The sequence below is a fragment of the Pantoea sp. SGAir0183 genome (genome assembly GCF_043545505.1).
In genome coordinates, this window is record NZ_CP028057.1 from 230,687 (window position 1) to 288,357 (window position 57,671).

52 protein-coding genes and 2 pseudogenes (2 of these 54 running past the window's edge) are annotated in these 57,671 nt (G+C 52.5%); 29 read left to right on the forward strand and 25 right to left on the reverse strand.

All coding sequences use genetic code 11. From position 1 onward, the window contains the following. Positions 1-797, reverse strand: the 5' portion of a protein-coding gene (locus C1N59_RS21635; protein WP_394551102.1) for a helix-turn-helix transcriptional regulator. Its footprint begins 88 nt before the window's first position; the window shows 797 of its 885 coding nt (coding positions 1-797); it begins with the start codon at positions 795-797; its stop codon lies off the left edge, out of view. Between the two features lie 169 nt (positions 798-966). Between C1N59_RS21635 and C1N59_RS21640 the strand changes: the two genes are divergently transcribed. Continuing rightward, complete coding sequence (locus C1N59_RS21640; RefSeq protein ID WP_394551104.1) at positions 967-1,872, forward strand: DMT family transporter; 906 nt, start codon at positions 967-969, stop codon at positions 1,870-1,872. A 4-nt stretch (positions 1,873-1,876) separates the two neighbouring features. Here C1N59_RS21640 and C1N59_RS21645 read toward each other — a convergent pair whose 3' ends face one another. Beyond that, positions 1,877-2,221 carry a gamma-glutamylcyclotransferase family protein gene (locus tag C1N59_RS21645; RefSeq protein WP_044243074.1) on the reverse strand — a complete coding sequence of 115 codons (345 nt, stop codon included), beginning with the start codon at positions 2,219-2,221 and terminating at the stop codon, positions 1,877-1,879. A gap of 312 nt (positions 2,222-2,533) precedes the next feature. On the opposite strand from C1N59_RS21645, the gene C1N59_RS21650 reads away from it, so the two are divergent. Then, positions 2,534-4,192, forward strand: coding sequence for a methyl-accepting chemotaxis protein (locus tag C1N59_RS21650; protein WP_394551106.1), 1,659 nt, complete (start codon positions 2,534-2,536; stop codon positions 4,190-4,192). Between the two features lie 258 nt (positions 4,193-4,450). Here C1N59_RS21650 and C1N59_RS21655 read toward each other — a convergent pair whose 3' ends face one another. The 5 genes from C1N59_RS21655 to C1N59_RS21675 form a co-directional block, all read right to left on the reverse strand. Beyond that, positions 4,451-7,525 carry an efflux RND transporter permease subunit gene (locus C1N59_RS21655; protein ID WP_394551108.1) on the reverse strand — a complete coding sequence of 1,025 codons (3,075 nt, stop codon included), beginning with the start codon at positions 7,523-7,525 and terminating at the stop codon, positions 4,451-4,453. Further along, complete coding sequence (locus C1N59_RS21660; RefSeq protein ID WP_394551110.1) at positions 7,522-8,655, reverse strand: efflux RND transporter periplasmic adaptor subunit; 1,134 nt, start codon at positions 8,653-8,655, stop codon at positions 7,522-7,524. Before C1N59_RS21660 ends, C1N59_RS21655 begins: the two co-directional genes overlap by 4 nt. Positions 8,656-8,772: 117 nt before the next feature. Further along, a complete protein-coding gene (locus C1N59_RS21665; protein WP_394551112.1) occupies positions 8,773-9,960 on the reverse strand; it encodes a sensor histidine kinase in 1,188 nt (395 codons plus the stop codon). Then, positions 9,957-10,649 (reverse strand): response regulator, encoded by a 693-nt coding sequence (locus tag C1N59_RS21670; protein WP_283789038.1) that lies wholly within the window; start codon positions 10,647-10,649, stop codon positions 9,957-9,959. The genes C1N59_RS21665 and C1N59_RS21670 overlap by 4 nt, the downstream gene beginning before the upstream one ends. A 636-nt stretch (positions 10,650-11,285) precedes the next feature. After that, positions 11,286-11,570, reverse strand: coding sequence for a hypothetical protein (locus C1N59_RS21675; RefSeq protein WP_006121951.1), 285 nt, complete (start codon positions 11,568-11,570; stop codon positions 11,286-11,288). Between the two features lie 175 nt (positions 11,571-11,745). Between C1N59_RS21675 and C1N59_RS21680 the strand changes: the two genes are divergently transcribed. Next, positions 11,746-12,057, forward strand: coding sequence for a hypothetical protein (locus C1N59_RS21680; protein ID WP_006121950.1), 312 nt, complete (start codon positions 11,746-11,748; stop codon positions 12,055-12,057). A 7-nt stretch (positions 12,058-12,064) separates the two neighbouring features. Here C1N59_RS21680 and C1N59_RS21685 read toward each other — a convergent pair. Then, positions 12,065-12,451, reverse strand: a pseudogene (locus C1N59_RS21685) (bleomycin resistance protein). 528 nt (positions 12,452-12,979) lie between these two features. On the opposite strand from C1N59_RS21685, the gene arnB reads away from it, so the two are divergent. The 7 genes from arnB to arnF are packed head-to-tail and all read left to right on the forward strand — an operon-like array spanning position 12,980 to position 20,333. After that, entirely contained in the window at positions 12,980-14,116 is a 1,137-nt protein-coding gene (gene arnB / locus C1N59_RS21690; protein WP_283789036.1) for a UDP-4-amino-4-deoxy-L-arabinose aminotransferase, read from the forward strand. After that, the gene (arnC, locus tag C1N59_RS21695) at positions 14,117-15,097 is read left to right on the forward strand and encodes an undecaprenyl-phosphate 4-deoxy-4-formamido-L-arabinose transferase (protein ID WP_033742463.1); all 981 of its coding nucleotides are present in this window, start codon (positions 14,117-14,119) and stop codon (positions 15,095-15,097) included. Continuing rightward, positions 15,097-17,079: a bifunctional UDP-4-amino-4-deoxy-L-arabinose formyltransferase/UDP-glucuronic acid oxidase ArnA gene (gene arnA, locus C1N59_RS21700; RefSeq protein WP_394551114.1), complete on the forward strand. Its 1,983-nt coding sequence runs from the start codon at positions 15,097-15,099 to the stop codon at positions 17,077-17,079. The genes arnC and arnA overlap by 1 nt, the downstream gene beginning before the upstream one ends. Then, positions 17,076-17,969, forward strand: coding sequence for a 4-deoxy-4-formamido-L-arabinose-phosphoundecaprenol deformylase (gene arnD / locus C1N59_RS21705; RefSeq protein ID WP_039339451.1), 894 nt, complete (start codon positions 17,076-17,078; stop codon positions 17,967-17,969). The genes arnA and arnD overlap by 4 nt, the downstream gene beginning before the upstream one ends. A 5-nt stretch (positions 17,970-17,974) precedes the next feature. Beyond that, positions 17,975-19,633 carry a lipid IV(A) 4-amino-4-deoxy-L-arabinosyltransferase gene (gene arnT, locus C1N59_RS21710; protein ID WP_058708901.1) on the forward strand — a complete coding sequence of 553 codons (1,659 nt, stop codon included), beginning with the start codon at positions 17,975-17,977 and terminating at the stop codon, positions 19,631-19,633. 2 nt (positions 19,634-19,635) lie between these two features. Continuing rightward, the gene (arnE, locus tag C1N59_RS21715) at positions 19,636-19,959 is read left to right on the forward strand and encodes a 4-amino-4-deoxy-L-arabinose-phosphoundecaprenol flippase subunit ArnE (RefSeq protein ID WP_039339447.1); all 324 of its coding nucleotides are present in this window, start codon (positions 19,636-19,638) and stop codon (positions 19,957-19,959) included. Next, positions 19,956-20,333: a 4-amino-4-deoxy-L-arabinose-phosphoundecaprenol flippase subunit ArnF gene (gene arnF, locus C1N59_RS21720; RefSeq protein ID WP_367144127.1), complete on the forward strand. Its 378-nt coding sequence runs from the start codon at positions 19,956-19,958 to the stop codon at positions 20,331-20,333. The genes arnE and arnF overlap by 4 nt, the downstream gene beginning before the upstream one ends. Positions 20,334-20,461: 128 nt before the next feature. On the opposite strand, the gene C1N59_RS21725 is transcribed toward arnF, so the two are convergent. Beyond that, positions 20,462-22,390 carry a methyl-accepting chemotaxis protein gene (locus tag C1N59_RS21725; RefSeq protein ID WP_394551116.1) on the reverse strand — a complete coding sequence of 643 codons (1,929 nt, stop codon included), beginning with the start codon at positions 22,388-22,390 and terminating at the stop codon, positions 20,462-20,464. Between the two features lie 588 nt (positions 22,391-22,978). Between C1N59_RS21725 and C1N59_RS21730 the strand changes: the two genes are divergently transcribed. The 5 genes from C1N59_RS21730 (at position 22,979) to C1N59_RS21750 (ending at position 29,681) form a co-directional block, all read left to right on the forward strand. After that, positions 22,979-23,521 carry a chorismate mutase gene (locus tag C1N59_RS21730; RefSeq protein WP_058702549.1) on the forward strand — a complete coding sequence of 181 codons (543 nt, stop codon included), beginning with the start codon at positions 22,979-22,981 and terminating at the stop codon, positions 23,519-23,521. 537 nt (positions 23,522-24,058) lie between these two features. Further along, positions 24,059-25,294 (forward strand): carbohydrate porin, encoded by a 1,236-nt coding sequence (locus C1N59_RS21735; protein ID WP_394551300.1) that lies wholly within the window; start codon positions 24,059-24,061, stop codon positions 25,292-25,294. A gap of 166 nt (positions 25,295-25,460) precedes the next feature. Further along, entirely contained in the window at positions 25,461-26,294 is an 834-nt protein-coding gene (licT, locus tag C1N59_RS21740; RefSeq protein ID WP_205956042.1) for a BglG family transcription antiterminator LicT, read from the forward strand. Positions 26,295-26,420: 126 nt separating this feature from the next. Next, complete coding sequence (gene bglF, locus C1N59_RS21745) at positions 26,421-28,274, forward strand: PTS beta-glucoside transporter subunit IIABC (protein WP_394551119.1); 1,854 nt, start codon at positions 26,421-26,423, stop codon at positions 28,272-28,274. A gap of 12 nt (positions 28,275-28,286) precedes the next feature. Beyond that, entirely contained in the window at positions 28,287-29,681 is a 1,395-nt protein-coding gene (locus C1N59_RS21750; protein ID WP_394551121.1) for a glycoside hydrolase family 1 protein, read from the forward strand. 301 nt (positions 29,682-29,982) lie between these two features. On the opposite strand, the gene C1N59_RS21755 is transcribed toward C1N59_RS21750, so the two are convergent. From C1N59_RS21755 to C1N59_RS21765, 3 genes are all read right to left on the reverse strand, one after another. Further along, positions 29,983-30,768, reverse strand: a complete 786-nt coding sequence (locus C1N59_RS21755) for an MBL fold metallo-hydrolase (RefSeq protein ID WP_039339434.1) — start codon at positions 30,766-30,768, stop codon at positions 29,983-29,985. Between the two features lie 92 nt (positions 30,769-30,860). Next, positions 30,861-31,364, reverse strand: a complete 504-nt coding sequence (locus C1N59_RS21760; protein ID WP_054634000.1) for a GNAT family N-acetyltransferase — start codon at positions 31,362-31,364, stop codon at positions 30,861-30,863. A gap of 3 nt (positions 31,365-31,367) precedes the next feature. Further along, a complete protein-coding gene (locus tag C1N59_RS21765) occupies positions 31,368-31,598 on the reverse strand; it encodes a putative hemolysin (RefSeq protein ID WP_394551123.1) in 231 nt (76 codons plus the stop codon). Positions 31,599-31,687: 89 nt separating this feature from the next. On the opposite strand from C1N59_RS21765, the gene C1N59_RS21770 reads away from it, so the two are divergent. Next, positions 31,688-32,254, forward strand: coding sequence for an NADPH-dependent FMN reductase (locus C1N59_RS21770; protein WP_110268477.1), 567 nt, complete (start codon positions 31,688-31,690; stop codon positions 32,252-32,254). Between the two features lie 60 nt (positions 32,255-32,314). On the opposite strand, the gene C1N59_RS21775 is transcribed toward C1N59_RS21770, so the two are convergent. After that, a complete protein-coding gene (locus C1N59_RS21775; protein WP_006121927.1) occupies positions 32,315-33,250 on the reverse strand; it encodes a flagellin N-terminal helical domain-containing protein in 936 nt (311 codons plus the stop codon). Positions 33,251-33,940: 690 nt separating this feature from the next. Further along, complete coding sequence (gene fliD / locus C1N59_RS21780; RefSeq protein ID WP_033742492.1) at positions 33,941-35,332, reverse strand: flagellar filament capping protein FliD; 1,392 nt, start codon at positions 35,330-35,332, stop codon at positions 33,941-33,943. Positions 35,333-36,168: 836 nt separating this feature from the next. Between fliD and C1N59_RS21785 the strand changes: the two genes are divergently transcribed. Further along, positions 36,169-36,393: a KTSC domain-containing protein gene (locus tag C1N59_RS21785; protein ID WP_006121926.1), complete on the forward strand. Its 225-nt coding sequence runs from the start codon at positions 36,169-36,171 to the stop codon at positions 36,391-36,393. Positions 36,394-36,601: 208 nt separating this feature from the next. Here the strand turns inward: C1N59_RS21785 and C1N59_RS21790 are convergent, their stop codons facing one another. Genes C1N59_RS21790 through C1N59_RS21800 form a run of 3 tightly spaced genes read right to left on the reverse strand, consistent with a single transcriptional unit; the run spans position 36,602 to position 39,348 of the window. Further along, complete coding sequence (locus tag C1N59_RS21790) at positions 36,602-37,930, reverse strand: NAD(P)/FAD-dependent oxidoreductase (RefSeq protein WP_394551126.1); 1,329 nt, start codon at positions 37,928-37,930, stop codon at positions 36,602-36,604. Between the two features lie 14 nt (positions 37,931-37,944). Beyond that, on the reverse strand, positions 37,945-38,550 hold the full coding sequence (locus tag C1N59_RS21795) for a cupin domain-containing protein (RefSeq protein WP_006121924.1): 606 nt from the start codon (positions 38,548-38,550) through the stop codon (positions 37,945-37,947). 45 nt (positions 38,551-38,595) lie between these two features. Further along, complete coding sequence (locus C1N59_RS21800; protein ID WP_006121922.1) at positions 38,596-39,348, reverse strand: ABC transporter substrate-binding protein; 753 nt, start codon at positions 39,346-39,348, stop codon at positions 38,596-38,598. Between the two features lie 272 nt (positions 39,349-39,620). Here C1N59_RS21800 and C1N59_RS21805 point away from each other — a divergent pair, with 272 nt between their 5' ends. Beyond that, positions 39,621-40,271: an amino acid ABC transporter permease gene (locus C1N59_RS21805; protein WP_006121921.1), complete on the forward strand. Its 651-nt coding sequence runs from the start codon at positions 39,621-39,623 to the stop codon at positions 40,269-40,271. 1 nt (position 40,272) lies between these two features. Beyond that, entirely contained in the window at positions 40,273-41,028 is a 756-nt protein-coding gene (locus C1N59_RS21810) for an amino acid ABC transporter ATP-binding protein (RefSeq protein ID WP_006121920.1), read from the forward strand. Positions 41,029-41,166: 138 nt separating this feature from the next. Here C1N59_RS21810 and rutR read toward each other — a convergent pair whose 3' ends face one another. Next, positions 41,167-41,847 (reverse strand): HTH-type transcriptional regulator RutR, encoded by a 681-nt coding sequence (rutR, locus tag C1N59_RS21815; RefSeq protein WP_226374676.1) that lies wholly within the window; start codon positions 41,845-41,847, stop codon positions 41,167-41,169. A 389-nt stretch (positions 41,848-42,236) separates the two neighbouring features. On the opposite strand from rutR, the gene rutA reads away from it, so the two are divergent. From rutA to C1N59_RS21855, 8 genes are all read left to right on the forward strand, one after another. Further along, the gene (gene rutA / locus C1N59_RS21820) at positions 42,237-43,328 is read left to right on the forward strand and encodes a pyrimidine utilization protein A (RefSeq protein ID WP_006121918.1); all 1,092 of its coding nucleotides are present in this window, start codon (positions 42,237-42,239) and stop codon (positions 43,326-43,328) included. Then, complete coding sequence (gene rutB, locus C1N59_RS21825; protein ID WP_006121917.1) at positions 43,328-44,077, forward strand: pyrimidine utilization protein B; 750 nt, start codon at positions 43,328-43,330, stop codon at positions 44,075-44,077. Before rutA ends, rutB begins: the two co-directional genes overlap by 1 nt. A 25-nt stretch (positions 44,078-44,102) precedes the next feature. Then, positions 44,103-44,489, forward strand: coding sequence for a pyrimidine utilization protein C (rutC, locus tag C1N59_RS21830; protein ID WP_006121916.1), 387 nt, complete (start codon positions 44,103-44,105; stop codon positions 44,487-44,489). A 42-nt stretch (positions 44,490-44,531) separates the two neighbouring features. After that, on the forward strand, positions 44,532-45,371 hold the full coding sequence (rutD, locus tag C1N59_RS21835) for a pyrimidine utilization protein D (protein ID WP_394551129.1): 840 nt from the start codon (positions 44,532-44,534) through the stop codon (positions 45,369-45,371). Next, entirely contained in the window at positions 45,356-45,946 is a 591-nt protein-coding gene (locus tag C1N59_RS21840) for a malonic semialdehyde reductase (RefSeq protein WP_006121913.1), read from the forward strand. Before rutD ends, C1N59_RS21840 begins: the two co-directional genes overlap by 16 nt. A 29-nt stretch (positions 45,947-45,975) precedes the next feature. Then, positions 45,976-46,518, forward strand: a complete 543-nt coding sequence (gene rutF / locus C1N59_RS21845; RefSeq protein WP_394551131.1) for an NADH-dependent FMN reductase RutF — start codon at positions 45,976-45,978, stop codon at positions 46,516-46,518. Positions 46,519-46,549: 31 nt separating this feature from the next. After that, on the forward strand, positions 46,550-47,887 hold the full coding sequence (gene rutG / locus C1N59_RS21850; RefSeq protein WP_394551133.1) for a pyrimidine utilization transport protein G: 1,338 nt from the start codon (positions 46,550-46,552) through the stop codon (positions 47,885-47,887). Positions 47,888-48,142: 255 nt separating this feature from the next. After that, positions 48,143-48,526, forward strand: coding sequence for an ATP-binding protein (locus C1N59_RS21855; protein ID WP_394551135.1), 384 nt, complete (start codon positions 48,143-48,145; stop codon positions 48,524-48,526). 204 nt (positions 48,527-48,730) lie between these two features. On the opposite strand, the gene C1N59_RS21860 is transcribed toward C1N59_RS21855, so the two are convergent. Further along, on the reverse strand, positions 48,731-48,991 hold the full coding sequence (locus C1N59_RS21860; protein WP_394551137.1) for a hypothetical protein: 261 nt from the start codon (positions 48,989-48,991) through the stop codon (positions 48,731-48,733). A 512-nt stretch (positions 48,992-49,503) separates the two neighbouring features. Between C1N59_RS21860 and C1N59_RS21865 the strand changes: the two genes are divergently transcribed. Together C1N59_RS21865 and C1N59_RS21870 are read left to right on the forward strand one after the other, a co-directional pair. Then, positions 49,504-49,722, forward strand: coding sequence for a type II toxin-antitoxin system CcdA family antitoxin (locus C1N59_RS21865; protein ID WP_006121899.1), 219 nt, complete (start codon positions 49,504-49,506; stop codon positions 49,720-49,722). A 2-nt stretch (positions 49,723-49,724) separates the two neighbouring features. After that, the gene (locus C1N59_RS21870) at positions 49,725-50,024 is read left to right on the forward strand and encodes a CcdB family protein (protein WP_039339392.1); all 300 of its coding nucleotides are present in this window, start codon (positions 49,725-49,727) and stop codon (positions 50,022-50,024) included. Positions 50,025-50,192: 168 nt separating this feature from the next. Here the strand turns inward: C1N59_RS21870 and C1N59_RS21875 are convergent, their stop codons facing one another. The 6 genes and pseudogenes from C1N59_RS21875 to C1N59_RS21900 form a co-directional block, all read right to left on the reverse strand. Next, on the reverse strand, positions 50,193-50,888 hold the full coding sequence (locus C1N59_RS21875; RefSeq protein WP_394551139.1) for an ROK family protein: 696 nt from the start codon (positions 50,886-50,888) through the stop codon (positions 50,193-50,195). A gap of 17 nt (positions 50,889-50,905) precedes the next feature. Continuing rightward, on the reverse strand, positions 50,906-52,276 hold the full coding sequence (gene zwf, locus C1N59_RS21880; protein WP_394551141.1) for a glucose-6-phosphate dehydrogenase: 1,371 nt from the start codon (positions 52,274-52,276) through the stop codon (positions 50,906-50,908). Positions 52,277-52,293: 17 nt separating this feature from the next. Next, the gene (gnd, locus tag C1N59_RS21885) at positions 52,294-53,298 is read right to left on the reverse strand and encodes a phosphogluconate dehydrogenase (NAD(+)-dependent, decarboxylating) (RefSeq protein ID WP_058702568.1); all 1,005 of its coding nucleotides are present in this window, start codon (positions 53,296-53,298) and stop codon (positions 52,294-52,296) included. A 1-nt stretch (position 53,299) separates the two neighbouring features. Then, on the reverse strand, positions 53,300-55,801 hold the full coding sequence (locus C1N59_RS21890; RefSeq protein WP_394551143.1) for a glucan 1,4-alpha-glucosidase: 2,502 nt from the start codon (positions 55,799-55,801) through the stop codon (positions 53,300-53,302). Between the two features lie 1,288 nt (positions 55,802-57,089). After that, positions 57,090-57,365: a hypothetical protein gene (locus C1N59_RS21895; protein ID WP_054634106.1), complete on the reverse strand. Its 276-nt coding sequence runs from the start codon at positions 57,363-57,365 to the stop codon at positions 57,090-57,092. A 283-nt stretch (positions 57,366-57,648) separates the two neighbouring features. Next, a pseudogene (locus C1N59_RS21900) lies at positions 57,649-57,671 on the reverse strand (TetR/AcrR family transcriptional regulator); its annotated part runs 471 nt beyond the window's last position; the annotation flags it as partial.

Genomic DNA, 57,671 nt, shown 5'->3' on the forward strand with positions numbered 1-57,671 from the left:
GAGTTAAAACCATTCTCCAGTGCAATCTCGGTTAACGACAATGATGTCGATACGATCATCTGACGCGCGTTTTCCATCCGGCGCTGCATCACGTACTGGTGAGGTGCAACGCCGAGTGACTGACGAAACATCCGGGCAAAATGATATTCACTCAGACTGGCCTGGCTGGCGAGAACGTTCAGAGTAAGGGGCAGAGCCAGGTGCGCATCAATAAACGCCAAGGTATTGCGCAACACATAGGGAGCAAGTCCGCCCGTGACAGAGGGAAGCCGCCACTGAACACACGAATAGTGTTGAATCAGATGGGTTAACAACAACGTGCTGGCGGTACTCAGCATCAGCTGATTGGCTGGCTGCTGCCAGTCGCAGCTAAGTAAAAACTGGCGATACAACGCTGTAATCGTGTCATCACTGGCAAAAATCTTTTCATCGAGGGATAACGAGGCCGGGCTGCGATCCCAAATCTTTTCACCGACCTCTCGCAGGTGCTCATCTGTGCAGTAGAGATGCACGAAGGAGAGATCGCTGCGTACATCCCAGGTCGATTCACTGTGCTGCGGCATCAGGCAAAATTTATTCGGTCCGCCGCCGTTGCGCCATCCGTTTGCCGTTTTGTGGTAACTCTCATAACCATCAGCAATATACAGGCTGAGCGTATGATGATTGCTGTTAACGGTAACGCGGTCTTGTTTGTTGTGCCAGGCGGCCAGTCGGATGCCCGAATTAAGCATCACCGATTCCCGTAGCACGGCCTTTTTTTGACGCAGTGTTTCAAAGGTGTCGTAAACGCGAGACATGGCATGCTTCCGCTTGATAAACAGGGGTCCAGTCTAGGATGAGAGACGTCAGGTAGCCAGATGTATCACGCTAAAATGCGCAAGATTTTGCAACCCGACCGCAACATGATGAAAGCCAACCCCTCGCGATTACGTCACAGTGAAGAGAGTTTGAGGCAGAGGGATAACGATGAACGCATTACTTTACGCCATTGTGGTCGTGATTTGGGGAACAACCTGGATCGCTATTTTTTTACAGCAGGGGCCCGTGGATGTCACGGTTTCGGTATTCTGGCGGTTTGCCATCGCCAGCGTCATTATGCTGATCCTGTTAACGCTACTGGGACGCCTGCGCCGTCTGGCATGGCAGGACCATCTGTTTTGTCTGATCCAGGGATGCTGTGTGTTTTGCTTTAATTTTTGGTGTTTTTACACGGCTGCGGCTTACATTAATACAGGCCTGGAGTCGGTGATTTTTTCGATGGCCGTACTCTATAACGCGGTAAACAGTTATATTTTCTTTGGCCAGCGCCCACTCCCCCGTTTCTGGTTTGCCGCCGCACTGGGATTAACCGGCATGGTCGTCCTGTTCTGGCACGATCTGCATATCAGCGACTGGAACAGTAACGCGCTCATGGGAATGGGGCTGTCAGCACTGGGTACCTTTGGTTTTTCATTAGGCAATATGATCAGCCTGCGCCATCAGCGTCGGCATCTTGAGACGATGACCACCAACGCCTGGGCCATGTTTTATGGTGCTCTCGTTATGGGCCTTATCGCTATTATTCGTGGTGCCAGCTTCTCACCGCAATGGACCTTCACTTATCTCGGCGCCTTACTTTATCTGGCGGTGTTTGGTTCCGTCATCGCTTTCTGGGCTTATTTCACCCTGATCAAACGCACAAGTGCGGGCAAAGCCGCCTACACCACACTTATGTTCCCTCTGGTCGCGTTATCGTTCTCCACACTTTTTGAAGGCTATACCTGGCAAAGTCATAGTGTGGCCGGCTTGCTACTGATTTTAAGCGGTAACCTGGTGATGTTTGCCCGCCCCATGCAATGGTTCAGGCGTAAAGCGCTGACAAACGCGCATTAGCTGTTTATGCGCGCGGCGGTGTGCATTGCGGTTGCAGTTGATAGACGTAAGCGGTGACAGTGTCACCGTTTTCAAGGGTCACTTCCGTCCTGAGGCGATCGTACCCGTCTTCAAATTCGTCCAGCATGGACCAGTATGATAAGAGATTATCAGAACTAAAAACGTAACCCTCAACGCGCGGACCTCGGCTATCCAGCACCAGACCAGGAAAGCCTGCGGCTGCTCCGCACCCCTGAGGATAGAAAATGCCGCTTACAAAGCCTGCCTGCCAGTTGCCTCCGACCCTGTCGAGAATGTGGGCATTACTGTGGCCCGGGCGCAAAGTGCCATAAACGAATAACCTTTCCATCATTATCTCTGTGTAAAAACCGCTACCTTAGCTGCACGAACTGCGGTTGTCATTATGGAGAACGTTCTATTTTAACGCACAGGCGGTGCGTAGCAATATGCGCTTATTATCATGGAGTTATATTTTAATGAAACAACCTGTTCACATTTAACCCTATAGTTTCTGTTAGTGACAAAATATCCCGTCATAGTCGCTGTTTTCTTTTTTTCAAGGTTCTGGAAATAAAATTACGTTGTAAAGCCGGTTAGTTATTTGCCGATAAAGGCCTGTGAAAATAATTGTAGTTTTTACCTATCCGGGGGAGTTTTTTCTATGACAATCACGCAGCGTTTAGTGATGGCATTTTCTTTGCTTGCTTTATCACTTTGTGCGCTTGTTGCTGTTTCTTTATCTGTGATTTCGGGCTTTCAGTCGCGCTTTGAATATGTTCAGGTTAATGCTATTCCCAGCATTAAAGATCTGAATAAATCAATTAGCGCAACTAACCAACTGGGGCTGGCCCTGTATCGCCATCAGACGGCGACAGACAGCGCTAAGCAGGCTGAAGCAGAGCAAAAAATTAATACCATCATTAATAACATCAAGTCATTAAATGATTATTATATGGCGAATGATATTTCCAGTGATGAAGATAAAGAAATGACCGTTGGGGCCAATCGTAACCTCGATGCGGTCCGCAGCGCGTTACCTGCTTTTCTTGCTGCCTCACGTAGCCATAATAATGAACTGTCACTTTCTCTCCTGCAAAGTGACAATGGCATTGGCGCTGCCGCACGTAAAATGGAGTCTGATTTTACTAAACAAATTGAGCTGAACATTCAGATTGGTGATGCACTCAGAGCACAGAATAATCAGATTTATTCTAAAACCGTCTGGATGATGACCTGTGCCTCACTGTTGGTTATTTTGCTGCTCGGTGCGTTCTCAATAAACATTATTGTTGGCATTAAACGTAGCCTTACCAGCATCAAAGATACCATGGCCGAAGTGAGCAGCAATTTGGATCTGACACGCTTAGCGCCGGTGTTGAGAAAGGATGAGATTGGTCAAACGGCTATGGCGTTTAATGATCTGCTTAAGCGTGTATCGACTACGCTGCTGTCAGTCAATCATGCGGCGCAATCCGTCAGCACAGGATCGACGCAGATTGCGGCTGGCAACGAAGATTTGTCATCTCGCACTGAGCAACAGGCCGCCTCGCTGGAAGAGACATCGGTTAGTATGGCTACGCTCAGCGATACCGTACGGCAAAATGCCGAGGGCGCAGTCCAGGCCAGCAACCTGGCCAATAACGCCAATAAACTGTCCAGGCAGAACGGCGAAGCCGTGAGTCAGATGCTGACCACGATGGATGAAATTCGCGGTAGCTCAGCCAAAATATCTGATATCACAGGGCTGATCGAAGGTATTGCATTTCAGACGAATATTCTGGCCCTTAACGCCGCCGTTGAAGCTGCCCGTGCGGGTGAGCATGGCCGTGGTTTTGCGGTCGTGGCATCAGAAGTTCGCAATCTGGCACAACGTTCGTCATCCGCGGCTCGTGAAATTAAAGAGTTAATCACCACGTCTGTTTCGCAGGTTGAACAGGGGCTGACGCAGGCAACAAGCGTAGGCAGTAACTCCGATAACGTGGGCCATGCTATTCAGCAGGTTGCCGATCTGGTTAATGAAATTGCCGCTGCTACAGCCGAGCAAAGCAAAGGCATTGAGCAGGTGCACCAGGCTATCGGCCAGATGGATGAGGTCACGCAGCAGAACGCCTCCCTGGTTGAGGAAGCTTCATCTGCATCCAAATCTTTACAGGAGCAGGCGGAAACGTTGTCGAGACTGGTGTCAACGTTCAAAGTTAACGAGAGCGTCACGCAGGTGGCAGTATCGTCCCCTGTAGCCGTGAGCTATGCATCGCCTGTGTTAAAAAGACCGCAACTGAATACCACCGGCGCAGACAAGGTTAACTGGGAAAGTTTCTGATGCGCTGTCACTGGGCCTGATCGCTTCAGGCCCAGAACACGTGCGCTGCGATATCGCAGCGCTTTCTTATTGAAATGCGTTTTGCGTGGCGAAAAAGCCTTCTTTTTGGCGCATAAGACGCGTTTCTCTCCTTCGATGCACGCTAGTGATACTGTGCAGGCCTTGTGCGTTATTCATGCCCTCCTTCACATACCCGGACCGTATGCCTGATTCCGTTGCGCACTGCGATCCGTAACCCAGTGACAATGTTCGCCGCCCTCATGTGCGCGATCGGGGCGCGCGGCGGTTTTCCCATGCCATTATCAGGCTGAGTGAGGCGGGCAGCAGGGTCAGCGTGACCAATGTGCCGGTGATCAGCCCACCGATGATCGCGAATGCCATCGGCCCCCAGAAAACCTGATGTGAAATAGGTAACATGCCGAAGATTGCCGCGCAGGCAGTGAGCAGGATGGGACGCGCCCGGTGCAGTGCGGCATGGCGGATGGCGTCACCCTGTGCCATGCCAGCCTGCGCATGGCTGTCCACCTCGCTGATCATGATTACGGCGTTACGGATAATCATGCCCGCCAGCGCAATGATGCCCAGCAGTGCGACAAACCCCATCGGCGTGCCACCCGGTAACATTGCCAGGACAATCCCCGGCAGGCCAAAAGGTGCCATCAGCAGCGCAAGCAGCATTCTGGAGAACCGCTTCAACTGCAGCATCAATAACACAAGCATGCAGCACAGGGTGACAGGCAAAACGGCAAACACCGAACTGTTACCTTTATTCGACTCGGCGACGGTTCCACCTTCTTCAATGGCGTAACCTGCGGGCAAGGTTGCCCGCAGAGTATCCAGGCCAGGTCTCAGTTGATCAGACACCGTTTCGGCCCGTTGCTCAGGTGCAATATCGGTTTGCACGGTGATATAGGGCAAACGCTGTCGTCGCCAAATCACCGGATCGTCGAGCTGCCATTTCAGTGTGGCGACCTGCCCAAGCGGAATTTTTTGCCCGGAAGCTGTGTTGAGCATCAGGCTGTCTAAGATCGCTGTGTCCTGTCGTTCCCGATCGTTGCCGCGCAGAACCACATCTATCAGCCGGTTATGATCGCGAACAGTGGTCACGGTACTGCCGGACATGACAGTATTCAGTGTGGAAGCAATGCTTTCTGAGGAGACGCCGACGGCGCGTGCAGCAGTCTGGTTTACCTCAACATTGATTTCCCGCTCGGGCTCGCCAGCCGTCATATTTACCTCACGCGTATTCGGCGAACGCGAAAGTTGAGCAGCCAGTTTTTCCGCGATGTCCCGCACTTTGCTGTAGTCAGGGCCGGTGACGCGGTATTTCAATGGCCAGCCTACGGGGGGACCCAGTTCGAGAGGGGCCACACGGGCAGTCAGATCGCTGAAATCCCGCGCCAGTGTCGCCTCCAGGCGGCGTCGAACCCGATCACGCGCTTCCAGGTTCTTAGTCACCACAACCAGTTGCGCCACATTTTCATTGTCCAGCAAGACTTCCATGGGCAAATAAAACCGCACGGCACCTGCGCCGACATAGCTGGAGAAGTGATCGACATCGTGATCGGCGCGTAACAGGGTTTCCAGCTGTGCGGTACGCCGTGTCGTTTCACTTTGAGAGGCATTTGCCGCCAGCGAAAGATTCACTAACAGCTCGGGACGATCGGACGCGGGGAAGAATTCGCCCTGCATCAATGTAGTGCCTGCAATCCCCATTCCCAGCAATAACAAGGCGCTTATCACGGTTGTCCAGCGGTAGTGTAAAACCCGATCAAGCAGACGACGATAGCAGCGGGCCATCAGCCCGGGAGGTGGTGATGGGGCTGTCACCTGCTCAGTTAACAGCCAGGTGCCGATAACAGGGGAAAACAGAATCGCCACGACCCAGGAGCACAGCAGCGAGATCAGCACGACTGCAAAAAGGGAGTAACAATATTCACCGGCGCTGGAGGCCGCAAAACCGACCGGAATAAAACCGGCGATCATCACCAGTGTTCCCGTCAGCATAGGAAACGCGGTGGTTTTAAACGCAAAGGTTGCGGCCTGCGCTTTGCTGTCTCCCGCCTCAAGGCGGGAAACCATGGTTTCAACCGTGATCATGGCATCATCGACCAGTAAACCCAGCGCAATAATGAGAGCCCCCAGCGAAATGCGTTGCAGGCCAATACCGGCCACTGTCATGCCGACGAATGTCATGGCCAGAACGAGGGGAATCGCAGCGGCGACCACCAGCCCGGCACGGAAACCCAGCGAGAAAAACGAGATTGCCAGAACGATCAGTACCGCTTCCGCCAGCACCCGCACAAAGCCACTGACGGCGGTTTTAACAACGGTGGATTGATCGGCGATCTTCACCATCGTGATGCCATGCGGGAGCTGGGCGGCAATCGTCTCCATACGCGCATGAATGGCCTGACCAAATTTCAGCATATTACCCGTCGGGGCCATGGAGATGGCCAGGCCAATGCCAGGCTCGCCGTTGACCCGGAAGGTTGACGCTGGCGGTTCAGCAGGCTGAAGCGTTATCGTGGCAATACTGGTCAGCGGGATAAAGCGCTGGCCGATATGTAAGGTAATGGCCTTAAGGTTATCAGCCGAGGTCAATGCACCACTGACATGAAGTGCAATATTTTCTTTATCAGTGCGTATTACACCTGCGGGCGCAACGGCATTTTGCGCGGCCAGAGCATCACTTACCTCCCGAAGCGTAAGGCCCATGCCCGCTAACTGCCGTGGCGAAAACGCGATAACAATGTGTTCTTCCTGTTCGCCAGGCAGGGTAATTTTACCCATGTCTGGCACATCCATCAGGCTTCGACGGATCTCATCGACTTTATCCCGCAGTTCTCGCGGACTGAAACCATCGGCCGTAAAGCCATAAATCGTGCCATAGGTGTCGCCAAATTCGTCATTAACAGCGGGACCCTGAACGCCTTGTGGAAGCGATGAGGCGATATCCTGCATTTTTTTCCGAATCTGGTACCAGATAGTCGGGACCTGATCCGGCGGCGTAGCATCACGCAGGTTAACAAAGATGACCACCTTTCCGGCCCGGGTTTCACTCTCGATAAAATCCAGGAACGGTGTTTCCTGCAGTTTTTTTTCCAGCGTATCCGTCACTAACTGCATCGTGTCTTCCACCGTGGCACCGGGCCATTGTGCGGACACGACCGCCGTTTTGATGGTAAACGCCGGATCTTCATTACGGGGCAGATCGATGTAGCTCAGTACGCCCGTCGTCATCACCAACAGCATGAAAAACACCACCAGTTGCTGATGTGCTAACGCCCAGGCAGAGAGATTAAAGCGGGCCCTTTCAGCCGATCTTCTCATTTTTCATCCTCCCCGGGCTGTACCCGCTCTCCCGGCAAGAGCGTTTTCACGCCTGCGGTGACTATGCGCTCACCCGGTATCACGCCGGCACTGAGATAGATATGTTGGGCATCGAAGCGCGCCAGCGTGACCGGCCTGAGTGAAAGCTGATGGGACTGGGTGTTCACCACAAAAACGGCGGGACGATCGCCGGCACGCGTGAGAGCGCTGGCGGGCAGGATGACAACCTGTTCGGCTTTACCGGGAAAGGCCCCCACGACGGTCGACCCCAACGCCATAGCGACCGGCGGTTGAGGCAGCATGATACGTAGTCGCCAGGTGCGGGTCTGCGGATCGGCCTGCGGACTGATATCGCGAAAATGCCCTTGTGTCTTTATCGCAGGGTTCGATAACAACGTAATGCTGAAGGGCGTGGAGGAGGCGTACTCCGCCAGCGAGGGTTCAGCAAGGTCAAAGACAGCATCGCGATCGCCATCAGCGGCAAGCGTCATTACGGACTGCGCAGCGCTGACCACCTGACCCGGCTGGACATTGACGGCGGTAATAACACCGGCGCGCGGCGCGGTAAGTTGCGTCCAGTTGAGATTATCCTGGGCATTTTTAAGCGCGGCTTCACTGCTCTGACGCCGGGAAACGGCCGCCTGCCAGTCACCTTTTGCACTGTCTAACTGCGAACGGGAAATGGCCCCTCCGGGCATCAGCTGCTGCATACGACGCAGCGTTAGTGCGGCAACATGTTCTGAGGCGCGCGCACTCGCCAGATCGGCAGTGGCACTGCTGAGCTGGTTTTGAGCGGCATTACTGTCTAAGGTCGCCAGAACCTGACCGGCATTCACATGCTGTCCAATGTCCGTGGTGCGGGTAATGACGCGGCCATCCAGCCTGAAAGCCAGCGAAATTTCTTCATGGGCACGAATTTCACCCGTCTGCGTCATCAGTCCACCGCTGGAGAAGGGAGGAACCAGCACTGTCCGGACGGGACGAGGCGCCTCACGCGCAGGCGGCGCTTCCTCCCGGCAGCCTGACAGGATAAGCATGCCTGCCACGACAAACAGTGACGGTAACACATAACCCGGAAAGCTCAGATGACGCAGCGCCTGGCGGGCAAAAGCGGGAATAAAATCTGTCATAACCGTATTCCTGAAATGAGACAGGCTCATTTAAAGCGGGTTATGTCCAGAAACCTTCGATGAATTATCAAGAAATGGTCAAGGCAGACAAAAAAGCCTGTGCAGGCCAGTACGCACTCAGATTGAGCGCGCGTCGTCAGATAAAGGCAAAACGATTGTAATCTGCAGTCCGCCGTCCGCAGGCAAACGTGCAAATATCTCCCCACCGTGCGCCTCAACGATAGCCTTCGCAATAGACATGCCGAGACCGCTTCCGCCGGAATGCCGTGCGCGCGACGATTCTGCCCGGGTGAAACGGTCGAAAATGACAGGCAGAAACTGAGGATCCACGCCCGGCCCATAGTCGCGAAACTGCAGTGTGACAGCGGCGGGCGAGGTATGAGCGGTCACAGAAAACCGTTTCCCCTCTGCGGCATAGCGCAGTGCATTTTCCGTCAAGATGGTTACCACCTGGCCCAGCCGGGAGGCATCGCCAGTGAAAGAGAGTTGGCCGGGCGACTGCACCTCAATCACCATCTGTTCGGCTTCAGCCTGAGGCGCCAGCCACGCTGTACGTTCGCGTAACAGCTCGGTAAGGTTAAACCGGCTCAGGCTGAGCGTAAGCTGGCCAGCTTCCGCTAACGATAATAAGTGCAGTTCATCCGTCAGGCGGCTCAGCTGCGTCAGCTGCTTCATGATCATGGAGAACTGCTGAGGTTCCGGCGCAAATACGCCGTCGACAATGCCTTGTAAGCGGCCAATGGCTGCGGTGAGTGGCGATCGTAGTTCATGAGCAACGGCAACCTGCGAAGCTTTAAGCTCGCGTTCGTAACGGGCTAACTGCTGGGTCATCAGATTAAAGTCTTCCGTAAACCGCACTAATTCCTGTGGCGCGCCTTCGACCTGACCGACCGATGTGCCGAATTTCCCCTGTGCCACATCGCGTGCCGCATTCGCCAACTGACTAAACTGTTTCGCCAGCGGTCGGGCGAAGCGCAGCCCCATTACAATAAAGAACGGAATCACCACGGCGACCAGTACGGCGACCGTCAGCCAGTCAGCCGAGGCGATTGACGGGTCGGAAAAGCCGACGCCCCACCATTGATCGACAATCTGATGAAAGCGAGCCGGTGCCTGCTCCGGGTGTAACCGTATACGGGAAAACTCCGCCCAGACGTCCGCAGGCATGCGAGAGTAAACCCAGAGCATTTGCAGCGCGAAACGCAGCCACATGCAAAACGCGATAAGGATGACGCTTCCCAGACCGATTATCAAAATACGGATGCAGATCCAGCGCCACATTGAGTCGTGCGTTTTTAGTTTCATGGTTGTCTGAACCTGTAACCCACACTGCGAACCGCAGGTAAAATATCTGACATGCCTGCGGCTTCCAGTTTGCGTCGCAGGTTATAAACATGGGTATCAACTACGCGCTCAAGCGCATCACTTTCAGGCAGGCAGTGTTCAAGCAAGAATAAGCGACTAAACGGGCGGGTTGGGGCGCGCATCAACGTCACCAGAATCGAAAACTCCGTTGGGGTCAGATCGAGCCGCTGAATGCCCTGTTCATTTTTTACTACTGCTGTCAGCGATTCAGTATCGACTTCCAGACCCGCCCAACATAATGTGCTGTCGGGGACGGTACTTTGTTGGGTGCGACGTAAAACGGCCTGAACACGTGCGACGACCTCGCCAGGATGGTAGGGTTTCACCACATAATCATCTGCACCATAGCGTAATGCGCCGATCCTGTCGGGGGCATCTCCCATTGCTGTCACCATAATCACTGGTGTATTTCCCCTGCGTCGAAGGGCCGCCAGAACTTCCGTGCCGTTCATAACGGGCAGCATCACATCAAGCAGAATGAGATCGGGCTGCCAGCGTTGCGCGTGGTCAAGTCCTGTCATTCCATCGCCAGCAATCATCACCGTGTAGCCTTCACGTTTAAGATAGGCTTCAAGTACGCTGGCTGCATCGGCATCATCTTCGATAATCAGTACACGTTTAGACTTCATTGGGGCCACTTTGACTTTTTCTCCCTCATTTCCCGTATGTGCCCGCACCGCTTTATTGGCATGTCAGCCGTGTCGTCTGCATTTAATGTGATTAAGCAAAACGATAATAACCTGAAAAAATCGGCAAGACATGGTCAGTTTAATGTCGGCTGGAGGAAGAGAAGGGAATGCGCAGGATGCCAGAGAGAGGAACAATACGCCTAATGAAAAAACGTGATGAAAAAGGGCGCGATCAGAAATAATGAACGGACATCAGACGCTTTTTCAGGTTGTTACCAAACGGCTGACCAGGCGGAGCCAGACGTTTACGTTTAAGGCATTACGGGGGTCTCAGTGTGAGAAATGTCTGCGATGCCGGTGCGTAGCGCTGGGCAGAAAACATGACACTGTCACTTTTAGGGTGAGCGTTTTGCTCAGGCAAGACTGGTATGGTGCCGGGCAGGAAGTGGTTACGGGCAGGCCAGGTAACATTCATACAAGGCTGTCCGACTGATTCGGTGAAAAACCGTCCGGCTTAATAACGCCGCCGCGTAATGTCTGGCGCAAACCTGATCGGTCGCGTGATTTATCGCTTCTGTGCAAGGCCGCCCCACAGCAGCCTTCATCTGCTACGGGGCGGCCAGCATGAATCCGTATTTACCCTTTATGGCACGCGACGCGATCGTAACCGGTAAGTGCGGATTTCGCCGTCGCTTTACGCTTTCTGCTGTTAACTTTGGGCAGCCAGATTTTAAATTGCTCCGCCAGTTGCTTCGCCTGTTGTTCATCCGTGGTACGACAGATAAACAGTTTACTCTTGGTTTGATTGGTCACATCGGTGGCATAAATTTCGTAACTTCCGCCACGGTGATCGTATTCAATATCCGTGAAATGCATGTGTGGCCACAGGCCCGTTCTGACCTCAAACTTGCTCAATTCCATAATTTTTACCGTTTTTGTTTTTTGCTGTGATGAATGTCGTTCCCCTGGTCGGGCCACTAAATGTAGAACAAATTCGGATTTGTGCCAGCCGACAACATTATTTTTCACTGCCAGTCTTAATTTTTTATAAAAACAGCGTGTTACCATGACATTACGTCATTAAAAGGAGAAAACGATGATTGTCAGAACCTGGCATGGTTGTGTCCCTCAGCAGCACGCAGAGGCATTTTTTACGCATCTACAGAAGACGGGCGTGCAGCATGCAGAATCGGTACCCGGTAACACAGGCGCTTTTATTCATCAGGTTGCACAGGGAGAGTGGCAGCATTTCTTTCTGGCCACATACTGGCGGGATCTGGCGGCAGTGAAAGCGTTTGCTGGCGAGGATTACCCGGTGGCAGTTACCTATGCGGATGATGAACAGTTTGGGTTGATCTCCGATCCCTATGTCTTTCACCATCAGGTCAGCGAGGTGGTCGCGCTGTAATGTTTTTTCAGTCTAAGACCTGACAAAAACGCAGCAGGTAGCCATCTGGATCCTGAACCAGTAACGCCTGCTGGCGTTAATATTTCTCACCCGTATAGTAGGCGTTTTCGCTAAGTGGTCGGAACAAGGGCGTGCCCGTTTTCACCAGGCGCGTGTGAAGCTGCTGAATATTGGAGACTTCTGTCTGGAAGTTAATACCGCGTCCCAAAGGATACTGCATCTCTGCGGTGTGCCAGCCCGCGTCATGCTGCTGTTCAATCATTAATTGCGCTTCACCATAACAGAGATAAGCGAAGTCTGGGTGAATGCGTCTTATTCTCACAGTAAACCCCAGTTCATCGACATAAAACGCAAAGGATCTGGCAAAATCAGTGACAGTCAGTTCCGGCACCATCGAATTCCAGAAGCGAGAATCAGCAAGTTCAACTGACAATGTAGTGACGCGTAATTCCTTGTTCATAAGAAAAAAATCTAAAAGTTAGAAAAGTGATCACCGTCACTTTATGAGTGCAACGCGTGTATCAAAACTCCGAATTTCCCTTAGAAAATGCTATCTGTCAACAATGTAGATACCGCCTGGCAGCATTTGCAGAATGTGCGGTAATCTCTTCATGAAACTGTCAAACATATCTGTTTATTTAATGTGATTAATCTGGTAAACCTAATAAAGATCGTGTCAATTTGTGAATTGAATGAAGCGTTTAATGTTTGGTTAAGGTTACGAGCGTATCATTTGGCATCGTTATGAAGTGAATATTTTTCTAATATTTGACTTCACGATCAGAGGTCAGTGTACTTTGCCTCTTTTCGCGGATTTTAACGGAAAAAAATGAGCATAAGATTACATTTTGGCTGTTTTCATATTTCAAACTTATCCTCTTTCTTCTGGAAAAAAGGCAAAACAGTTTAAGGACATTACTTAATGGCGTTTCTTCCGTTTTCTCGTCCTTCTTTAGGCGAGACTGAATTGTTTGCAGTGCGTGAGGTCTTTGCGTCTGGCTGGATTACGACCGGGCCGAAGTGTGCTGAACTTGAGCGCGCATTTTGCCAGTTAACCGGCAATCAACACGCTATTGCCGTCACGTCTGCTACTGCCGGTATGCACGTCATGTTAATGGCGTTGGGCATCAAAGCCGGTGATGAAGTCATCACACCTTCCCTGACCTGGGTTTCTACGTTAAATATCATCACGTTACTTGGTGCGACGCCGGTGATGATCGATGTGGATATCGATAATCTGATGGTGACCCCTGAAGCTATCGAAGCGGCGATTACGCCGAAAACCAGGGCGATTATCCCTGTCCATTATGCGGGTGCGCCTGCGGATATGGACGCGATCTATGCTATCGGCCAACGCCATGGCATTCCGGTCATTGAAGATGCCGCGCATGCGGCCGGTACCCACTACAAAGGTAAACACGTGGGTGGCCAGGGAAATGCTATTTTTTCCTTCCATGCCATCAAAAACATGACCTGCGCAGAAGGTGGCCTGGTCGTCACCGACGACGCGGCTCTGGCCGATCGCATTCGCAGCCTGAAGTTTCATGGTCTGGGCGTCGACGCGTTTGATCGTCAAACACATGGCCGTCAGCCGCAGGCAGAAGTGATTATGCCGGGCTTTAAATACAATCTGCCGGATATCAGCGCGGCCATTGCGCTGGTTCAGCTGGAGAAGCTCCCCGAAATCAATCAGCGTCGCGCGGCAATAGCGCAACGTTACCTCGATGCCCTTAAAGATACGCCGTTTAAGCCTCTTGTTCCGCCCGCCTGGCAGCATCAGCACGCCTGGCATCTCTTCATTATTCGCGTTGATGAGCAGGCGTGCGGTATGACCCGTGATGCACTGATGCAGGCGCTGAAAGAGCAGGACATCGGCACGGGGCTGCATTTCCGTGCAGCGCATACGCACAAATATTACCGTGAGCATTATCCGCATTTATCGCTGCCTGCCACTGAGTGGAACAGCGAGCGTATTTGTTCCATTCCGTTGTTTCCCGACATGACTGACGATGACGTTGAACGCGTTATCAGCGCACTACGTGGACTGGCTGGGGTTTAAATGTTCGACGATAAAAAGATTGAAAAAGTATCGGTAGTCATCCCGGTTTACAATGAGCAGGAAAGCTTACCGGCATTGATTCAGCGTACCGATGATGCCTGTAAGAGCCTGAACCTGGACTATGAAATTCTGCTGGTCGACGACGGCAGCCAGGATGCGTCCGCGACGATGATCGCCGATGCAGCCTCACTGCCCGGCAGTCATATTGTCGCCGTTTTGCTCAACCGTAACTATGGTCAGCACTCCGCGATTATGGCGGGATTCAGCAATGTCAGCGGCGATCTCATCATCACGCTGGATGCCGATTTGCAAAACCCACCCGAAGAAATTCCCCGTCTGGTGGCCGCCGCTCAGGAAGGCTATGACGTTGTCGGCACGGTACGCCAGAATCGTCAGGACAGCTGGTTCCGTCGTCAGGCATCACGCACCATCAACCAGATGATCCAACGTGTGACCGGTAAATCGATGGGGGATTACGGTTGTATGCTGCGGGCTTATCGCCGTCACATTATCGATGCCATGCTTAACTGCCATGAGCGCAGCACGTTTATCCCGATCCTGGCTAACACCTTTGCGCGTCGTACGATTGAACTCCCGGTTACTCACGCAGAACGTGAACACGGCAGTTCGAAGTACAGCTTTATGCGCCTTATTAACCTGATGTACGACCTTGTCACCTGTCTCACAACCACACCACTACGCATGCTAAGTGTACTGGGTAGCCTGATTGCGATTGCAGGTTTTGCGTTCTCCGTGATTCTGATTCTGCTGCGGCTGTTTCTGGGCGCAGCCTGGGCTGGCGATGGTGTTTTTATGTTGTTTGCCGTCCTGTTTATCTTTATCGGCGCGCAATTTATCGGCATGGGACTGCTGGGTGAATACATTGGTCGTATCTACAACGATGTACGTGCCCGTCCACGCTATTTTATTCAACGTGTTATCAATCCTCAGAAAGACCGTTCTGTACAGGAAACCGAGTAATGAAAACTATCGTCTTCGCTTATCACGACATGGGTTGTGCGGGCATTAATGCGCTGTTGAAAGCAGGCTTCACTATCAGCGCCATCTACACCCATGCCGACACGGCGTCAGAAAATCACTTTTTTGGCTCAGTGGCGCGAATTGCGGCTGAAAATTCAATCCCGGTTTATGCTCCGGATGAGGTTAACCATCCGCTGTGGATCGATCGCATTAAATCAGCAGAACCTGATGTTATTTTCTCCTTTTACTACCGCAACCTGTTGTGTGACGACATTCTGAACTGCGCGAAGCAGGGCGCTTTTAACCTGCACGGTTCACTGCTGCCAAAATACCGCGGTCGTGCGCCATTAAACTGGGCGCTGGTGAATGGCGAAACGGAAACCGGTGTGACCTTACACCGCATGGTGAAAAAAGCCGATGCGGGTGAAATCATCGCGCAACAGCGCATCGCCATTGCTGAAGAAGACAACGCGTTAACCCTGCACCGCAAACTGGTTGACTGTGCCAGTGAGCTGCTGGAAAGCATCTTGCCCGCGATGAAACAGGGCAATATCGTCGGCAAGCCGCAAAACGAAGCGGAAGCCACGGTTGTGGGTCGCAGAACACCAGAAGATGGTCGCATCAACTGGAGCCTGCCTGCTAAACAAATCAATAATCTGGTCCGTGCCGTTACCGATCCATGGCCGGGCGCGTTTGCGTTTGCCGGCACCACAAAGTTTGTGGTCTGGAAAGCTAAAGTTTTAACGACCGCGCACAATGCTCGTCCGGGAACCGTGCTGTCAGCCGATCCGTTTGTTGTGGCTTGTGGTAAAGGCGCGCTGGAAATCCAGACGGGGCAAACCCCGAACAGCGTTTACATGAACGGTGTCCAGCTGGCGCAACATCTGGGCATGGTAAATGGCGCACTGCTGTATTCTCAGGCTGTGGCCGCCGTGAAGCGTCGCACCCGCGTGTTGATCCTGGGTGTTAACGGCTTTATTGGTAACCATCTGACCGAGCGCCTGCTGCAAGACGACAACTTCGAAGTGTTTGGCCTGGATATTGGTTCCGACGCGATCAGCCGCTTTGTTGGTCATCCGCGCTTCCAGTTTGTTGAAGGCGATATCAGCATCCACTCAGAGTGGATCGAATACCACATTAAAAAATGTGACGTCATTCTGCCGTTGGTCGCTATCGCCACGCCGATTGAGTATACCCGCAACCCGCTGCGCGTCTTTGAGCTGGATTTTGAAGAAAACCTCAAAATCGTTCGCGACTGCGTGAAGTACGGCAAACGTATCATTTTCCCGTCAACGTCCGAAGTGTATGGGATGTGTACCGACAGTAACTTTGATGAAGACCACTCGAACCTGGTCGTCGGTCCGATTAACAAACAGCGCTGGATCTACTCGGTTTCCAAGCAGCTGTTAGACCGGGTTATCTGGGCTTACGGTGAAAAAGAAGGTCTGCGCTTCACCCTGTTCCGTCCGTTTAACTGGATGGGCCCGCGCCTGGACAACCTCAATGCCGCGCGCATCGGAAGTTCGCGTGCCATTACCCAGTTGATTTTAAACCTGGTGGAAGGTTCGCCTATCAAGCTGTTTGATGGTGGTCGTCAGAAGCGCTGCTTTACAGATATCAGTGATGGTGTTGAAGCCCTGTTCAGAATTATTGAAAACAAAAACAATAACTGCGACGGGCAGATCATTAACATCGGTAATCCAGACAACGAAGCGAGTATCAAAGAGCTGGCAGAACGTCTGCTGGAGAGCTTTGAGCGTCACCCGCTGCGTGCCAGCTTCCCGCCGTTTGCCGGTTTCCGTGAAGTGGAAAGCAGCAGCTATTATGGCAAGGGCTATCAGGATGTTGAGCACCGTAAGCCTTCAATCCGTAATGCAAAACGCCTGCTGGGCTGGACACCTGAAGTGCAAATGAATACGACCATCGATAACACTCTCGACTTCTTCCTGCGCACTGTTGAGCTTCAGGACGATCAGGCATGAGGAAAGTCGGTCTACGTGTCGATGTCGATACCTGGCGCGGGACAAAACTTGGCGTGCCCGCGCTGATTGAGGTCTTCAAGAAACACGATGTCCAGTCATCCTTTTTCTTCAGTGTCGGGCCTGACAACATGGGACGCCATTTATGGCGTCTGATGAAGCCGCGCTTTCTGTGGAAAATGCTGCGCTCACGCGCAGCATCGCTTTATGGCTGGGATATCCTGTTGGCCGGGACCGCCTGGCCAGGAAAACAGATTGGGGCAGGGATGCGCGATATTATCCGCATGACGGCCGATTACCATGAAGTTGGCCTGCACGCCTGGGATCACTTTGCCTGGCAAACGTGGGCAGGCGTCTGGAATGAAGAACAGCTTATTCAGCAGATTGCGAAAGGACGGGATGCGCTGGAGGCCATTATCGGCAAACCTGTCACCTGTTCCGCCGTGGCGGGCTGGCGCGCAGATGGTCGTGTTATTCAGGCCAAGCAAACATTTGGTTTTGCCTACAACAGCGATTGCCGCGGTACCGCGCCTTTTCGCCCACAGTTGAGAAATGGCGAGCCGGGTACGGTACAGATCCCCGTGACGTTACCCACCTGGGACGAAGTGGTCGGTCCCACGCTGAGTGCTGAACGGTTCAACGATTACATCCTGGAACAGATTCACGCCGATCAGGGCACCCCGGTGTATACCATCCATGCTGAAGTCGAAGGTATCAGTCAACTCAATGCGTTCGATACGTTGTTACAGCGTGCCCGCGAGCAGGGAATACAATTTTGCCCGCTGAGCGACCTCTTGCCTGACGACCTCGATACATTGCCTGTCGGCAAGGTTGTTCGTGGGCACATTGCTGGCCGGGAAGGCTGGTTGGGTTGTGAGAATTTAACAAGGTAAGCACCATGACTGCCACCAAAAAGACGGTACTACTGGTTTCACTTTTCGTTCTTTATTATTTACTTCCTCTGGAGTTCCGCAATCTCTGGCAGCCTGATGAAACGCGTTATGCCGAAATCAGCCGTGAAATGCTGCAAAACGGCAACTGGATTACGCCGCACTTCTTCGGTCTGCGTTATTTCGAAAAACCCATCGCCGGCTACTGGTTCAATACTGTTGGACAGGCCATTTTTGGTCACAATAACTTCGCCGTCAGGATTGGTTCGGTCTTTTCAACCCTGATGAGCGCCATCCTGATTTACTGGCTGGGTTGTCGCCTGTTTGCTCGCCGTACCGTTGCTCTCACGGCCAGCGTTATCTTTATGACCTCACTTCTGGTCTACGGTATTGGTACTTATGCCGTGCTGGATCCGATGCTGACGTTATGGATGGTTGCGGCGATGTGCAGCTACTGGTTCGCCAGCGAAGCGCAAAATGTGCGGCAACGTATCCTCCGTTATCTGATTTTGGGCTTAGCCTGCGGCATGGGCTTTATGACCAAAGGTTTCCTTGCCCTGGCGGTTCCTGTACTGGCGATCCTTCCATGGGCGATCTGGAACCAGCGTTTTCGGGAACTGGTTATTTATGGCCCACTGGCGATTGTCAGTGCGGCAGCCATCAGTGCCCCCTGGGCGATTGCCATTCAGCAGCAGCAACCTGATTTCTGGCATTATTTTTTCTGGGTTGAGCATATCCAGCGTTTTGCCGAAGACAACGCACAGCATAAGGCACCTTTCTGGTACTACCTGCCAGTGCTGATTGCCGGCGCGCTGCCCTGGCTGGCGTTGTTACCGGGCGCACTGCGTTCAGGCTGGACCCAACGCCAGCAGTCCTCAGGTGGTGTTTATCTGTTGAGCTGGGTCGTGATCCCCTTGGTGTTTTTCAGCATTGCGAAAGGGAAACTGCCGACGTATATCCTGCCTTGCTTTGCGCCGCTGGCGCTGCTGATGGCTGACTATGCCTGGCGTAAAGTGGGTGAGAACACGCGCGTCTTTAAAGTCAACGCCTGGATCAATATCCTGTTTGGCGCGATCTGTGTGGTTACGTTGCTGGTCGTGCTGGCACCCTGGGGATTAAGCCATCGTCCGCTCTATGGCGCACATCAGCTGGTTGCACTCATTATGGCCGTGATCGCGTTTGCGGGCTGGGCTGTCGCGGGGGCTTTCAGCCTGAAATCGCCACAACGCAACTGGCTGGCCGCCGCGCTTTGCCCTTTGGCGCTGGCGCTCTGTGTCGGTTCGGCAATTCCGGAAAGCGTTGAGAATACCAAGCAACCCCAGGTCTTCATCCGCAGTATTGAAAACAGCCTGGCGAACAGCCGCTATATCTTAAGTGATAATTCCGGCGTGTCGTCAGCCATCGCCTGGACGCTGAAACGCAGCGATATCATTGCCTACAGTCAAAAGGGCGAGCTGCAGTATGGTCTTAGCTATCCCGATGCCCAGTCTGCCTATGTCAGCAGCGAGGATTTCCCGCAATGGCTTCAGGCGCACCGTAAGCAGGGCAATGTCTCGTTGATCATGATGCTGGAACGCGGTGAAGCGACACCCACAGATTTACCGCCAGCGGATGCGGTCTATCGCAACGGCCGGATGCTGTTACTGCAATACAATGCGGCTAACTGATCGTGAGTTTATTATTGGTGCTGCTCACCAGTTTACTCACCTGCGCAGGCCAGCTCTGTCAGAAACAGGCGGCACGGCAAACAAACAGGGCTAACCTGGCCGGCTGGCTGCTGGCCAGTCTTATCATGTTAGCGCTGGGGATGGTGGCCTGGTTGCTGGTGTTGCAGCGTTTGCCGGTAAGCCTGGCCTACCCGATGCTGAGTATTAACTTTATTCTGGTTGCCCTGGCCGCACGGTTTATCTGGCGTGAAAAAATGTCGCCTCTGCAATGGGCTGGCACGGTACTGATTGTCGCAGGCGTCGCCCTGATAGGGAGCTACGCATGAAGGGTTATTTGCTGGCCTTATGCAGCGTTTTGCTGGTGACACTCGCTCAGTTAATGCTGCGCTGGGCGATGCTTCAGTTGCCCAGTTTGCAGGCCGTGTTGATCCAGCATCCCGTGAACTGGCTGCCGCTGCTGATTCTGTGTGGCGGACTGACTGCTTACGCCTGTTCGATGGTGAGCTGGTTTCTGGCACTGCGTCATCTGCCGCTCAGCCGGGCCTATCCGTTGCTGAGCATCAGCTATGTACTGGTCTGGTTGATGGCAATCAGTCTGCCGCTGTTCGCTGAGCCTTTTCATACAGGCGCGATGGTCGGCGTCATGTTGGTGCTGGCAGGATTACTCTGTATGTGCATTAAGCCGCAAAAAACCGACTGAAATGACCAGCCCGGAACCGGCATCGTTATAAAGCAGTGCAACAAAATCAGTTCAGGATACGTGTTGCACCGCTCTTTTCAGCCAACTACAGTGACGCCGGCAACTTGCCGGCGTCACTGTTTCCGGTATCAGAACGTTTCCCAGTTGGCTTCAGTTACGCTGGACTGGCGTGCAGACACCACGACTTTAGGTGCCGCGGACGATATAGCCTGACTGGCCACCACACTTTTCTTATTACTGGGTACCCGGAATACAGCAACCGTTTTTTCCAGCGCTTCTGCCTGTGATTCCAGTGAGCTGGCAGCGGCTGAGGACTCTTCAACCAGCGCGGCGTTTTGTTGCGTCGTGGTGTCCATCTCTGTCATCGCCTGGGCGATCTGCGATATGCCACGATTCTGCTCGTCCGAGGCTGCCGCGATTTCGCTCATAATATCTTTAACCTGGGTCACCGACAGCACGATCTCGTCCATTGTCGTTCCCGCCTGATCCACTAGGGTCGAACCTTCATTGACGCGATTCAGTGAATCGCGGATCAGCGTCTCAATTTCCTTAGCCGCAACAGCGCTGCGCTGCGCCAGGTTTCTGACTTCGCCAGCGACAACGGCAAAACCACGCCCTTGTTCGCCGGCACGGGCCGCCTCCACGGCAGCGTTCAGGGCCAGAATATTCGTCTGGAAGGAAATACCGTTAATGACACTGATAATTTCGCCAATCTTACCTGAACTGGTCGTAATGCCTTGCATGGTGGTGACAACGCTTCGGATGATTTCACCGCCGCGTCCGGCATTGGCAGAAGCCTTAGTAGCGAGTTGGCTGGCGTGATGCGCGTTTTCCGCATTCTGTTTCACGGTGGAGGTTAACTCTTCCATACTGGCCGCAGTTTGCACCACGGCGGCAGACTGTTGCTCGGTCCGGGAAGACAGATCCATATTGCCGGCAGCGATCTCTGAAGAAGCCCGAGCCACGCCGTTCACGCCGTCGCGTACATGGGTAATGATGTTTTGCAGGCTGTCGTTCATCACGCTGACGGCCTGCATCAATTGCCCCAGTTCATCACGACGAGCCGTGGACAGCGAGGCGGTCAAATCGCCTTCCGCTATGCGTTTGGCTACGCTGAGCGTTTCTTTCAACGGAACCGTAATGGAAAGCGTTATTCGCCAGGCGATCAGCAGACTAAGCAGCACACAAATCGCGGCGACAATCGCAATCTGCGTTTCCGCTTTGTGTAACGCATTTGCGGATTCGGACGCCTGATAGTTAAAAAGCTCCGCAACGGACGTATTCAGTTTTCCGGCGGTGATGTTCAGTTGTTTGGACGCGGTTGTCTCTACCGCCACGGCTGACAGATAGTCAGTAAAGGCCTGCCTGAGTTGCGCCAAATCCGTTTTCTGCGTCGCCAGCACCGCCTGGATATCCGGGACAGACAGCGCGAGCAACTGCGCGCGCAACTGGGTAACGGTGGAAATGTTGTCGCTGATTTCACTTTTACTGGATTCGGTCGGTTTGTCGACAAAACGCTCTACATCACCGGCGATCTCTTTCAGTATCGATGCTAAGCGCAACACCTGGAGCATGGCCTCAGGCTGAGCGGGAATCGTGATACCATCAAGCCGTTGACCGACAGCCAGCAGATCATTGTTTTGAATGAGGGAGGCGGCAGCAAACGTTTTTTGCGAGGCATTATAAAAAACCTCGCGGTGCGTCTTATAGTTTTCCAGTTCGTTTGCGGCAGTAGTAAGTGTGTTTTCGCCCTGACTGTCCCAGCTAAACGTTTTAAGTTTGTTTACCTGTGCTGTTAAATCGTTCAGCGCTTTTGCGTTAACCTGCGCATAATGTTCGTCTTTCGTGTACTGATAAAGCAGCCGGCTGGTTCGTGCTTCACCGAGTGTGTTGACAAAATCGACAGTAATGTCCTGTTTTTGCGCATTCTCTTTAATGGTTTCAAAGCCTTTAAACGCTAACAGTGCGATGGTCAGGGTTGCAACTATCAGCACAACAAAACTGAGCCCCAGCTTTTTCCCCATTTTCATATCGGAAAACGTACGCGTAATAAACATGATTCCACCCTGATAGCCGGTAAGGGAAATAATTTGCAGCGAGAAACAGGCTTCTACTGCTTAATAAAACTTATCGACTGTCACGTTGAAAACTTTAGAGACGTTTTGAAATAAAACTTCACAAATATGGAGGTGATGCATTTGCACTGTTTTAAAAGAAAAATTAAAACTTTAAACGTCATTAATAAAAGGCATGATAATTAGCTTGCGAATAATAAGAGGCGAGTTCTGTCTGACGTTTTTTTACCTTTTCTGGCGTTATGAGAACAAAAATTTTACTGTTTCAAACTTCCATAAATTTATAATTTTATAAAAATATTCAATAGCTTAATCAGTAAGCTGATTGATTTCTCACTGATTGTCCGCTCAACTTGTTGACTAAATATTAACATTGAAGCGGCGCGGTTAAGGTGGCCATAATGTTAGTGTAGGTATTCTAATGATTTATGATCTTCAACCCTGGGTGTGTTTATAATTTGTATTAGTTAATTACAGAGATTAACTAATGTTTCACAGACACTTCATTATTGAGAGGTGCGTTTAATATGATTAATCTTTTTCAACTATTTGGAAACAGGCTAACCAAACATGCAATATATGACCTTTCTGCTGGCCGCCCTTATTTTTAGCGGCTCCGCTGCTGCTGCGCCTGCAGCATCTCAACCTGTCTCTCTGCTCTCACGCGCACTGCATGAAAGAATGCTGCTGATGAAAGACGTCGCAGCGTTCAAAAAAGTGCATAACAAGCCAGTTGAAGACCTGACCAGGGAAAAGGATGTGCTGGCAGAAGCGCAGGAAAAATCGGCTCAGGCCGGGCTGGATCCCCAATCTGTTACCGTCTTCTTTCAGGCGTTGATGGATGCCAGCAAAGCGATTCAGTATCGCTACATGGCGGACTGGCTGGCCAAACCTCAGTCGGTCCCACCGGCTAAAGATCTGGCTGAGTTGAGAAAGCAAATCAATCAGTTAGATGAACAAATTCTGCAAGCGATTCATCAGCAACTGTCGCAGGGCAGTTTTTCGAAAGGCGATTTAACCTCTCTTCATCACCAACTGGATGTGCAACATCTGAGTGGGGATGATATTAATAACGTTTTACAGGGACTTGAGCAAATTAAACTAAAGCGGTAACGTGCCGCCAGCGTACACGCGATAAATAACGAACGACTTCTCATTATATCTGCATTGCAACATCACGCCCGTCCTGTCAGGCGGGCGATGCTGTTTTCACTTCCTGGCTGTTATGCCGGAAATCCCCTTTTGATACGCGCAGGTAATGCACTCATTCTGCTCGGCGCACGACTGTTTCTTCCGACAAAACTGCTACCTGAATCACATACGTAGCCAATACATGCTTCCTGAAAACCTTACAGATGATAAGGTTTTTGGCGACTGAATTCAGGATTGTTACTGGTCAACAGGCAAAACCTGAACGCGATATGGGATAACCCATTAAGCGTTCAGGTTTTTTTTGGCTTAAAGAACAGGCAACACCCTAACAAACTGAACATTCCCCATTTTCACATATGTATGTTTATCAGGATGTAAAGAAAGATGATAAATGCTCGCTACAAACAGTATGTACTCGCGCTTTTGCTGGTTTCACCGCTATCAGTCGGCCAGGAATGGAATGGCACGGTATTAGGTTTTGACGCTTCTCCCGCTCCCATGCTGGGCGATATGTTGGGTATTCGTAACATCCTTAATGATAACGGTTTTACCTACAATCTGGGTTATCTGAACGAAATCGGCTGGAATGCTGGCGGGGGCTACCATCAAGACTCGCATGTGGCTTATATCGATCAGTTTGCGTTGACCTTCACTCAGGATTTGGCGCGCTGGACAGGTATTCCCGATGCACGAATTGAGGGGAATATCGTCAATCGTAACCACAATGATGACCTCACCACCAGACGCGTACAGGATCCGCGAGTGAATATCAACGACCTGACGCAGGAAAGCTGGGGCGGCCAGTCCATTACCCGTCTGGGCTGGCTGACCTTTGCGCGCAGTTTTGACGATCGCCGCATCACCTGGCGAATCGGGATGATGAATAAGGTCCAGACCTTCGATCAGATCATTCCCTGTGACTTCCAGCTACTTTCCCAGTGCGGCGGCAAGTCGGCTAACGCGCTCACCTGGCATAACTGGAACGTCCACACCTGGGGCACCACGCTGGCGTATAACGTGACGCCGGCCATCACATTAAAAGGGGGTGTGATGGAGCAGAACCCGGATGCCTCCAGCCGTCATCATGCCTGGAGCGGGTCGACGAAGGGCAGCAAAGGCATATTACTTCCGGTTGAAATTGAAGCGCGCCCGATGATCAATCATCTTCCCGGAGCGTATAACCTGGGCGTGGTATTCACCAATGCGCCACAAACGGATCTTTATCACGGAAGATCGGGTGGGGCAGGGGCAACAGACCCAGAAGGTTATACACAACGCAATCGTACCTGGTTTGTGTACGCCGGAATGAATCAGCAACTCACGCAGCATAAGGACGATTCGAATCGTGGGTTAAGTGCCTCCGCCAGTATGAGCCTTGCCGACCAGCGTACTAATTATATTCATCAGGTTTATGCCGCCTCAGTGCGCTATCGGGGACTGTTTGACGCACGACCGGAAGACTGGATGGGTCTTGGTCTCAGCTGGATTGATATGAGCACTGGCTATGCCCGAAATCAGCGCTATATGAATACACTTAGCGGGCTGAGTGATCATAACAATCCGATGTATCATCCGGTACCGGGCCATTCCCTGAACGGGGAGTTTTACTATCGCTTCCGTCCTCTGTCGTGGCTGGAGCTACAGCCGGGCATACAGTACTGGCACCATCCGGGCGGCGTATCGCGCACGCAGGATGCCTGGGTCACCACGCTGAAAACCGCGGTAACTTTCTGACCCCACAGCAAAAGTACGATATGTGTCACGTTTTTTACGTATGATACGGATAGGTTGCAATTGAAACTGATAGAGTTCCCTCACTGGATTGTGACTGCTAAAAGCAGGCAAAACCTGATTTTCTGGCTTCTGCCGGATGTCAGGTTTTTTTGTTTCTGGGGTTCCGATGAAAATCGCCAAAATTCTTAATAACAATGTGGTGGTTGCTCTGGATGAGCGTGGGTCCGAACAGGTTGTCATGGGACGTGGGCTGGCCTTTCAGAAGCGCGCAGGGGACACGCTGGAAACCGCACTGATTGAAAAGGTGTTTGCGCTGCAGAATGACGTGCTGGTGCGTCGGCTAGGGGAACTGCTGAGTCAGATCCCACTTGAGGTGATGACGACCTGTGACCAGATCATCAGGCTGGCAGGACAGCGGCTGGGAAAGCTGCAGGATAGTTTGTATATCACCTTAACCGACCACTGCTACTTTGCGATTGAGCGGCAAAAGAAAGGGCTGGCAATCAAAAATGTGTTGCTGTGGGATATTAAACGTCTCTATCCCAGAGAATTTGGGCTGGGTCAGGAGGCGAGGGCCATTATTGCCCGACGTCTGCATGTCGATTTGGCCGAGGATGAGGCGGGATTTATTGCTCTGCATCTGGTCACGGCCCAGTTGGACAGTGAAATGCCTGAAGTGATGCATGTCACCAGGATCATGCAGGAGATCCTGCAACTGGTGAAGTATCAACTGCACCTGGAGTACGACGAAGAGTCGCTCAGCTATCAGCGTTTCGTTACTCATCTGAAGTTTTTTGCCCAGCGAATGCTGACCCGCACGGTGGTGCAGGATGACGATGTGTCTTTGCATGCGGCGGTGAAAGACAATTACGGCATGGCCTGGAAATGCGCCGGAAAAATCGCTCAGCACCTGAATAAAAACTATCAGCGCGAGCTGACAACCGAAGAAATCATGTTTCTCACCCTCCATATTGAGCGGGTGAGAAAAGAGGGGCGTTAAGCCTCAACACGGGATTGTTACTGCATTACGCAGGCAAAACCTGAGTGCGGCCTTCTGACGAAGGACGCCCTCAGGTTTTTTTTAATTCAACAGGTGGCTACAGGCACCGGATGTAAGGAAAACGAGATGGAATACCAGGCTTTAGCGAAGGATATTCTCAGCCACGCTGGCGGAAAAGAGAACATCATCAGCCTTGTGCATTGCGCAACCCGGCTTCGTTTTAAACTGAAAGACAAGCAGAAAGCAGATGCCGAGGGGCTGAAGAACAACCCGGATGTGATTATGGTGGTAGAAAGCGGCGGCCAATTTCAGGTCGTCATTGGGAACCACGTCCATGACGTCTGGCAGGCGGTGCGCAACGAGGCCGGGCTGACTGATGACGCGCCTGTCGTGGAGGAAAAGGGCGACAAGGGCACCTTATCTGGCCGCCTGATCGACATTGTCTCCGGAATTTTTACGCCATTTATCGGCGTCCTGGCGGCCTCTGGTATCCTCAAAGGGTTACTGGCGCTGGCAGTGGTCTGCGGTTGGCTCACCACGGAAAGCGGCACCTATAAAATATGGTTCGCCGCCAGCGACGCGCTGTTTTTCTTTTTTCCATTAGTGCTGGGCTACACCGCTGGGAAAAAGTTCGGCGGTAATCCTTTTATCACCATGGTCATTGGCGGCGCGCTGACCCATCCGATCATGATCGCTGCGTTCAACGCCAGCCAGCAGCCGGATGCGGTGACCGAGGCGTTTCTCGGCATTCCGGTGACCTGGTTTAACTACAGCTCGTCCGTAATCCCGATTATTCTTGCCGCGTGGGTAAGCTGCTGGCTGGAAAGACTGAGTACGAAGCTGCTGCCATCCTCGATGAAAAATTTCTTCGCGCCGCTCATTTGCCTGGGCGTGACGGTCCCCCTGACTTTCCTGGTGATTGGCCCACTGGCAACCTGGCTCAGCCAGATGCTGGCAAACGGTTATCAGTGGATCTATGCACTGGCACCGTGGCTGGCGGGCGCGGCAATGGGCGCGCTCTGGCAGGTCTGCGTCATCTTTGATCTGCACTGGGGGCTGGTACCGTTGATGATCAACAACGTGGCGGTGCTGGGCCACGACTCTATGTTGCCGATGCTGCTGCCTGCGGTCTTCGGTCAGGTGGGTGCGGCGTTAGGGGTCTTCCTGCGCACCCGCGATGCGCGTCAAAAAATGCTGGCCGGATCGTCCGTGACGGCAGGGATCTTCGGCATTACCGAACCCGCGGTCTATGGTGTCAATCTGCCGCTGCGCCGCCCCTTTATCTTTGGCTGCGTGGCGGGAGCTGTCGGTGGAGCTATTGTTGGCTTCAGCGATACCCACGTTTATTCGTTTGGCTTTGCCAATATTTTTACCCTCGCCCAGATGATACCGCCGGGCGGCGTGGATGCCACGTTGTGGGGCGGCCTTTTCGGCACAATGGTGGCACTGGTCCTGAGTTGCGGTCTGACGTTGGTCGCCGGGATGCCAGCGCGCGCAACGCCTAACGGGCACGCATCAGCAGGCAAAAACACGGTGTTATCGCCGATGACCGGCACCGTTCTGGCACTTGACCAGGTGCCGGATACCACCTTCGCCAGCGGCCTGCTGGGCAGCGGTGCCGCTATCATCCCGTCTGATAACAACGTCGTTGCCCCTTTCACCGGCGTGGTTGCCTCGCTTTTTCAGACCAAACATGCCATTGGCCTGCTCAGCGACAGCGGCATTGAAGTATTGATTCACGTGGGCATCGACACCGTGAAGCTCAATGGCATCCCCTTTACCGCTCACGTGAAGGTAGGTGACAGCGTGCAGCCGGGCGATCTGCTGCTGGAGTTTGATCGTCATGCAATTATCGATGCCGGTTACGACCTGACGACCCCGATTATTATCAGCAACAGCGACGAATATCGCGAGGTAGCGACCGTGGCGGCAACATTCGCCAATGCCGGTGTACCGCTAATCTGCGTAAGCCATCAATAACAGGAGAACATAATGAAGACTTTCCCGGATGATTTTTTATGGGGTGGGGCGTTAGCCGCCAACCAAACAGAGGGTGCTTATCTGGACGATGGAAAAGGGCTGTCAACTTCTGACGTTCAGCCACAGGGGGTTTTTGGTCCGGTGGTAGAGCGCGTCGCGGGAGACAGCAGTATCAAGGATGTGGCTATCGACTTCTATCACTGCTATCCGGAAGACATCAAACTTTTTGCTGAAATGGGTTTTAAATGCCTGCGCGTCTCGATTGCCTGGACGCGTATTTTCCCGAACGGTGATGAGCAGCAGCCGAACGAGGCAGGGCTGGCTTTTTACGACAGGCTGTTTGACGAGCTGGCCGCGCACGGTATCAAGCCGCTTGTCACGCTGTCACATTATGAAATGCCATGGGCGCTGGTAAAGCAGTACGGCGGCTGGGGAAGTCGTCAGACTATCGGTTTTTTTGAACGCTACGCCCGCACTGTGTTTGCGCGCTACAAAGAGAAGGTGAAGCTGTGGCTGACTTTCAACGAGATCAACATGTCCTTGCACGCGCCGCTGACTGGCGTTGGTCTGCCGGAAACCAGCAATAAAGGCGAAGTGTACCAGGCAATCCATCATCAACTGGTCGCCAGCGCGCTGGCGGTAAAAGCCTGTCATGACATTATTCCTGATGCCAGAATCGGCAATATGCTGTTGGGCGGCCTGGTATACCCGCTGACCTGCAAGCCAGAAGACGTGCTGGAAGCGCTACAGGAGAACCGCAGCTGGCAGTTCTTCGGTGACGTGCAGTGCCGCGGTGCCTACCCGGGCTATATGCTGCGCTTCTTCCGTGACAACGGTATTCAGATTGACATCACCGATGCCGACCGCGAGGCGCTGACATCAACGGTCGACTTTATCTCGTTCAGCTACTATATGAGCGGCTGTGTCACCACCGATGAGGCGTTAAATCAGCAGGCACGGAGCAACATCCTGAGCATGGTGCCAAACCCGCATCTGGCAAGCTCCGAATGGGGCTGGCAGATAGATCCTGTCGGTCTGCGTACGCTGCTCAACGTGCTCTGGGATCGTTATCAGAAACCGCTGTTTATCGTGGAAAACGGCCTGGGTGCGAAGGATAAACCTGACGCGGACGGCGTAGTGCAGGATGACTACCGCATCAGCTACCTTAATGACCATTTAGTACAGGTGCGCGAGGCGATTGACGACGGTGTAGAGGTGATGGGCTATACCAGTTGGGGGCCCATCGATCTGGTCAGCGCCTCCAGAGCCGAGCTGTCCAAGCGCTATGGTTTTATTTATGTTGACCGCGATGACAATGGGAACGGCACGCTGGCGCGCAGCCGCAAGAAAAGTTTCTGGTGGTATAAAGAGGTTATCGCCACCAGTGGTGCATCGCTGGCACCCTGATCCCGCGCGAAAGGGTGAGTCAACTGAACTCGCCCTGACGTTCCTGTGCCGCTACAGACCGGAACGACGGTGCTCATGCGGCCCGCGCGCAGGCGTTGATGACGGTGTCGTTTTTGCTGAATGCGGCCAACAGATGAATCCGTTGATAGCGCCACTGACAGGGATCGTAGCGTAGATGATGAGGCTGCCTCATCGCCGTAAGGGTGAGTCATAAAGCCTGTCTGAGGTATATCGACGAATGAAAAACGTGGGTTAAGCGGGTGATGGCGTTGGCCGCTTAACCGTCCGTCACTGCTCTGTCTTACTGCAGGCAGTCTATATATTTTTGAGCTGAGCGGTTCACCACCTGTTTCGCGTCAGACGCAATATCGCGCCCTTCAAACGCACTATAAAGTCGATCAAAGGCAAAGGGGGTCAGACGCTCGGTTATTGTCCTGATGTTGTCCGCCGGTAAAGGCAGCATGTTGGGATAACTCCACATGAAGGACACAGCATTTGCCCCCGGCGCAACCTGAATAATATCGCCAGACAACAGGATGCCTTCATTTTTTGCCCAGTGCAGTACCGTGCCGCCCGCGAAGTGGCCACCCAGCCGCAACAAACTTATGTCAGGGAGCAGAGTCAGGACATCGCCATCCCATAACTGCAGATGTGGGCTGTCACGCACAATCCATTCGCTGTCGCTGGCGTGGATATACAATGGCGCATCAAATATTGCTGCCCAGTCTTGCATGTTGCTGTAATAGTGGGGATGTGAAATCGCAATTGCGTCGATACCGCCCAGCGCACGAATGATATCGACGGTGGCGGCATCAAGGTTAGGTATGCAGTCCCACAGCACGTTGCCCTGTTGTCCTTTAATCAAAAACGCGCGCTGGCCGATGGCAAAATCAGGCACAGACTGCAGGCTAAACAATCCCGTTTCAGGTTGCTGCCATTTGTTGCTGTGCGCGGCATGGAGCGCTTCACTGGATGTCCATTGTTGCCCTGAAGCCGGCACGTACTGACGTTCATCTTCGCAAATTATGCAGTGGGTTGTTTCCATCTGCGAGTAGGCGGTTCCGCATGTGACACAGATCTTTGTCATCCTGTTCTCCCCCGTTAATGTCTTAGATTCATTGTAGAATCTGCATCGGAAGCAGGTTTCCTTTTGTGCTATGCGCGGCGGTTTTGAGGTTGCTAACCCTGATGGCTATAGACAAAAAAATCTTCATCTTGCATAGCAAACTGTGCCACCGGGTACATGCCAAGGCGTTGATGGGCCTGAATTGAACGGCTGTTTTGCGCCTGAATAAATAACACAGGTGCGCCCTGATGATACTGGCACATGTGGTGATAAAGGCGTTTTAGTAATCCCTTTCCCCGTTCAGCCTCACTGATACAAACCGGGCCGTAGAGCCAACAGTGCCACCCCGGTGGCCACGCATGAAGCATCGCGTTAATCATCTCGGGTTCGTGCTGAGTGGGAATGGCGCTAAATAATACGCCGGTAATCGCCTCATCGCGCTGGGCAACCACTGTCCTGGCACCGGCACGACGCAGCATCCCTTCAACTTTATCGGCAGGAAAATCCCCATTCAGTGTGCCGCCGCGTCCGGCCGAGTTTGCCTGAAGCAGGGCTGTAATTCCGGCCAGATCGTGCAGGGTCGCCAGTCTGATAACCGAGCGGTCAGAATTCACCACAGCTTACCCCTTCGATTCGTCACGGCGGTACAAGGTCCATTCCTCGATATGTTCACCCGAAGGCAGCGTACAGTAGTCCACTTCACCCGTTGGCGTTTTTACAATATCGCTTTTTCCGCCAACGGCCAGACAATGCTGTGAGGCAGGATTGGCGAGGCCTGATGTGCGGGTGCGATGATCCTGCGCACAGCCCACGACCAAAATTGATGTTAAAACCAACAAAAATTGCCGCATAACCACTCACTTTTAATCCGTCAGAAACGCCATATTATATTCCAGACGTGGCGTGAAAACGCACTTAGCCATCGAAAAGAGGAACGACAATGTCAGACAAGCCGTTAAAAATGGTTACCTTACTGGGCAGCCTGAGAAAAGGATCGTATAACGCGATGATTGCGCATGCGCTACCGCAACTGGCACCGCAGGGCGTGGTGGTAGAAGCGCTGCCGTCAATCCGGGATATTCCACTTTATGATGCGGATATCCAGCAGGAAGCAGGCTTTCCAGATACCGTCACGGCGCTGGCTGAACAGATCCGCCAGGCTGATGGCGTCATTATCGTGACCCCTGAATACAACTACTCCGTTCCTGGCGGACTGAAAAATGCCATCGACTGGTTGTCTCGCGTGCCCAATCAGCCTTTAGCCGGTAAGCCCGTGGCGATTCAAACGAGTTCAATGGGGGCTATCGGTGGCGCACGCTGTCAGTATCATCTGCGGCAGATTCTGGTTTTTCTGGATGCGATGGTGTTAAACAAACCGGAATTCATGGGGGGCGTTATCCAGAATAAAGTGGATGAGCAGGCCGGAGAGGTGATTGAACAGGGTACAAGAGAGCATCTGGCTAAGCAGTTAGCGGCATTTAGCGACTTCATTCGAAAGGTGAGCTGACAAACCGCCGCTGAGTGATAAGAACCACGCCTGTAACAGGCGTGGTTCCTGAATTGGCTCTTAACGCAGTAATGACAGCATCGTCTGTGGCACCTGGTTGGCCTGCGCCAGTACCGAGGAACCTGCCTGCTGGAGGATCTGAGCACGTGACATATTCGACACTTCCGTCGCGTAATCCGCATCCTGAATACGGCTGCGGGCAGCAGTCAGGTTGGTGACGGTGTTGTTCAGGTTGCTGATGGTGGACTCAAAACGGTTCTGAGACGCACCCAACAGGCTACGCTGACTGTCAACGGCTTTAATCGCTTTATCAATATCTGCCAGCGGTGTGCTGCCAGATGCTGTACCGCCCGATCCACCGGTAACGGCACCTTTCAGTACGTCAAAGCCGATAGCCGCGGTGCTGCGGGCTGTACCATTCACTGTCTGACCGGTTGTTGAACTGGTGTTTTGCACGTTACCAGAAGAGGCGTTACCTGCTGCGGCCAGGTCAAAACTGTCACTTGAACTGATGGTAATTCCGATCGTTTGGCCATCCTGCGCACCAACCTGGAAGTTGTAGGTGGTGCTGCCTGAACCGGTGTTCAGTACTTTGAGTCCGTTAAAATCGGTCTGCTTGGTATCGCGGTCGATTTCCTGCATGCGCTGGTTAACTTCAGCCTGAATCGAATCGATATCCGAAGCAGAGTTGGAGCTGTTCTGCGCCTGAACGGTCAGATCGCGGACGCGCTGCAGATTGTTGTTTATCTCATCCAGCGCACCTTCCGCTGTCTGAGACAATGAAATACCGTCGTTCGCGTTACGCGCAGCAACGGTCAGACCGTTGATGTTTGACGTAAAACGGTTAGCAATCGCTTCACCCGCGGCATCATCTTTTGCGCTGTTAATACGCAGGCCCGATGACAGACGTTCAATAGCGGTACCCAGAGAAGACTGAGACTTATCCAGGTTATTCTGAGTGATGAGCGACAGAACGTTAGTGTTAATCACTGACATGATAAATTCCTTCTAAGGAGAACGTATGATTTACGCATTATTATTATCGAAACGAAACCACAGAACTTTAATTAAAAATCGCCAGATAAGATTAATTCGTGAATAGCAGAAGTGCCGTTTTAAGCGAAAGGAAACGCCTGCGGTATCCTTGTAAAAAAGAATTATTGCCACACATCAAATACAACCAAATTACTTAATTCCTTAACCTTAAAAACTTTTTGTTACAGCATTTACTGTTAAATAGCACGGATAATTAAATATCAGAAAAAGTCCCTGATGCCAGGCGGTTGCCTTATTTTCTTCCTGTTTATGCATTGATAAGAAAACCTGTATTAAACCTGTCTAAAAAAGCCCGCCAAGATATATCATTACTTCCGTGTAACACTTTGAAATAATGAAAGTTATGCGAAAATCGTTTTACGTCCTGGCGCAACGTGGTCAGAGAGGATGAGTGGTATTGCATTGCAAAGCAAGTGGGCAGGGTAGCACGGCCCAATCACTGCTGCTGGTTTCACAGAAACGGAAGAAATTAATCTAAACCTGTATTACGTATGACTCAGCTCTGAAAGAGAGTGGTAAAGCGTTACCGCTATTCAGAAACAGTAAAGCAGAACGATGGAGGGAAGATAATGACCAGACAGATATCTTTTACAAGATATCTGTCTGAAGAGTAATAAGATAAGGCAGCTATTACATTTTTGCGAATTGTGCAGCCAGATAGTTACCGGTCTGCGTCATAGAAGAAACCAGCGTACTCAGATTGGTAAATTCCGTTTTATACTGCGCCATAATCGTTGTGATTTGGTCGTTAACAGTATTGTATTGATCTGAGAGCTGCTTCAACGACGTATTAATCCCTGTTGTGGCGTTCGAAACGGTACCATTACTCGCCAGCATTTGGTTGAGATTATTCGTCACCTCTGTCGCAAAGCCGGTTGTCTTTCCATCGCCGGTCAGAAACGCTAAAACATCGGCGGGCTGATTCGTCAGCGCATTATTCAGTTTCGTACTGTCCACGGTCAGATCACCTTTATCATCCTGTGTAATGCCCAGTTGAGACAGCTCCTGAATATTACCCGACTGAGGATCAGAAAACTGACTGCGCAGGCTGGTCTGAATATTCATTAACGTGTTATCACCGAGCAGATCGCCATTGTCAGCACTCTGCGCCTGTCCGGCTTGTACAGGCGTATAGTTTGTTTGATCGGCAATGGTTTTTTGCAGCGAATTATACGCATCCACATATGTCTGGATTGCTGTCGACATCGGCGATGTATCTGACGCGATGGATAACGTTTCCGGCGAGCCGGTATTCACTTTATTTAAATTCAGGGTTACACCTTCCGGTGCATCCGTCACAATGTTGCTGCTGCGGGTAATTGATAAGCCATTCACTTTTATCTGCGCATCCTGAGCGGCAACCTGTTCTGTCATACCATTATTACTGCCACCACTGCTGTAATTGACATACTGTGCCAACGTTGAGTCGTTGGTACTGACGGTCATTTCATTCGCCGTCCCGCTGTCACGTGCGGTCAGGGACAAATAATAGGTATTGTCGTTCGCCATAATAACGCTGGCGTTTACGCTGCCCTGTTGCTGGTTAATCGCGTCACGAATAGCAGTCAGGCTTGTCTGGTTCTGGTTTAACGTCACGGTCAGCGGGGATTTCTGTCCAGGCTGGCTAATCGTGATCGTGCGGGAAGCCATGCTGCTGTCGCCAAGCTGCGCTGTTTCACTACTGGCTGATTTAGAGAGCAGTGACTGTGACGCGGCCAACTGATCCACTTCAACGGAATAGTTTCCGGCAGCGGCATTGCTGGCAAGCGTGGCGGTAAACGCCGTATTCGTACTGGTGACCTTCGTGGTCGCTATGCTTGATGCGTTTTGCAAAGCCGCAGCGGCTGTCTGCAATTTTGACATTGAACTTTGTACCACGCCCCAGGCGGTCAGTTGCGCATTGTATGACGCCTGCTGTGTGGTAATTGGAGTCAACTGCGCTTCTTCAGCTGACTGTAAATTATCATATAACGTGTTGAGGTCGAGGTTAGTACCAGCGCCAAGTGAGCTTATGCTTGCCATTTTCTTGTCCTGATGAAGTGACACCAGACATGAAGATACAACGCATTAATCAGGCATTTTTCTGATTTTGCGCGTCGTTGCAAATCGGTTTATGGTCATTTCATGACCATCAATTTTTCGTTAAGCTGGTAAAAAAATGTTAACAGCAAAACAGATTGTCATTTTTTTTTAGGTCTTTTTATTGAGTGTATTCGTAAACGGGCAAATTAACCCTTTGCTAATCATGAAATTAAATTGCAGTCGTGTTGGCGGTGTCGCTAAACCTGTGCACTTTGACGAGACAAGTACGGTCGTGCAGCTGAAACCTGCTGTGAATAACCCCCACCTGGCGTGACCAGAAGGAAATAGGGCGCTAACTCAAATTATTTATTATTAAAAAATCATTAAATCCTAATCGATGCATTTGCCTTTTATCTTTCTTTTAGCCCTAAAGTTTTTATTTTTACGGCACTGCTCACTCAACAAAAAAGAATTTTAAAAATCGTTAACGCTTACGTTTGAAATATTTATTTACATCCCCCTGGTGAGGATAAATCGAGGGGACGGTTTCAGATAAGGTACCACAATGATTTTGTCAGACGTCGTCAACGCCTTTCAGCTGTGGTTCTGGTTGGTGAAAAATCACTGCCACATTGCCCATGTATATTAGCAGGACCAGCCTTTACTGAAGACGGGCTTGATCCGGTAAAAGCCATGTCAGCGCGCGGTGTCATCAATAACTGTTATTTGTCAGCGCATTGAAGGTTGCTCAACAATGGGGAAGTCTGTGATACATTGCCGCTCTGCCAGCGCGGCAATGATGCAGGCCTGGGCTTAACCGATACGGACTATCTTTCATGAAACGACACGATATTAACTCTTCTTTATTTCGCAGCGCAGGATTCGATCCCACTTCGGGTGTGCTCGAGCTTGAATATCGCAACGGAAGTTGCCGGCGCTGGCTGGCCGTTCCTGCCCGGGTTTACCAGGGATTTTGTGCCGCGGTGGATCCCGATAGCTTTTTCCGCGAAAGCATTGATAACCGTTACTTTTCTATGCATCACAAGCGGGACTCACAGTAACGGACACGCAGAAAAGGCCGCGTTGAGTCTGGAGAGTTGTGCGAAATCCCGCGGCCATATTCAGGTGCGGGTTGAGTAGGGCCGGGCAGGGGTTTTCATGTCGGATAAATCAGGCGGCGCTACAGCGCTAAAAACATGCCTGAGCGGGCTGTTTGTCATTCGATAACGGCCATGCGCTGTTCGCATGGCCTGTCTGTTATCAGCGCGGTTACATCATTTGCGGTTGGCGAATCGCATTGCCTTTCTCGAAGCGTGAGAGCCGGTAGGGCGTCAGGTCCGTATAAACGGGCTTATTCGTTAACATCTGTGCACACATCAGTCCCGCACCGGGTCCGATGGCAAAACCGTGGCCACTAAAGCCTGAGGCAATAAACATGCCGGGGAGCTGGCTCACCTGATCAATCACCGGCACCAAATCCGGTGTGGTATCAATCCAGCCGGCCCAGGCATAATCGACTTTGATGCCCTCCAGTTCGGGGAAGACGCGAATCAACTCGGCCAGGCCATCGTGAATGATGCGCTTGTCCGGCGTGGGATCAAGCACCCGGATCTTTTCAAACGGCGAGGGTCTGTCGGGCGACCAGCTTCCAGACGCTTCAGGACCAGAAAAGAATGAACCGTTCAGGCGGATTTTCAGTTTTTTAGCGACCTTGCTGCGGAACATGGGATAAAACTTTGCAGCATAACGGATGTTCTGCGGTGCTAAATCAATCTGGCCAAGGCCCGGAACGGCAACGGTGTAACTGCCGTCCAGACGGCGGCGAAGGCAAAGATTAGGCGTGCTCAGACAGCCTTTGACGACCTCAGGAGCGGCGGTTGTTTTAAATACCGTACCCAGAATATTGGCGGCGGGGAGTTCTACGCCATATTGTCTGCAGAAACGCGAACTCCACGCACCGCCGCAGCAAATTACCCGGCTGGCTTTAACCAGTCCGCGTTCTGTCCAGACGCCAGAAACACGGCCCGCGCTGATATCCAGTGCGCGCACCGCGCAACGCTGAAAAATGCTGGCTCCCAGCTTTTGCGCGCCTTTCGCAATGGCCGGTACCGCCTGCGACGGTTCTGCACGACCATCTGTCGGTGACCATACACCGCCTCGCCATGGAGTTTTGTTCCCAATGCGCTCCTGTGCTTCACGCGCGGAGAGCAACTGGCTGGTAAAGCCAATCTGTTTTGCCTGCTGTCCCCATTTTTCCCAGCGCGCCAGGTCAGCTTCATTTAGCGTGCCATAGAGGATACCGCTGCGCCTGAAGCCCAAATCCATCCCGATTTCACCACTCAGCTCATCCCAGCGCTGCAGGCTTCGCATCGCCATTGGTAACTCATGCAAATCACGGTTCTGTTGACGAACCCAGCCCCAGTTTCGGCCTGACTGTTCACCGGCAATCACACCTTTCTCAAACAGCGCAACAGAAACCCCCTGTTTTGCCAGTTCATATGCCGTTGACGTCCCCACAATCCCACCGCCTATCACAACAACATCAACAGAGGTGGGGAAGACGGAACTGTCACTGACGCTATCGACCTTAATTCGCATGGGTTAACCTTGTTTCAAATATGATGTCGGGGCGGAATATGCATAATCCACAACACGCGGGCTTCAGTGTCGCTGTCGTTAAAAATGTTATGCGGAAGATGACTTTTAAACTGAAAACTGTCGCCCGCTTCGATGAAAGTCGCCTCACCGTTCACCTCCAGCGTGAGACGGCCTTCCATAACTACACCTGCTTTTTCACCAATGCCTGTCAGCATTTCTTCCGAACGCGTGCGGGGAGGGATGCTGATATACATAAACTGAATATCATGTTCGCCAGAAGGCGATAACATCGCCTTGGTTATGCCCTGCCTGCCAACTTCAAAATGTGGCCGCTCACGCCAGCGCCGGACATAATGTTCAGCACCGGGGCGCATCTCTTCATTTTGTTCAAGAAAAGCGGTCAGTGGGACATTCAGGACCACGCGAAGTTGCTCAAGCACCCGTACCGTGGGGTTAGCCAGATTGCGCTCAATCTGGCTGATGGCTCCCGCCGACACATTAGCCTGTTCCGCCAGTGCCTTGATGGTCATATTGCGCGACTTGCGTATCTGCTTTAGCCGTAAGCCAATCGTCATCTCGACGGCACTCAGATCCTCTGAGTGCATTAACGCTGTTTTCATCACCATGTTCCTTAAGGTTGCGTGCCTCCGTGCATCAACACGCGATTAAGGCATTCCCCACTTCGCTTTGATTTTTTGCAATGTGCCGTCGGCCTTCATTGCCGTCAGGGCAGTATTAATATCGGCAAGTAGCTTATCGTTCCCTTTTTTCACGCCAAAGGCCATAGGTGCGATATGCTCAGGCTTGTAACCGTCCACCACATGCATGCCTTTGTACGCGCCAGATTTTTCCTGATATTTCATTATCGGGTAATCGTTCATCCCCGCAGCGATACGGCCCAGGGACAGATCGCGCATCATATCTGCCGGACTGTCATACACTTTCACCTCTTTCGCGATACCGCTCTTAATCAGCGCCTGCGTATAATCGGTGCCCGCCATGGTGCCGACGATGTCGCCTTTCAGATCCTGCTGCGAGCGATAGACTTTTTTATTGTCATCACGCACGACCAGCCCCGGTCCAAACGCAGTGACTGGCTGCGAGAACGCAATACGTTTTTCGCGCTCTGGTGTGGGTGTCATCCCGGCCACAATCATGTCGATTTTGCCCGCAATTACAGACTGAATCAGCGTCGAGAAAGGCACCGCGGTAAAGTTGATGTCAAGCTTCTGACGTTTGGCCACTTCCGCGGCCACGTCCGGCATGAAGCCTTCAATTTTACCGGTTTTGGTATCCAGAAACGTGGTAGGCGCGCTGGAAGGCGGAGAACCTGCCGTCAGTGGCGCTGCCTGTGCACTGCAAGTGAGGCCAAGGGCAACAGAGAATAAAGCCATGGTAACGTGCGACCGAAGAGACATCACTTACTCCTGATTGACATGTGAACAATTAATTTCACTATAATGAAATTAAATTCCTGCCTGTCAATCTTTTCTTTTCTAAAAATGTTGCGCCTCACAAATTAACATAAAACCCTTTGATTTCCCCAGTCAGTGGGCTTTCAATGCACTTTATTACACTAATAAGTTAATGCTATGACGTCATCAGATGAAAAGTTTGACAGTATTTACTGATAAACATATTCATTTAAATGAATTTGAAGCATGACACTCAACACCGGCGGGAGCGCATAATGGATTGGAGCAGCATTCATGTTTACCTTCCCTTTCTTTTGCAAGGGGCTGAAATGACGATTTATATCACGCTACTGTCCTTGCTCATCAGTACGCCGCTGGGGTTGATCTTCGCTGCCGCAAAAATGTGTCCTTTTAAAATCATTTCCTGGCCCGTCAGCGTCATCATTAATATCACTCGCGCACTGCCGATGATTGTGGTGCTGTTCTACATCTATTTCGTTTTTCCCGATATCGGCATTACCCTGACATCCTTTCAGGCCAGCGTCATCGGTATCGCGTTTTGCTTTTCAACCTTCCTGGCCGAGATTTTTCGTTCCGGTATTGAATCGGTCGATCGTGGTCAGCTTGAGGCGGCGCGCTCTATGGGCATGAGCTTCTTTAAAGCGATGCGACGCGTCATTCTGCCTCAGGCTTTTCATGTCGCGCTGCCGCCATACAGCAATACCCTGGTCATGATGCTGAAAGACTCAGCGCTGGCGTCAACGATCGCGGTTACCGAAATGACCCGCCAGGGCCAGCTTCTGGCGGCTTCGACCTTTGATAACACCACTGTGTATACGCTGGTGGCGTTGCTCTACCTGACGTTATGCATGCCGTTGCTGGCTTTTACCAGGCACCTTGAAAATCGCCAGAAAAAAGGAGCATGAGATGATTGAAATTCTTGATGTCCATAAGCGCTTTGGTGCAGTTGAAGTGCTGAAAGGGGTGAGTTTTCGCGTCGAAGAGGGCGAAGTGGTGTGCCTGGTCGGGCCTTCAGGCTCCGGGAAATCGACGGTGCTGCGCTGTATCAACGGGCTGGAAACCTATGAAAGCGGCACCATCCGCGTGCTTGATCAGCATGTTGACAGTAAAAGCAAACGTATCAACGCGCTGCGTCGCCAGATCGGTATGGTTTTTCAACGCTTTAATCTGTTTCCTCACCGTAGCGTGCTGGAAAACGTGATGGAAGGGCCGATTTACGTCAATGGCGAGACACGCAGTAAAGCCGAAAAGATGGCCAAAGAGCTGCTGGAAAGAGTAGGGCTGGGCGACAAAGTTTCCGCCTGGCCGTCGCAGCTTTCCGGTGGTCAGCAGCAGCGCGTAGCAATTGCCCGCACGCTGGCCCTGCAGCCTAAAGCCATTCTTTTTGATGAGCCGACATCCGCGCTGGACCCAGAACTGGTCGGCGAAGTGCTGCAGGTTATGCGCAACCTGGCCCAGCAGGGAATGACCATGATCGTGGTAACGCATGAGATGCAGTTTGCAAGAGAGGTCGCCGATCGCGTGTGTTTCCTGCACAGCGGACAGATTGTAGAGCAGGGTCATGCGGATGAGGTGCTGCTGCGGCCTCAGGAAGCGCGCACGCAGGATTTCCTGCGCCGCGTACTGGGCAATACAGGCGTACAGAGTCTGATGAATACCTAATTCAAACGACCCGTTTGATCGGGCTTCGCTAGCCATTCAGCAGAGATGAGCGGCCTGCATGTCACCCGACGCTGCGTCGAGCAAAATCTTTGGCAACCTTTCGCTTAGGCGTCGGTACAAACGCCCCCGCCAGGCGGATTAAGCCCGCATCTGAATGCCTTCAGTAATAATGTGCTGAAGGTTTTTTACCGTCTGGTCGAAAAACGCCGGATCGCTGAGCGTTTTACCGGTGATTGCCTCAACCTGCACGCTAAAATCGGCGTAATGCTGCGTCGTTGCCCAGAGCATAAAAATCAACTGCATTGGATCGACGGGGGCAATGCGCTCATCTTTAATCCAGCCCCGAATGACATCGCATTTCTCTTCTACCAGGGTTTTCAGGCCGCCCCCCAGCTCCTGTTTCAGCAACGGCGCGCCCTGAACCATCTCCAGGCAAAAAAGACGCGAAGCCTGCGGATGATCGCGGGACACACAGAGTTTCAGGCGAATATATTCTCTAATGGCTTCCAGTGGATGCTGATCGGGCTGTAACGCCTTTAACGGCGCCAGCCAGATATCCAGCAGTCCTTTCAGCACATCAATATAGAGCGCTTCTTTTGTCGGGAAGTAATAAAAGAGGTTGGTTTTCGAGACGTCAGCCCGTTCTGCAACCTGCTCCAGCCGGGTGCCGTGAAAGCCATAGAGTGAAAAAAATTCCAGTGCGGCGGTCATGATAGCGCCACGTTTGGCAGCAACCGCCCGCGAGCGTCGCGTTGTGGTTTTGGAGCCTGGGCTAACGGATTTTTGCTCTCCGGCGGCAGCGTGCGGGTGTTCGACCAATGGCTTCACAACATCTCCTGAGACAAACAGCAAGGCGTGAATCATAACAAATGGGGGCAGGGGCGACCATCGCAACGCTCATTATTCACGCGCTCTGAAATCAACAGTTGAGCGATTTGCACCCTTTTTGCTCAATCTTGCCTGTTATCTGTGCAGTTATTTTTGAACAATGGGTCCGAAACGGACCGTTTGCTCCAGTTATCTTCCATTCAAACTTTCAACCCTATGAAAAGGTTATTTATTTTAAAACTGGCACCCGCTTTGCAAAGACTCTTGCGTCTGGAGATTTCAGCACGGTGCAATTCGGAACCCGCAGGACGCACTCAAGCCGCGCAGAGATTTTCGTAAGCCCTTGTATTGGTACTTATTACTTTTAATCGAGGTGAGCGATGAAAATCGGTGTCTTTATTCCTATCGGCAACAACGGTTGGTTAATTTCAGAAACTGCACCGCAGTACAAACCGACCTTCGACCTGAACAAAACCATCGTGCAAAAAGCGGAGCACTACCATTTCGATTTTGCGCTTTCCATGATTAAACTGCGCGGCTTCGGTGGTAAAACCGAATTTTGGGAACACAATATGGAGTCGTTCACGCTGATGGCCGGACTGGCCGCCGTGACCTCTCGCATTCAACTTTACGCCACGGCCGCTACGCTGGTGATGCCGCCGGCGATCGTCGCGCGCATGGCCGCCACCATTGATTCCATCTCTAACGGCCGTTTCGGTGTCAACGTTGTCACCGGCTGGCAAAAACCCGAGTACGAGCAAATGGGCATGTGGCCGGGCGATGACTATTTTACCCGCCGCTATGATTACCTGACCGAATACGTCAGCGTGCTGCGCGATCTGTGGGGCACCGGCCACTGCACGCTCGACGGCGAATTCTTCAAAATGGACGACTGCCGCGTCAGCCCGCGCCCTCAAAGCGAGATGAAAGTGATCTGCGCCGGGCAAAGTGATGCAGGCATGGCGTTTTCTGCCAGACATGCCGACTTTAATTTCTGCTTCGGCAAGGGCGTCAATACACCAACGGCCTTCGCGCCAACCGCCGCCCGCATGAAAAAAGCGGCAGAGGCTGAAAACCGCGACGTGTCTTCTTATGTGCTGTTCATGGTCATCGCTGATGAAACCGATGAGGCCGCGCGCGCCAAATGGGAGCTGTATAAAGCCGGGGCTGACGCCGAGGCGCTCGCGTGGCTGACCGATCAGAGCAGCAAGGACACCCAATCCGGCAGCGATACCAATGTCCGTCAGATGGCGGATCCCACCTCAGCGGTCAACATCAATATGGGCACACTGGTCGGCTCCTGGGCCAGCGTCGCCAGAATGCTCGATGAAATCGACACCGTGCCCGGCGCCGGCGGCGTCCTGCTGACCTTTGACGACTTCGTTGAGGGCATCGAAAACTTTGGCCGCTACATTCAGCCATTAATGAAAACCCGCCAGCACATCGGCATTGCGCAGAAAGAGGTCGCATAATGAACGTTGTTGAGAATCCGTCAGTGGTCCGCCGCGAACCCCACAATACCGGCGAGGAAACGGTCCTCACAGCCCGTCCTGAAGCCATCGCTTTTACCCCGCAGCAAACTGCGCTGATTGTCGTGGATATGCAAAATGCCTATGCGTCACAGGGCGGTTACCTGGATCTGGCGGGCTTTGATGTCTCTGCCACCGCGCCGGTGATCGCCAATATTAAAGTGGCGATTGCCGCCGCACGCGCGGCGGGCATCAAAGTGATTTTCTTCCAGAACGGCTGGGATAATCAGTATGTCGAAGCCGGCGGTGCGGGGTCGCCGAACTTCCATAAATCCAATGCGCTAAAAACCATGCGCAAACGCCCGGAGCTGATGGGCAAACTGCTGGCAAAAGGCGACTGGGATTACGATCTGGTCGATGAGCTTCAGCCGCAGCCGGGCGATATTGTGCTGCCCAAACCCCGTTACAGCGGCTTCTTTAATACCCAGCTCGACAGCCTGCTGCGCAGCTATGGCATTCATCATCTGGTGTTTACCGGCATCGCCACGAATGTCTGCGTGGAATCTACCCTGCGCGATGGCTTTTTCCTGGAATATTTTGGCGTCGTACTGGAAGACGCCACGCACCAGGCCGGCCCGGAATTCGCACAGAAAGCCGCAATTTATAACATTGAAACCTTTTTTGGCTGGGTCTCTAACGTGCGTCAGTTCTGTGACGCTGTTGGCTACAAAACTGAACAACACGCGGCCTGACCGCTTTTACAAAGGACAATTAACGATGCCTAAAAGCGCCATTATTCCCGCTGGCAGTGGAGTGCCACTGGCACCTTTTGTTCCGGGCACGCTCGCCGATGGCGTGGTGTACGTTTCCGGGACGCTGCCGTTTGATAAAGACAACAACGTGGTGCATGTTGGCGATGCCGCGGCACAAACCCGTCACGTTCTGGAGATCATCAAAAACGTGATTGAAACCGCAGGCGGCACAATGGAGGACGTCACCATGAATTCCATCTTTATCACCGACTGGGCCAATTACGGCGCAATCAATCAGGTCTACGCCGAGTATTTTCCCGGTGAAAAACCCGCGCGTTTCTGTATTCAGTGCGGGCTGGTAAAGCCGGATGCCCTGATTGAGATCGCAACGATTGCCCACATCGGCAAGTAATCTGTTTACCGGCATCTGTTCTGATAACCCTGAGGAAACAGCATGTATTACAAGGTATTAGGTAAAAATAATGCCGATGCAGACACGGTCGTGCTCTCTTCAGGGCTGGGCGGTTCCGGCAGTTTCTGGCAGCCGCAACTGCCTGTACTGACACAGTATTTTCGCGTCGTGATTTATGACCAGCACGGCACCGGCCTGAGTCAGGGCACCGTTCCGGCCGGTTACCGCATGGAGGATATGGCCGATGATCTGGCGGGCATGCTCAATGGGCTGGATATCCGCCGCTGCCATCTCGTCGGTCACGCACTCGGCGGCATCGTTGGCCTGCATCTTGCACTGCGTTATCCGGCCTTACTGCAAAGTCTGGTGGTCATCAACGGATGGGCAACGCTCGACAGCCAGACGCGCCGCTGCTTTGAGGTCCGCCAGAACCTGCTGCTTAACAGCGGGGTGGATGCGTATGTTCAGGCGCAGCCCCTGTTTCTGTATCCGGGCGACTGGCTTTCTGAGCATGAGGCGTTATTGCAGGAAGAGCGCCAGCATCAGGTGGCGCATTTTCAGGGAATGGAAAATCTGCTGCATCGCTTACAGGCGCTGATGACGTCTGACCTGACCGCCTCGCTCGACGGGGTGATAGCACCGACGCTGGCGCTGAGCTGTAAAGACGATTTGCTGGTTCCCTGGCAGCGCTCGGCCGATCTCGCTGCCCGTATTCCTCTGGGGGAGCACCAGCAAATGCAGTATGGCGGTCACGCCATGAGTGTGACCGACCCCGATACGTTTAACCCGATTTTACTGGACTGGCTGCGGCGGCATGCTTTTCATGCAGCTGACATCGTGTCCGAGCCCTTTTCAACGGAGATATCATGGCCGAAGCCTTAACCGCCAGCGCCCTGGCAACCCTGTTCACCGACGCCCGCACCCATAACGGCTGGCTGGATAAACCGGTGACCCATGAACAGCTGGAAACGATTTACGCGCTGGCGCGCATGGGGCCAACATCTGCAAACTGCAGCCCGGTGCGCATTGTGTTTATCCAGAGCCAGGCGGCCAAAGAGAAACTGGCACCGGCACTGTCCAGCGGCAATCTGAAGAAAACCCTGACTGCACCGGTGACGGCGATCATTGCCTGGGATCCTGCGTTTTATGAATTACTGCCCGAACTGTTTCCCTCCGGCGATGCGCGTTCGTGGTTCACCTCCAGCCCGCAGCTGGCGCACGATACGGCATTTCGCAACAGCAGTCTGCAGGCAGCCTATCTGATTATGGCCTGCCGCTCACTCGGACTGGATACCGGACCGATGTCTGGTTTCGACAATGCGAAAGTGGATGAAACCTTCCTGGCGCAGACGGGCTGGAAATCCAACTTTCTCATCAACATCGGTTACGGCGACAGCAGCAAACTGTATCCGCGCGCACCGCGTCTTGACTTTGACCGCGCCTGCCGCGTGCTGTAAGCACCCTGTTTCATTATGAGGACATGAGCATGCAATCCACTCTGAACGCCACACAGCCCGCAACCGCTGCTAAACAGGCTGCCGTTGAAAAGCAAGAGTTCCGCGATGCGATGGCGCACTTGGGTTCCGCCGTCAACATCATCACCACAGACGGGGCAGGTGGACGAGCCGGTTTTACTGCCTCTGCGGTATGCAGCGTGACCGATACGCCACCGACGTTGCTGGTATGTCTGAACCGCGCAGCCTCTGTTCATGCGGCGTTTACGCAAAACCAGGTGCTGTGCGTTAACACGCTCTCAGACAGTCATGCGTCGCTGTCCAATCTGTTCGGCGGAAAGACACCGATGGATGCGCGTTTCGCGGCCGCTGACTGGGCCAGCCTTGCCACCGGATCGCCGATCCTCACCGATGCGCTGGTGTCGTTTGACTGCAACATTACGCAGATCACCAGCGTCGGCACCCACGATATTTTGTTTTGTGAAGTCGTTGCTATCCAGCGCAACGACAATAGCCATGGACTGGTGTATTTCGACCGGCGCTATCATCCACTGATGCGTCAGACAGCCTGTTAACTCACTCCTCTCAACTTAGTAAGGGTCGTGCATGGCAAATACCTGGTTTCCGCAATGGCGTAAAAGAGAAGGCAATCTGGATGGCGTCGTCATCGCGCCGGATGAACGGCTGCCGTCAGGCACGACGATCGTTATGGGATTGCAACATACGGTAGCGATGTTTGGCGCCACGGTCCTCATGCCCTTACTGATGGGCTTTGACGCTAATATGGCCATCCTGATGTCGGGGATCGGTACCTTACTGTTCTTCCTGGTGGTAGGCGGCCGCGTACCAAGTTACCTCGGGTCCAGTGCCGCCTTCGTCGGACTGGTTATCGCGATAACCGGCTACAGTGGTCAGGGTGCGAATCCCAATATTGGTGTGGCCCTTGGCGGGATTATTGCCTGCGGCCTGCTCTATATGGTGATCGGTTTTAGCGTAATGGCGGTTGGCACGCGGTGGATTGAACGTCTGATGCCGCCCGTCGTGACCGGTGCCGTGGTCATGGCGATTGGGCTAAACCTCGCGCCGATTGCGATTCACAGCGTCTCCGCCTCCTCGTTTGACAGCTGGATGGCCGTAATGACCGTGCTTTGCATCGGTTCGGTAGCCGTATTCACCCGCGGTCTGGTGCAGCGCCTGTTGCTGTTACTGGGGCTGGTGGCCGCTTATCTGATTTATATGGTCATCACCAACGGCCTTGGACTGGGCACGCCAGTGGATTTTAGCGCGGTCGCTCAGGCACCCTGGTTTGGCGCACCAACCGTTACGACGCCGGTATTCAGCGCGCATGCCATGCTGATGATCGCGCCGGTCGCAGTAATCCTTGTCGCAGAAAACCTCGGCCATATTAAAGCGGTGGCCGGTATGACCGGTAAAAACCTTGATCCCTACATGGGCCGCGCGTTTATCGGTGATGGCCTGGCGACGATGCTGTCCGCCTCCGCAGGCGGAACAGGCGTGACAACCTATGCAGAAAACATAGGTGTTATGGCTGTCACCAAGATTTACTCCACGCTGATTTTCGTCGCCGCGGCGGTCATTGCCATTGTGCTGGGCTTCTCACCTAAATTTGGCGCACTGATCCACACCATTCCCGGCCCGGTGCTCGGCGGCGCATCCATTGTGGTATTTGGGCTGATTGCCGTGGCAGGTGCCCGCATCTGGGTACAAAACCACATCGACCTGGGGCTGAACGGCAACCTTATCATGGTCGCGGTCACGCTGGTTTTAGGCGCAGGCAACTTTACCCTGACGCTCGGCAGCTTCAGCATGGGCGGGATCGGCACTGCGACCTTCGGGGCGATTTTGCTGAATGCATTTTTGAGCCGAAGCAAAATGGCAAGCGCACAGCCAAGGGTGAAGACGGAGGCGGTGGTGAAGGAGTAAACCGGGATCTTTTCCTCAGCCGGAGAAGCAGGAAGGGCGGAGCGGGCCGGAACGACAACCGGGTATTTTTTACGCACCCGTAAAGCATCATTCAGGAAACAAAGAGGCTAAGCGGAAGAAAAACGCTCTGCCCGCCAGTGAAACAGGGCTGTGCTCCGTACAGGGTAGCATCAGCCCAACTCCATAAGAGGTTTTCGCAAAAAACCGTGGGTTTTCAGGCAATTTACCTTAGTCGTCACGTTGAATGCTTTCCTCATGGACATTACTGCCCACCGTTTTCCCGTTTTGATTCTCAATGCGTTACCCGTGAATGATGACTGGCGGTTCTCACTCGATCTCGCCGCGTGTGAGACAGCAACCAATATCATTCGTCATGCGCTAAACGAAGACAGTCACCGCCGGTTTACAGTGGAATTTATTGCGTCAGACATCAGCATTACGCTTCGCTTTATGGACGAGGGGAGTGTATTTCCCGCTGAACGCCTCCAGGCGGCACGTTGTGATGCTTTTTCTGGCCAGACAATGACCCAGGAAAGCGGCAGAGGGCTGAAATTGATTTTGTGGTATGTTGATAAATTCCGGATCGAATACTCGGCGGGCAAAAATATTACTTTGCTGGAAAAGTCGTTGGTATGTTAGTGCCGCATGCCGGGTTATGAGCGGATGTACTGGACTGATAAGCTGTTGCGCCGGGCGCACGCGTTGTCACCCTGCGAATGATCCATGCTGATAAAAACAGACTCAACGACACGTTCTGAGCGGCACACGCACTCAACCTATGGCATCGCAGTTCTGTGATATTTTTTTGGACAGGCACTTATGCACCTGTCACACGGCACCCACTTAGTCGTCAGTATGTGGTGGAACCGGCAAACCTAGCGCGCTTACCAGTTCATCGATAACGAGAGGAACGTCAAACCATTTGTCGTTAGACAGAACGACGCGGCAACCTTTTGAAAATTCTTCTTCACGGACCCATGCAATAAGCTCTTTCTGGATAATCCATGTTTTATTATTTCTGTCCCTGAGGGTCACCAGGTTAGTGGGTGAGCAGGAAACGCCGGTGGTTGTTTCTGAGGTGTGATATATGCTGGTGTCTAACATGCTGTGCTCCAGTCAAATGGCTAGCTTGAAACTTTTTTATTGTGTATGAGTAACCACGGCAGACGGACCACCAGGACGAGCTTTTTGCCGTCCCTCCGCTCTTGCCGCACAACGAGAGTTAAACCTGCACTTACATTAATCCGCTTCCTGCATTCACCTTCCTTCCTGTCGCTGAAAGGTTTCAACAGAAAGCTACCCGCATCAGAAACGCGGACAAGTGGTCAGCTAGTATATCGTCACCGTTTCGTTTTTCTTCACGGCTATCTGTTTTGGCCCGTGCAAGACGGTAAACAAAGTGGCCACTTATTCAGAAAGAGTCTGTTATCTGAGCAGACATTTTTCTCTGGGCCAGTGTGATCGTACATTCAGGGTCATAAGCAGTCTGACAAGCTGAACAACACTTTTCGGGCGGGTCAAACCAGGCGCAGGTGAAAGCAGAGTACACCTAAAAATCGTTCCTTGCTGGTGTGTATCAGCAGTGTATACTTGTAACTCACACTTCGGAGGTGTACATGAAATACAGAACTAACGTCACCATTGATAAAGAAGCCTACGAGATATTTTCATCTGCGGGTTTAAACCTTTCTAAAATGGTTAACGAGCTTGTCACTACTGAGGCTCGCAGAATCCGGGCTGAACGCTGGAAAGAAGAAAACCGTGAAAGCATGAAAGCCTTCTCTGACTTTGTGGGAGAAGAGGGATCGCTTTCTGATATGTACAGGAACTGGTAGGGATGCAATTTGACGTTTACTCACACAAGAATGGTAAAAAATATCCTTATCTTGTTGAAGTACAAAGCTACCTGATAGACACACCAGGCCGTTTAATGGTTGCCCCTCTTGCTCTTCCGGGCGAGTTCGTGGGTTCAGGTGAACTTTATCCTGAGGTACTGGTTAACGGCAGCAAGTACCGCGTTGTGACAACCGACATTGCATCTGTCCCGGTGAAAGCGTTAGGGGATAAAGTGGGTGATGTCAGTCAGTATGAAGCAACAATAAAAAACGCCATTTTCAGGCTTTTTTGGGGTTTCTGACAGCTTTTCTTAACCCACCGATGCCGGTCACCGGCAATGACGGGTCGGGTCGGCCAGCCATGAATGTCGCATTCGCTGGCGGTTTTCGTTAGTCTGCCGCGAATAAACGTTCACGGCAGTAAACCTAAAACACAGCAACGCTATTCTGGCCTTCTTAAAAGGCAGGAATCACGTGATCAAGTTTGGGTCGTTCCAGAGACGAAATCCACCTTCGAATGCCAGCGTGTTGTCGCCTTTCCGGCAGTTGGGCGGAAGTGAATCGAGTTCACCTACGTTTCCACCGCCTAAGACGACGTACTCAGGCTGTAACGCGGCGGTCAGCATCTCCACTACATCAAAAACACGCTCTTGCCATTTTTTGTTGCCCTTTTTTATCCGATAGGCTTCACCCACATAATGTTCATAGCTATTGCCCTTGCGATAAGGTAAGTGAGCAATCTCCATGGGCTGAGCGACATTCTCAACGATCATCGCAGCACCTAATCCCGTGCCAAGACCGAGAAAGAGCATGCGTCCGCCCTGATAGGAACCCAGCGCCTGCATCAGGGCGTCGTTGACGATACGAACAGGGCAACCGAATGCGCCCGCATAGTCAAATCCCACCCAGCCCTCACCGAGGTTGGCGGGTTCCCGAAGCGGTTTGTTGTGGGCGACCGGACCGGGATATCCCATTGCAATCACATCGTAGGCCATGCCTTCAGCCAGGCTCTTAACCACAGCAACCATTTCAGCCGCAGACATTGTCTTTCCACTGTCTGCCTTCTTTTTCACCCCGCCAGCGCTGGAGAGGATTTTTACATGGCTTCCGCCGATGTCGATGGCCAGAACGATTTGATCTTTTTTCTTTTTAGGTTGCCGCGTCATTGATAGTGCTCCATAACTCAATCGGGATCGACCCAGCCGCCGGGGGGCGCAAAGTCTGCCATCGTATCCGGCCCCCAGGTTCCGGGCTTGTAGGAAAGGGGGACGGTTTTCTTATCCAGTACTGGCTCAACGATCTTCCAGGCCAGTTCCGCTGCGTCTTGTTGGGTAAAAAGCTGACGATCGCCAGCCATCGCATCGCCTATCAGCCGCTCATAGGGCGCCATATCGCCGATGCCATCGTCAAGCGTCGTTAGCTCAACGGCCTCACCTCGCATCTTTTCGCCAGCCGCCTTGCGTCGCGCCCCAATGCCGATCGTAATATCCGGACCAAGGCGAAAGCGGATATAGTTAGCGGCCTCGTTGGCAATGTCATCGAAAAGTGTAACGGGTGGTCGCCGGAAGCGCACGATCACTTCCGTCGCATGCGCAGGCAGATTTTTGCCGGCACGGATAAAAAAGGGAACACCACTCCAGCGCCATGTCGCAATCCGGAAACGAACCGCAGCGAACGTCTCTGTCGAAGAGGAAGGGTTGACACCGGGTTCATCGGTATAGCCTGCAAACTGTCCACGAACCACATCATCGTCCGACAGGGGGGGAATGGCCTTCAGCACCTGAACTTTCTCATCAACCAGATCGTCGGATGCGCCGGAGGCGGGAGGTTCCATAGTCAGCAACAGCAGCACATTCACCAGGTGATTTTGGATCACATCGCGGAGGCAGCCAACTTCATCATAAAATTTGCCGCGTCCTTTAATACCAAAGTCCTCGGCCATAGTAATCTGAACGCTTTCGATATGATCGCGATTCCATATTGGTTCGAGGAAGCTGTTGGCAAAGCGAAAGTAAAGGAGATTCTGGATGGCTTCCTTCCCTAAAAAGTGATCGATACGGAAAATCGCGTCCTCATCGAAAACGTTGTGAAGCACGTTGTTCAGCTGTTTTGCCGACGCGAGATCGCGGCCGAACGGCTTTTCCACCATCAGGCGGGCGCCTTTCGCGATACCTGCCTCTTGCAGACCTGTGACGACCGTTTCAAACAGCGAGGGGGGAATAGCCAGGTAATAGAGCGGGTGATGATGGTCCCCCAGCGCATCGCGCAATCCATCGAATGTTGACTGAATGCGATAATCGCCGGAAACATAGGACAGCCTGTCCGCCAGCGCAGCAAAGACTGCCTCATCGAACTCATCGACGTGTTTTTCAACCGACTCTTTTGCACGCGCAATCAACTGGTCGCGCGTCCAGTCTTCAAACGCCACACCGATAATGGGCGTATTGAGCGTGTTACGCTCCACCATTGCATAGAGTGAAGGGAAAATCATTTTATAGGCAAGATCGCCTGTGACACCGAACACTACCAGTACGTCTGAACGTTGCTGTACCATCGCTGTGTCCCTCCGCTTTAGCGGTTTTTTTCCAGATGGCCACCGAAGGCGTGCCGCATGGCTGAAAGAACTTTTTCAGCAAACAGAGCTTCACCACGAGAAGAGAAACGCCCGAAGAGAGCAGACGCGAGAACCGGCGCGGGAACGCCCGTTTCCACCGCTGTCTGCAGTGTCCAGCGGCCTTCACCGGAATCTGACACACGACCATCATAGTTTTTAAGATGCGGGTCCTGCTTCAACGCCTCGGCGGTCAAATCAAGCAGCCAGGAACCGATAACCGAGCCATGTCGCCATACCTCCGCAACGGCGGGAAGATTGATGTCAAAACGGTAATATTCAGGATGGGACAGAGGCGCGGTTTCCGCATCTGCCTCCCGTTCGCCGTTTCCGGCATTGGCGGCTTTCAGTATATTCAGGCCTTCGGCATAGGCGGCCATCACACCATATTCAATGCCATTATGTACCATCTTGACGAAGTGTCCGGCGCCCGCTGGCCCACAATGAAGATAGCCTCTCGGCGCTGTGCCTACGGCCGCATCTTCCTCAATGTGCTGACCGGCACCGGGCGCGAGCGACGCAAAAATCGGATCCAGACGCTTAACAGCCGCCTGCGGGCCACCGATCATAAGGGAATAGCCACGTTCCAGGCCCCACACGCCACCCGATGTACCGACGTCGATATAGTCGATCCCAAGGGGGGAAAATTCTCCAGAGAGATCGATCGCTTCACGATAAAAGGAGTTGCCCCCGTCAATGATGGCGTCGCCTTTATTCAGCTTTGATGCGAAATCCCGCGCAATCTTCGGTGTGATCGCGGCAGGCAGCATGAGCCAGACCGCGCGCGGCGCCGCCAGTTTAGCAATAAGATCGGCTGGCGACGACGCGCCGGTTGCCCCCTCTTTAACCAGTGCGTCAACGTTATCGGCATTCACGTCGAAGACCACGCAATCATGGCCCTGTTTAAGAAGACGACGAACCATGTTTGCGCCCATACGGCCGAGTCCTACCATTCCAATCTGCATATCATTCCTCTCTGTCAATGCGCATTTGATTTTCCGGTTCATTCACAACCTGAACGGTGAAGTCGGTGTGTTCCCAGTTTTCAACATCAGGCCAGTAGAAGGTGAAGACAACGCGGGTTCCTGCGTCCTCATGCTGTAAAGGCAGGTCCACATAGTATGTGCCAAGTCCGGAAGGGATCGCCGGGCTGTCAGAGATGGTCGCCCAGTTATCTGTGCTCCAGTGCACCAGTGCGTTCGCTTCCGTTTCCAGCCTCAGTTGCTTCCCGACAGGAACAGAAGACAGGCGGTTGTTAAAGCGCCATATACGCAAGTGCGATGCGGTTTTATTCCGGATATAGCGCTCAACGCCCTGCGGTGGCATATCGAAGACCACGCCATCGCGGAGCGACCGCACGAGTTTAATATGCTCGGAATGCGCCCAGACAAGTGGCATGGCGCTCCCGGCTGGCTGGCCGAAGAACAGCTCCCTTTCAGGAATATCGGGCCCGTCCCAGGTCTGTTCCGGTAACAACCCGCCCGGACCTGCCGACTTCTCCAGCGTGGATAAGAGCGCCTCCGCGACCTCGCGCCTGCCCGCTGCCAGCTCGTAATGCGCGCGTTCGCCCGCCAGCAAGGGCCAGGGACGTCCCTGGCCAATACCATCGAACGGCGCGCCGTCTTCGTGCTCACCATAGCCATCGCCGGTATACCGATACCATAGTGGCCCCTGAGGGAGTTCGACACGCAGACTATGGTCGATTGCTTTTACCGTATCCACGATGTGCGGGTCGTCGGCGGCGCGCAGACCAAAACGCACCAATGCCAGAGCATCCGGACTCAGCACATCGGTGGTTGACAGAATCGCCCGATCCGGCGTCTGGTTGCGGATCTCGGTTTCGCCGGATGCGCTTGCTTCATCCGTTGCGCCGGGGGGAGCGATGCGGACGTAGTGACCGGCAATACCAACCGATGCGCAAAAATCGGGCTCTCCGGCAAAGGTCCATTTTTCAATCTGCTCATTCCAGCAGTCGGCGGTTTCGCGCAGATGGTTTGCAGCCACCTCATCGCCGTCTAGCGAAAGCAGGTCCGCGGCAGTAAGAAGGGCGGAGACTTCGACCGCCAGGGTAAACGGGCTGTAGCCCGCGTCTTCTTCCCAGCGATCCTCGCCGGTCGCCGGGCCGTTGGTCAAAATATAGCGGGCCGCACCGCGCAGCATGGGCATAATGTGTTTCAGCGCTTTTTTATCGAGATGACCAAGTCGGTGCAGCATATCGGCTAGCAGAACAGGGAAGGCACACTCATCCATCTGGATACCTGACCAGTATGGTTTTCCATCGAGCCACAGGTTCTGTGGCCAGCGCCCGGAGGGCTCCTGAACGCGTCGGAGATAATCCAGTATGGCGAGTGCTTCGTTGGCATCGCCAGCTGCCAGGAATCCCCCAGCCGTTTCGACCAGGTCACGCGGCCAGACCAGATGATAGCCTCCCAGATCGTCATCGCCCCTGGAAAATCCCCACGGAATCGTCAGGCTCGCGACAACGGCACCGGGGCAATCGGCTGCTTTATGCGAGGCCAGAACTGCGGTTGACACCCGGTATGTATTCACACCGTTCCGCTCGGGTTGATCGAGTGGAATGAGCGTGTTCTGCCATGCTTGCCAGTTACTGATGTAGTGCTTGCGGGCTTTGTCAAAGCCTGCTTTCAGACTGGCGGTTGCCGCCGCTGCGGCTTCGGATTCCGTCTGGCCGAACCCGATTGCCAGCATGGCTTCACGGCAGGCACTAGTGAATGCCAGCTCACCGGCAAGGGCGACATTGCCATCGTCCGCGCGCTGATACGAGTTCGCGATGCGCCCGTATTTTTTCAGCTGTTGCCAGCCGTCTGACGTGCCGACAAAGCCCACGCTCATTGCCGTCCAGGGTATATCGCAGACGAGCGCTAAGTAACGAGAGCGACCCGTGGCGAAAAGCACGGGCCTGTCTTCAAATTCACTGATCCATGCGGTGTTCATTTGCCCGGCATTCACCAGATGGGGAGCGAGCAGGGCGGTGATCTTGTAATCCGCAACATCCCCCTTTAGCGCGGTGAAACGGATGCGTTGCAGGATACAGTCACGGGCAGGATCGGTGATGATATCTTTTTCGAGCCGGTAGCGACCATCCCGGGCCGTGTTAACGATCGAAAAGGCCGGAATGCCTGGCGAGACCGTATGGGTTTCTGTGGAGCAATCGCGCTTCTCTTCTGAAAAATAACCTTCAGGTGCGGTGATGATGAACCCGAAATCGCGGGTGCAGGCGCTGTCAACGCGCGGATAATAAATTTCGTTGAGAATGCCGTGGCTTAAGGTGAACCAGACGCGGGAATCAGGTGAAAGGGCGGTGCCAATTCCGCTCTTGGCACTCGATGTCCAGCGGGCTTCAATCCCTGGCTTTCCCGGCGCTACGTCAATGATGGCGAGCTGTTGTTGGGCGTCCTCGCTTGCGCACGTTTGCAACGGTAGGGCGTCGCTGTCAGAATTTGACATATTCAGAATACCTTGGCTGTGTGCAGAAAAAATCTTAACCACGAAGATGCGGATAACATCCTGACTTATCGCGGGCAAGAGTGAAATATTTCTATACCAAAGCAACTTGGTTAAACTTAAAATCTTATGATTTTAGTATCGAACCTAATAGGGTTATAGCCGCTGTAACATTTCCGGTCAACTCTCTGAAAAGTTTCAATACACTTGAAAGTGTAAAAAATAAAATTTTTTTAGCGGTTAAGGATAACGGCTGAGTTAATTATTATCCGGGCATGACGCTCTGGGGCCAACTGCATGGCAAACAACCAGTTTTTTTATTTGACGGCTTTTGCCAGGATATGGCTCCGGGAGAACGTTATACGGACATGACAGAATCTTTACGGGAGGATGGCTTGCTGTGTGCCTGTACAACCCCGACCTCAGTTTGCGTGGTGTTTTTATTTCGCTGAAGGTTGATAATAACTGCGTAATCGCTTCCACATCAAATCCAGAGGCTGGAAATGTATTTTCACGCTCAGCATTCAGAGCGATTAAGAATGCGCAGCTTCAACATTGCAGAGACAGAATTTCGTGCATGAGCGTTGATGCCAGGTGCTAAATTAAGCGGGAAAGCCTGAAGCAATAATCGGGGAGGCAATGCATTCGGAACAGGGGAATAACGAATCACAAGAGCAGGGGAAATGCTGACTTGTGGCATCGTTAATCGTATACCTTACTATTAACCTATTTTGTACCAGAATCAGATGCTCCTTTAAAACATCAGCGTTATTCACCAAATTAATATGTCCTGTATTTTGGAAGGTTCAACAATTTTAACCTTTCAAAATTTAGCACTCAATAATGTTAATGCATACGACGAATAACATTGGCCTCTTAATTTTCACACTTTTGACGTACTCAAATTTAGTGGAACGCATGATGCACTTGCCTGTATATCACGCGTACACGGCGTGGAAAATTTTTACGGCCTCCGCATATTTAAATCCCGTCCATGCCGATGCAATACCTGGTGTGATGCCTTACTCTTTATCCGAGCGCTCCCGCTTTGGCTGCCCGCTTATAGCAGAGATATTGTTAGCGAGATCAATTACAAAAAAGTTGTAAATTAATGATTAATCAGAGTAAGTCAAAATTATCACGTCCGCCTCTGTCGATGCTTTCCTGCCTGCCTGGGAATGGCTCAGTATTTTTAACGAATCTGCGCTGTTAAGAATGAAAAAACCGCCTTTAGGCGGCTTTACTATTTCTGACTCCGGGTCAGCAGGTCACGACCGGAAGATTTAAGCGCTTATGATGCATCATCTGTGATGTCGTCATGTGGGCACGGGCCGCCATCGTCGCAGGCAGAGTTGACGCGCTGGCCACTCGCCAGGGTTGGCTCTTTGGCCAGAATCATGTTTTCGTTACCTTGCGCAGTATTCTTCAGCTGTGAAACCGCACCGTTGTGGATAGGCTGTGTAGATGCTGAAGGGGTTTCAGCCAGTGCTGCACCCTGGTTTAACAAAAACGCAGTGAGAGCGAATGCTGTTGTCTTCAGTACCGATTTTGTTGAGAGCATGTTCATGATTTATCCTTGGTCAATACATTTTTTAGGGAAACGTTTTAGCTGTGTGGCAGATTTTTTTGGCTGAGTTCCAGCAAACTGAAAATTTATTGCCAATGCCTCAGTGTGCTGATGGCCTTATAAAACGGCCTTTGGCCGTGACTCGCTAGCATCGGCTTAAGCCTTCTTGTCATCGATTCGGCATTTTTAGTTTGTGTTTTCAGCCTGACCGACCGATTTGTGCCAGAAGCGGACGTTATGAGCATTTTTATTCTCAAATATTACTCAGTAAACAATTTGCGCCCTAGGCCAGCATTGCAAATGATA

Bases quoted from the DNA above. Each gene is read 5' to 3' on its own strand.
- C1N59_RS21805 (WP_006121921.1), top strand. From the start codon at position 39,621: ATGGATTGGAGCAGCATTCATGTTTACCTTCCCTTTCTTTTGCAAGGG.
- C1N59_RS21655 (WP_394551108.1), bottom strand. From the start codon at position 7,525: ATGAGAAGATCGGCTGAAAGGGCCCGCTTTAATCTCTCTGCCTGGGCG.
- C1N59_RS21660 (WP_394551110.1), bottom strand. From the start codon at position 8,655: ATGACAGATTTTATTCCCGCTTTTGCCCGCCAGGCGCTGCGTCATCTG.
- C1N59_RS21795 (WP_006121924.1), bottom strand. From the start codon at position 38,550: ATGAAAACAGCGTTAATGCACTCAGAGGATCTGAGTGCCGTCGAGATG.
- C1N59_RS21870 (WP_039339392.1), top strand. From the start codon at position 49,725: ATGCAATTTGACGTTTACTCACACAAGAATGGTAAAAAATATCCTTAT.
- arnD (WP_039339451.1), top strand. From the start codon at position 17,076: ATGAGGAAAGTCGGTCTACGTGTCGATGTCGATACCTGGCGCGGGACA.
- C1N59_RS21865 (WP_006121899.1), top strand. From the start codon at position 49,504: ATGAAATACAGAACTAACGTCACCATTGATAAAGAAGCCTACGAGATA.
- C1N59_RS21890 (WP_394551143.1), bottom strand. From the start codon at position 55,801: ATGTCAAATTCTGACAGCGACGCCCTACCGTTGCAAACGTGCGCAAGC.
- C1N59_RS21735 (WP_394551300.1), top strand. From the start codon at position 24,059: ATGCTGGGCGATATGTTGGGTATTCGTAACATCCTTAATGATAACGGT.
- C1N59_RS21840 (WP_006121913.1), top strand. From the start codon at position 45,356: ATGGCCGAAGCCTTAACCGCCAGCGCCCTGGCAACCCTGTTCACCGAC.
- C1N59_RS21665 (WP_394551112.1), bottom strand. From the start codon at position 9,960: ATGAAACTAAAAACGCACGACTCAATGTGGCGCTGGATCTGCATCCGT.
- C1N59_RS21755 (WP_039339434.1), bottom strand. From the start codon at position 30,768: ATGACAAAGATCTGTGTCACATGCGGAACCGCCTACTCGCAGATGGAA.
- C1N59_RS21725 (WP_394551116.1), bottom strand. From the start codon at position 22,390: ATGTTTATTACGCGTACGTTTTCCGATATGAAAATGGGGAAAAAGCTG.
- rutC (WP_006121916.1), top strand. From the start codon at position 44,103: ATGCCTAAAAGCGCCATTATTCCCGCTGGCAGTGGAGTGCCACTGGCA.
- arnF (WP_367144127.1), top strand. From the start codon at position 19,956: ATGAAGGGTTATTTGCTGGCCTTATGCAGCGTTTTGCTGGTGACACTC.
- C1N59_RS21650 (WP_394551106.1), top strand. From the start codon at position 2,534: ATGACAATCACGCAGCGTTTAGTGATGGCATTTTCTTTGCTTGCTTTA.
- C1N59_RS21670 (WP_283789038.1), bottom strand. From the start codon at position 10,649: ATGAAGTCTAAACGTGTACTGATTATCGAAGATGATGCCGATGCAGCC.
- C1N59_RS21800 (WP_006121922.1), bottom strand. From the start codon at position 39,348: ATGTCTCTTCGGTCGCACGTTACCATGGCTTTATTCTCTGTTGCCCTT.
- C1N59_RS21640 (WP_394551104.1), top strand. From the start codon at position 967: ATGAACGCATTACTTTACGCCATTGTGGTCGTGATTTGGGGAACAACC.
- C1N59_RS21785 (WP_006121926.1), top strand. From the start codon at position 36,169: ATGAAACGACACGATATTAACTCTTCTTTATTTCGCAGCGCAGGATTC.
- C1N59_RS21855 (WP_394551135.1), top strand. From the start codon at position 48,143: ATGGACATTACTGCCCACCGTTTTCCCGTTTTGATTCTCAATGCGTTA.
- bglF (WP_394551119.1), top strand. From the start codon at position 26,421: ATGGAATACCAGGCTTTAGCGAAGGATATTCTCAGCCACGCTGGCGGA.
- rutA (WP_006121918.1), top strand. From the start codon at position 42,237: ATGAAAATCGGTGTCTTTATTCCTATCGGCAACAACGGTTGGTTAATT.
- rutD (WP_394551129.1), top strand. From the start codon at position 44,532: ATGTATTACAAGGTATTAGGTAAAAATAATGCCGATGCAGACACGGTC.
- C1N59_RS21730 (WP_058702549.1), top strand. From the start codon at position 22,979: ATGCAATATATGACCTTTCTGCTGGCCGCCCTTATTTTTAGCGGCTCC.
- arnA (WP_394551114.1), top strand. From the start codon at position 15,097: ATGAAAACTATCGTCTTCGCTTATCACGACATGGGTTGTGCGGGCATT.
- C1N59_RS21770 (WP_110268477.1), top strand. From the start codon at position 31,688: ATGTCAGACAAGCCGTTAAAAATGGTTACCTTACTGGGCAGCCTGAGA.
- arnB (WP_283789036.1), top strand. From the start codon at position 12,980: ATGGCGTTTCTTCCGTTTTCTCGTCCTTCTTTAGGCGAGACTGAATTG.
- C1N59_RS21860 (WP_394551137.1), bottom strand. From the start codon at position 48,991: ATGTTAGACACCAGCATATATCACACCTCAGAAACAACCACCGGCGTT.
- arnT (WP_058708901.1), top strand. From the start codon at position 17,975: ATGACTGCCACCAAAAAGACGGTACTACTGGTTTCACTTTTCGTTCTT.
- C1N59_RS21750 (WP_394551121.1), top strand. From the start codon at position 28,287: ATGAAGACTTTCCCGGATGATTTTTTATGGGGTGGGGCGTTAGCCGCC.
- licT (WP_205956042.1), top strand. From the start codon at position 25,461: ATGAAAATCGCCAAAATTCTTAATAACAATGTGGTGGTTGCTCTGGAT.
- fliD (WP_033742492.1), bottom strand. From the start codon at position 35,332: ATGGCAAGCATAAGCTCACTTGGCGCTGGTACTAACCTCGACCTCAAC.
- gnd (WP_058702568.1), bottom strand. From the start codon at position 53,298: ATGCAGATTGGAATGGTAGGACTCGGCCGTATGGGCGCAAACATGGTT.
- C1N59_RS21875 (WP_394551139.1), bottom strand. From the start codon at position 50,888: ATGACGCGGCAACCTAAAAAGAAAAAAGATCAAATCGTTCTGGCCATC.
- C1N59_RS21680 (WP_006121950.1), top strand. From the start codon at position 11,746: ATGATTGTCAGAACCTGGCATGGTTGTGTCCCTCAGCAGCACGCAGAG.
- C1N59_RS21645 (WP_044243074.1), bottom strand. From the start codon at position 2,221: ATGGAAAGGTTATTCGTTTATGGCACTTTGCGCCCGGGCCACAGTAAT.
- rutG (WP_394551133.1), top strand. From the start codon at position 46,550: ATGGCAAATACCTGGTTTCCGCAATGGCGTAAAAGAGAAGGCAATCTG.
- rutF (WP_394551131.1), top strand. From the start codon at position 45,976: ATGCAATCCACTCTGAACGCCACACAGCCCGCAACCGCTGCTAAACAG.
- C1N59_RS21675 (WP_006121951.1), bottom strand. From the start codon at position 11,570: ATGGAATTGAGCAAGTTTGAGGTCAGAACGGGCCTGTGGCCACACATG.
- rutB (WP_006121917.1), top strand. From the start codon at position 43,328: ATGAACGTTGTTGAGAATCCGTCAGTGGTCCGCCGCGAACCCCACAAT.
- C1N59_RS21765 (WP_394551123.1), bottom strand. From the start codon at position 31,598: ATGCGGCAATTTTTGTTGGTTTTAACATCAATTTTGGTCGTGGGCTGT.
- arnC (WP_033742463.1), top strand. From the start codon at position 14,117: ATGTTCGACGATAAAAAGATTGAAAAAGTATCGGTAGTCATCCCGGTT.
- C1N59_RS21790 (WP_394551126.1), bottom strand. From the start codon at position 37,930: ATGCGAATTAAGGTCGATAGCGTCAGTGACAGTTCCGTCTTCCCCACC.
- zwf (WP_394551141.1), bottom strand. From the start codon at position 52,276: ATGGTACAGCAACGTTCAGACGTACTGGTAGTGTTCGGTGTCACAGGC.
- C1N59_RS21895 (WP_054634106.1), bottom strand. From the start codon at position 57,365: ATGAACATGCTCTCAACAAAATCGGTACTGAAGACAACAGCATTCGCT.
- C1N59_RS21810 (WP_006121920.1), top strand. From the start codon at position 40,273: ATGATTGAAATTCTTGATGTCCATAAGCGCTTTGGTGCAGTTGAAGTG.
- C1N59_RS21775 (WP_006121927.1), bottom strand. From the start codon at position 33,250: ATGTCAGTGATTAACACTAACGTTCTGTCGCTCATCACTCAGAATAAC.